The sequence below is a fragment of the Streptomyces sp. GLSS-08 genome (assembly GCF_056387915.1).
This window is the reverse complement of the sequence record NZ_JBWJAQ010000015.1, coordinates 111,734-163,258: the sequence shown is the minus strand read 5'-3', so window position 1 is coordinate 163,258 and position 51,525 is coordinate 111,734. Positions and strand designations below refer to the sequence as shown.

The 51,525-nt window shown below is 73.6% G+C and carries 33 protein-coding genes and 4 pseudogenes (1 of these 37 running past the window's edge); 22 read left to right on the top strand and 15 right to left on the bottom strand.

Features of this window, described 5'->3' with window-relative positions; translation table 11 throughout:
- From AC0ZLC_RS25525 to AC0ZLC_RS25515, 3 genes and pseudogenes are all read left to right on the top strand, one after another.
- Positions 1-195 (top strand): annotated as a pseudogene (locus AC0ZLC_RS25525) (hypothetical protein); the annotation flags it as partial.
- A 171-nt stretch (positions 196-366) separates the two neighbouring features.
- Positions 367-1,593 (top strand): cytochrome P450, encoded by a 1,227-nt coding sequence (locus tag AC0ZLC_RS25520; RefSeq protein ID WP_476754297.1) that lies wholly within the window; start codon positions 367-369, stop codon positions 1,591-1,593.
- 188 nt (positions 1,594-1,781) lie between these two features.
- On the top strand, positions 1,782-2,171 hold the full coding sequence (locus AC0ZLC_RS25515) for a VOC family protein (protein ID WP_476754296.1): 390 nt from the start codon (positions 1,782-1,784) through the stop codon (positions 2,169-2,171).
- An 89-nt stretch (positions 2,172-2,260) separates the two neighbouring features.
- On the opposite strand, the gene AC0ZLC_RS25510 is transcribed toward AC0ZLC_RS25515, so the two are convergent.
- Positions 2,261-2,557 carry a hypothetical protein gene (locus AC0ZLC_RS25510; RefSeq protein WP_476754295.1) on the bottom strand — a complete coding sequence of 99 codons (297 nt, stop codon included), beginning with the start codon at positions 2,555-2,557 and terminating at the stop codon, positions 2,261-2,263.
- Between the two features lie 240 nt (positions 2,558-2,797).
- Between AC0ZLC_RS25510 and AC0ZLC_RS25505 the strand changes: the two genes are divergently transcribed.
- The 5 genes from AC0ZLC_RS25505 to AC0ZLC_RS25485 all read left to right on the top strand — a co-directional run bounded on the left by AC0ZLC_RS25505 (position 2,798) and on the right by AC0ZLC_RS25485 (position 8,206).
- A complete protein-coding gene (locus AC0ZLC_RS25505; protein WP_476754294.1) occupies positions 2,798-3,370 on the top strand; it encodes a dihydrofolate reductase family protein in 573 nt (190 codons plus the stop codon).
- Between the two features lie 271 nt (positions 3,371-3,641).
- On the top strand, positions 3,642-4,832 hold the full coding sequence (locus AC0ZLC_RS25500) for an ROK family transcriptional regulator (RefSeq protein WP_476754293.1): 1,191 nt from the start codon (positions 3,642-3,644) through the stop codon (positions 4,830-4,832).
- A 376-nt stretch (positions 4,833-5,208) separates the two neighbouring features.
- Entirely contained in the window at positions 5,209-5,412 is a 204-nt protein-coding gene (locus tag AC0ZLC_RS25495; RefSeq protein ID WP_476754292.1) for a lasso RiPP family leader peptide-containing protein, read from the top strand.
- A gap of 17 nt (positions 5,413-5,429) precedes the next feature.
- Positions 5,430-7,322 carry an albusnodin/ikarugamycin family macrolactam cyclase gene (locus AC0ZLC_RS25490; RefSeq protein WP_476754291.1) on the top strand — a complete coding sequence of 631 codons (1,893 nt, stop codon included), beginning with the start codon at positions 5,430-5,432 and terminating at the stop codon, positions 7,320-7,322.
- On the top strand, positions 7,319-8,206 hold the full coding sequence (locus AC0ZLC_RS25485; protein ID WP_476754290.1) for a lasso peptide biosynthesis B2 protein: 888 nt from the start codon (positions 7,319-7,321) through the stop codon (positions 8,204-8,206). Before AC0ZLC_RS25490 ends, AC0ZLC_RS25485 begins: the two co-directional genes overlap by 4 nt.
- 243 nt (positions 8,207-8,449) lie before the next feature.
- Here AC0ZLC_RS25485 and AC0ZLC_RS25480 read toward each other — a convergent pair whose 3' ends face one another.
- The 4 genes from AC0ZLC_RS25480 to AC0ZLC_RS25465 form a co-directional block, all read right to left on the bottom strand.
- Positions 8,450-8,608, bottom strand: coding sequence for a hypothetical protein (locus AC0ZLC_RS25480; protein ID WP_476754289.1), 159 nt, complete (start codon positions 8,606-8,608; stop codon positions 8,450-8,452).
- 555 nt (positions 8,609-9,163) lie between these two features.
- A complete protein-coding gene (locus AC0ZLC_RS25475; RefSeq protein ID WP_476754288.1) occupies positions 9,164-9,370 on the bottom strand; it encodes a hypothetical protein in 207 nt (68 codons plus the stop codon).
- Positions 9,371-9,491: 121 nt separating this feature from the next.
- Positions 9,492-9,764 carry a GlsB/YeaQ/YmgE family stress response membrane protein gene (locus AC0ZLC_RS25470; protein WP_476754287.1) on the bottom strand — a complete coding sequence of 91 codons (273 nt, stop codon included), beginning with the start codon at positions 9,762-9,764 and terminating at the stop codon, positions 9,492-9,494.
- Positions 9,765-9,956: 192 nt separating this feature from the next.
- Positions 9,957-11,291: an aminotransferase-like domain-containing protein gene (locus tag AC0ZLC_RS25465; protein WP_476754286.1), complete on the bottom strand. Its 1,335-nt coding sequence runs from the start codon at positions 11,289-11,291 to the stop codon at positions 9,957-9,959.
- 103 nt (positions 11,292-11,394) lie between these two features.
- Between AC0ZLC_RS25465 and AC0ZLC_RS25460 the strand changes: the two genes are divergently transcribed.
- On the top strand, positions 11,395-12,171 hold the full coding sequence (locus AC0ZLC_RS25460) for an enoyl-CoA hydratase-related protein (RefSeq protein ID WP_476754285.1): 777 nt from the start codon (positions 11,395-11,397) through the stop codon (positions 12,169-12,171).
- A gap of 257 nt (positions 12,172-12,428) precedes the next feature.
- Here the strand turns inward: AC0ZLC_RS25460 and AC0ZLC_RS25455 are convergent, their stop codons facing one another.
- Entirely contained in the window at positions 12,429-13,337 is a 909-nt protein-coding gene (locus AC0ZLC_RS25455) for an NAD-dependent protein deacetylase (RefSeq protein WP_476754284.1), read from the bottom strand.
- 395 nt (positions 13,338-13,732) lie between these two features.
- On the opposite strand from AC0ZLC_RS25455, the gene AC0ZLC_RS25450 reads away from it, so the two are divergent.
- A complete protein-coding gene (locus AC0ZLC_RS25450) occupies positions 13,733-14,608 on the top strand; it encodes an endonuclease/exonuclease/phosphatase family protein (RefSeq protein WP_476754283.1) in 876 nt (291 codons plus the stop codon).
- Here AC0ZLC_RS25450 and AC0ZLC_RS25445 read toward each other — a convergent pair whose 3' ends face one another.
- Entirely contained in the window at positions 14,609-14,833 is a 225-nt protein-coding gene (locus AC0ZLC_RS25445) for a hypothetical protein (RefSeq protein ID WP_476754301.1), read from the bottom strand. It abuts the gene before it with no gap.
- 27 nt (positions 14,834-14,860) lie between these two features.
- Here AC0ZLC_RS25445 and AC0ZLC_RS25440 point away from each other — a divergent pair, with 27 nt between their 5' ends.
- On the top strand, positions 14,861-15,088 hold the full coding sequence (locus AC0ZLC_RS25440; RefSeq protein WP_476754300.1) for a hypothetical protein: 228 nt from the start codon (positions 14,861-14,863) through the stop codon (positions 15,086-15,088).
- A gap of 110 nt (positions 15,089-15,198) precedes the next feature.
- Here AC0ZLC_RS25440 and AC0ZLC_RS25435 read toward each other — a convergent pair.
- The 4 genes and pseudogenes from AC0ZLC_RS25435 to AC0ZLC_RS25420 all read right to left on the bottom strand — a co-directional run.
- Positions 15,199-15,306, bottom strand: a pseudogene (locus tag AC0ZLC_RS25435) (zf-HC2 domain-containing protein); the annotation flags it as partial.
- Positions 15,307-15,478: 172 nt separating this feature from the next.
- Positions 15,479-16,126 carry a fasciclin domain-containing protein gene (locus AC0ZLC_RS25430; protein WP_476754282.1) on the bottom strand — a complete coding sequence of 216 codons (648 nt, stop codon included), beginning with the start codon at positions 16,124-16,126 and terminating at the stop codon, positions 15,479-15,481.
- 114 nt (positions 16,127-16,240) lie between these two features.
- Positions 16,241-17,899 carry a molybdopterin-dependent oxidoreductase gene (locus tag AC0ZLC_RS25425; protein WP_476754281.1) on the bottom strand — a complete coding sequence of 553 codons (1,659 nt, stop codon included), beginning with the start codon at positions 17,897-17,899 and terminating at the stop codon, positions 16,241-16,243.
- A gap of 114 nt (positions 17,900-18,013) precedes the next feature.
- Positions 18,014-18,773 (bottom strand): annotated as a pseudogene (locus AC0ZLC_RS25420) (hypothetical protein).
- A 14-nt stretch (positions 18,774-18,787) separates the two neighbouring features.
- On the opposite strand from AC0ZLC_RS25420, the pseudogene AC0ZLC_RS25415 reads away from it, so the two are divergent.
- The 5 genes and pseudogenes from AC0ZLC_RS25415 to AC0ZLC_RS25395 form a co-directional block, all read left to right on the top strand.
- Positions 18,788-19,045: pseudogene (locus tag AC0ZLC_RS25415) on the top strand (heavy metal translocating P-type ATPase); the annotation flags it as partial.
- A gap of 479 nt (positions 19,046-19,524) precedes the next feature.
- Positions 19,525-23,505: a SpoIIE family protein phosphatase gene (locus AC0ZLC_RS25410; RefSeq protein ID WP_476754299.1), complete on the top strand. Its 3,981-nt coding sequence runs from the start codon at positions 19,525-19,527 to the stop codon at positions 23,503-23,505.
- Positions 23,505-23,810 (top strand): STAS domain-containing protein, encoded by a 306-nt coding sequence (locus tag AC0ZLC_RS25405; RefSeq protein ID WP_476754280.1) that lies wholly within the window; start codon positions 23,505-23,507, stop codon positions 23,808-23,810. Before AC0ZLC_RS25410 ends, AC0ZLC_RS25405 begins: the two co-directional genes overlap by 1 nt.
- 100 nt (positions 23,811-23,910) lie before the next feature.
- On the top strand, positions 23,911-24,312 hold the full coding sequence (locus AC0ZLC_RS25400) for an STAS domain-containing protein (protein ID WP_476754279.1): 402 nt from the start codon (positions 23,911-23,913) through the stop codon (positions 24,310-24,312).
- A gap of 42 nt (positions 24,313-24,354) precedes the next feature.
- Entirely contained in the window at positions 24,355-26,550 is a 2,196-nt protein-coding gene (locus tag AC0ZLC_RS25395; protein ID WP_476754278.1) for a SpoIIE family protein phosphatase, read from the top strand.
- Between the two features lie 131 nt (positions 26,551-26,681).
- On the opposite strand, the gene AC0ZLC_RS25390 is transcribed toward AC0ZLC_RS25395, so the two are convergent.
- Positions 26,682-26,972, bottom strand: coding sequence for a hypothetical protein (locus AC0ZLC_RS25390; protein ID WP_476754277.1), 291 nt, complete (start codon positions 26,970-26,972; stop codon positions 26,682-26,684).
- A 283-nt stretch (positions 26,973-27,255) separates the two neighbouring features.
- Here AC0ZLC_RS25390 and AC0ZLC_RS25385 point away from each other — a divergent pair, with 283 nt between their 5' ends.
- The 4 genes from AC0ZLC_RS25385 to AC0ZLC_RS25370 all read left to right on the top strand — a co-directional run bounded on the left by AC0ZLC_RS25385 (position 27,256) and on the right by AC0ZLC_RS25370 (position 43,371).
- Positions 27,256-33,543: an amino acid adenylation domain-containing protein gene (locus AC0ZLC_RS25385; RefSeq protein WP_476754276.1), complete on the top strand. Its 6,288-nt coding sequence runs from the start codon at positions 27,256-27,258 to the stop codon at positions 33,541-33,543.
- A gap of 64 nt (positions 33,544-33,607) precedes the next feature.
- Positions 33,608-40,858: an amino acid adenylation domain-containing protein gene (locus tag AC0ZLC_RS25380; protein ID WP_476754275.1), complete on the top strand. Its 7,251-nt coding sequence runs from the start codon at positions 33,608-33,610 to the stop codon at positions 40,856-40,858.
- Positions 40,855-42,084 (top strand): cytochrome P450, encoded by a 1,230-nt coding sequence (locus AC0ZLC_RS25375; RefSeq protein ID WP_476754274.1) that lies wholly within the window; start codon positions 40,855-40,857, stop codon positions 42,082-42,084. Before AC0ZLC_RS25380 ends, AC0ZLC_RS25375 begins: the two co-directional genes overlap by 4 nt.
- 39 nt (positions 42,085-42,123) lie before the next feature.
- Positions 42,124-43,371 carry an MFS transporter gene (locus AC0ZLC_RS25370; RefSeq protein ID WP_476754273.1) on the top strand — a complete coding sequence of 416 codons (1,248 nt, stop codon included), beginning with the start codon at positions 42,124-42,126 and terminating at the stop codon, positions 43,369-43,371.
- 20 nt (positions 43,372-43,391) lie between these two features.
- Here the strand turns inward: AC0ZLC_RS25370 and AC0ZLC_RS25365 are convergent, their stop codons facing one another.
- From AC0ZLC_RS25365 to AC0ZLC_RS25355, 3 genes are all read right to left on the bottom strand, one after another.
- Positions 43,392-46,307: a helix-turn-helix transcriptional regulator gene (locus AC0ZLC_RS25365; protein ID WP_476754272.1), complete on the bottom strand. Its 2,916-nt coding sequence runs from the start codon at positions 46,305-46,307 to the stop codon at positions 43,392-43,394.
- A 154-nt stretch (positions 46,308-46,461) separates the two neighbouring features.
- A complete protein-coding gene (locus AC0ZLC_RS25360; protein WP_476754271.1) occupies positions 46,462-46,698 on the bottom strand; it encodes a hypothetical protein in 237 nt (78 codons plus the stop codon).
- 53 nt (positions 46,699-46,751) lie between these two features.
- Positions 46,752-50,102 carry a type 2 lanthipeptide synthetase LanM family protein gene (locus AC0ZLC_RS25355; protein WP_476754270.1) on the bottom strand — a complete coding sequence of 1,117 codons (3,351 nt, stop codon included), beginning with the start codon at positions 50,100-50,102 and terminating at the stop codon, positions 46,752-46,754.
- A gap of 525 nt (positions 50,103-50,627) precedes the next feature.
- Here AC0ZLC_RS25355 and AC0ZLC_RS25350 point away from each other — a divergent pair.
- Both AC0ZLC_RS25350 and AC0ZLC_RS25345 read left to right on the top strand, forming a co-directional pair.
- Entirely contained in the window at positions 50,628-51,239 is a 612-nt protein-coding gene (locus AC0ZLC_RS25350; protein ID WP_476754269.1) for a helix-turn-helix transcriptional regulator, read from the top strand.
- A 233-nt stretch (positions 51,240-51,472) separates the two neighbouring features.
- Positions 51,473-51,525, top strand: the beginning of a protein-coding gene (locus AC0ZLC_RS25345) for a response regulator transcription factor (RefSeq protein WP_476754268.1). It continues 418 nt past the right edge of the window; only the first 53 of its 471 coding nucleotides appear in the window; the start codon lies at positions 51,473-51,475; its stop codon lies beyond the right edge, outside the window.

Here is a 51,525-nt window from a genome sequence, read left to right as displayed (position 1 = left end):
CTCGCCGACCGCGTCCTGCCCGCCCTGACCGCCGCCGTACAGCTGCTGAAGAAGCAGGCACCCGAAGAAGCCGACAACTTCCGCAGCACCGTCCTGGTCGCCGTCGACGCCTCCACCCAGGCCCACAGGAACCAGCCCTCCCCCGCCCAGACCGCCATGACCCACAAGATCACCCAAGCCCTCGACGCCGCCTGACCACCCCAGCCCAAACGGCCCACACCCCGGCCCACCGGCCGGCGAGCACCTACGCGCAGCCCCGGGCCCGGCGGCCGGGCCGGGCCATCTGTGCGGCGCGGCCGGGGTCGCTGCCGAGGCCGCCGCAGATCCGCCCCGCCGGCGACCGAGGCCCCCACGAGAGGAAAGCCGATGACCCAGACGCCCTCCACCCCCCACAGCCTGCCCATGGAGCGCGACGCGGGCCCCTTCGATCCGCCCCGCGACATCACCCGGCTGCGCGAGGAGCGCCCCGTCAGCCCCATGGTCTTCCCCGACGGCCACAAGGGCTGGCTGGTCACCGGCTACGACGCGGCCCGCCGGCTCCTGGCCGACACCCGCTTCAGCTCCCGCCAGGACATCGGCCCCCTCCACATCCCGTACGAGGTCCCCGGCATGCCCGCCGTCACCGAACCCTCCCCCCAGGTGCCGGGCCTGTTCATCAGCATGGACCCGCCGGACCACACCCGGCTGCGGCGCATGCTCACCGGCGCCTTCACCGTCAAACGCCTGAAGGAACTCGAAGACCGCATCACCGACATCGCCGAACGGCAACTGGAGGAGATGACGCGCCTGACCCCGCCGGTCGACCTGGTCAAGGAGTTCGCGCTGCCGGTGCCCCTGCTGGTGATCTGCGAACTGCTCGGTGTCCCCTACGAGGACCGGCACAGCTTCCAGACCAACACCGCCACGTTCATGGAGAAGGACGTGGACTTCGAGAAGAAGATCGCCGCCTACACCGGCCTGACCACCTACCTCGGCGAACTGGTCACCGGCAAACGCGCCGCCCCCGGCCAGGACATCCTGTCCGACCTGGCCGCCCGTGAGGACCTCACCATCGAGGAACTGACCGGCATCGCCTTCCTGCTGCTGCTCGCGGGCCACGAGACCACCGCCAACATGCTGGGCCTGGGCGCCTTCGCGCTCCTGGAGCACCCCGGGCAGGCGGCCGAACTGCGCGCGAACCCCGACCTGATCCCCGACGCCGTCGAAGAACTCATGCGCTACCTCTCCGTCGCCGACATCTTCTACCGCTACGCCACACAGGACATCGAACTCGGCGGCGAGACGATCGAGCAGGGCTCCACCGTCGTCGTCTCCCTGCTGGCCGCCAACCACGACCCCGCGCACTTCGACAACCCCGACACCCTGGACATCCACCGCAAGGCCCGCGGCCACCTGACCTTCGGCCACGGCATCCACCAGTGCCTCGGCGCGCAACTGGGCCGCCTCGAGATGCGCGCCGGCTTCGCGGGACTGCTGCGCCGCTTCCCGACCCTCGAACTCGCCGTCCCCGCAGGCGAAGTGAAGCTCAGGACCAACATGAACATCTACGGCGTCCACGAACTGCCGGTCACCTGGACCGAAACGGCCCCCTGACCCCGGAACCGCACCGGACGAGGCCGGAACCGGCCGGGGCGCCACCGGACAGCGCCCCGGCCGCCCGCCGGCCAACTGCCGTGCGGGCCGGGGAAGGTGATGGATCGGGTGATCCACCGCCGATAGGCTCCACGTCATGCCGACGGCGATCCGCCGGGCGGACCCGCTGTGTGACGGGAGGTCCTGACATGACCAGCAAGTTCACCGAGCTGGCGATCGACTGCGCCGATCCCCGCGCCCTGGCCCGGTTCTGGTGCTCGGTCCTCGGCTACGAGGTGCAGGACGAAGAGGACGGGCTCGTCACCATCGCCTCCCCGGCGGTGCCGGAAGGCAGGAACCGCCCGGGCCCGGTGCCGCCGACGCTGACGTTCGCGCGCGTGCCCGAGGGCAAGACCGTCAAGAACAGGCTCCACATCGACGTCAACCCCACCGACAGGGAACAGGACGAAGAGGTCCGCCGCCTGCTCGGCCTGGGAGCCCGCCACGCCGACGTCGGCCAGAGCGGCGACGAAAGCTGGGTCACGCTCGCCGACCCGGAGAACAACGAGTTCTGCGTCCTGGCAAGCCGCCACCCCTGACCGGGTGCCGCGCCCTCTCCCGGCCCCGCGCTCGGGCCCAGGAGGCCCGCGCGCGCGAGCTCTCTGCCGATGCCACGGCAGCCGGCCGGTCACGAGCCGTCGATGCGAACCTCCAGGTTGGGCCAGTGCGCGGTCCACCGCGTCAGATCATCGGCGGTCAAGTCCCCCAGCGGACAGAGGGACTTGGCGGGAAGAAAGCGGACGGCCGTCCCGGTGGTCCCGTCGGCCTGGAGAGGATTCAGGCCTGTCACTGGAACACCGTGCTCATAGCGCTGGGTCCACGCCCCGTTGCGACGGCGGTTGGTGTGAATCAGCCACTCGCTGAGCGCGGCGACGCCGGCCCAGTCATGGGTGGTGTTGGTCCAGGAAGCCCGTGATCCCTCCATCCCGCAAGTATCCGGCACCCTGCTCCGCGCAGAGGTCGGTTGACGCACACAGAGACGACGTTCTGGGCGGACCTTGGTGGTGGGCGGGGCCGCCATCAACAGCCCCGGCCGCGACCGATGAGTTTCTCCCCCGGCCACGGTCATGGATCATGGTGGGTACGCGGCAGCCGTGTACGCGGCAGAAGCGCGCCTTCCGGACCTGCCGGGAACCAGCGACGCGAGACATTGAGGAAACTTCACATGCGTACCCTGATCAGCACCGCCTTCATCTCCCTCGACGGCGTCGTGGAGGCGCCGGGCGGCGAGCCCGGTTACCGGAACGCCGGGTGGACCTTCAAGGACATGGAGTTCCTTCCCGAGGCGTTCGAGATCAAGGGCCGGGAGCAGCAGGAAGCCGCGGCGATGATGATGGGCCGGGTCAGCTACGAGGCGTTCAGCCCGGTGTGGCCCGGCATGGAGGACTTCGCCGACTACAAGGTGATGCCGAAGTACGTCGTCTCCACCACCCTCGCCGAGGAGAACCTGGTGACGAACTGGGGCGAGACCACGATCCTGCGCTCGCTCGACGAGGTCGCCGCGCTGAAGGAGACCGAGGGCGGCCCGATCATCGTGCACGGCAGCGCCGCCCTGAACCGGAGCCTCTCCGACGCCGGCCTCATCGACCGCTACCACCTGCTGGTCTTCCCGCTGCTGCTCGGCGCGGGCAAGCGCCTGTTCAGCACCGCGGACAAGGACACCCAGAAGCTGAAGCTCGTCGAACACGAGGCGTACGCCAACGGCCTCCAGAAGAACGTCTTTGACGTCGTTCGCTGACGCGACCGCTCCCGGCGAGCCCACCCCGGTCAACAGTGATCGATGGATGAGCACGCAACGCAAAAATGCCCAACTTATCGACTCCATCTCGACAATTTCAGCCAAGTTCTGGCCGCCGGGCAGATCGAATTCGCCTGTCCGGGCGCCCCGGCAGCCCCACTGATCCCCCCATTATTCGAAGCCGAAGCCGGTTCGAATTGAAGGTCCGACTGGTATTATTTCCGTTTCGATCATAAAAAAATCGAGTGCGGATACCAGGGCTGGGGGACCAATGGCGGACGCGCGTGATCTTTTAGGCCGGCTTCCGGCGGCCGGACCCACCCGGGCGGCCAACCGCAGGAAAGTACTGCTCGCCGTGGCGATCAAGTCCGGCACCCAGGCCGACATCGCGCACCGCACCCTGCTCTCGCAGGCCACGGTGTCGGCCTCGGTCCGCGAACTCGTGACGGCCGGACTCGTGCCCGGCCTCAAGGAACGCGGCAAGGTCTGCCTGTCGCCCGTGAACGACGTCGGCGTGGGAGTGCACCTCGGGTTCAACCACACGACCGTGGTCGCCCGCAGACTCGACAAGGAATTCGACCAGGTGACCTCGCGGGTCAGCTCGGAAGGCGTCAGCCGGGGCTGGCACCGGGCTCTCCCCGAGGTCAGGCAGATGATCGACGAAGCGATCGAGGGAACGGGACGACAGCGGTCCGACGTGTTCTCCCTCGGCATCGCCGTCCCCCGGATGATCCACCCGCGCACCGGCGACTTCACCCCGCCGATCCTGCCTCCCTGGCGAACGGGCGACGACCCGGCGAAGGACCTGGGCTCGTGGCTGGGCGTGCGCGGCTTCATCGACAACGACGCCAACCTCGGAGCCCTGGCGGAACAGACGTACGGCACACGCGAGAACGCCGAAACAGTGGTCTACGTGAAGGCGTCGACGGGTGTCGGCGCCGGGATCATCGTGCACAACAACGTGCTGCGCGGCCACGGCGGCATGGCCGGGGAGCTGGGGCACCTCACCGTGGACCCGGACGGCGCGGTCTGCCAGTGCGGCGGACGCGGCTGCCTGGAGACGGTGATCGGCGCCGATGCGCTGATCGCGCAGGTCCGCGCCGCGCGCGCCCGCAACAGCGCGCCCGCACCGGAGACACTGGAGCAGGTCATCGGTTCCGCCAACGGGCAGGACGCGGTCTGCATGCGGGTGATCCACGACGCCGGGAGACGCCTTGGCCACTCCCTGGCCCAGCTGTGCAACCTGCTCAACCCCGACCTCGTCGTCATCGGCGGTCAGCTCGCCCAGTGCCCGCTCCTGCTGGAGGGCTGCAACGAGTCACTGCGGCGTTTCGCGCTGCCCGGTGCCGTCGCCGAAAGCTCCGACTTCACCCTCGCCCTCAGCGAACTGGACACCCAGGCCGAAGCGCAGGGTGCCCTCGTCCTGGGACTCCGGGGCAAGGAGGACGCGGGCAGTGCCTGAGAGGCCCGCGAAGGGACGGCCTTTGGGGACGCTCGACAGTCCGGCTCCCTCCACGCACCGTCACTGCTTCGATATGACGGCAATGGTCTCCGATTCACCGCCGCGCCTCTTCGAATGAGTGAGTGGCATGCGTCGAATGAGTCCGCGCAGGGCTCGCGGACCCGACAGCAGGAACGGGAAGTCCTCCGTCCGCCGGGCGCGAAAGATACGAACTGCCAGGTCGGCGCACTGGAGCCGGCGGACCGGTTCGGCACCGGGCGCGGCGGGGAAATGGCTACACTTTGGGGCCCGGCGCTGCCCGAATCGCGGGCGCACGCGTCTTTTCGTTCCGACCCTTTTTCCGGGGCAGTCGATGCCCCAGACCCGAGGCGGCCCCATGACCTACGAGCCTATTGCCGTATCCCCGCACGAGGATTCCGGATACCAGCGACAAGCGGCAAGGCCCGGCGCGGAGCCGTCCCCGGATGAACCGGCGGCCTACGAGCCGCCGATGCTGGTCGACCTCGGCCACGTCCGCGAAGTGACCCTGGGCAGTTCCCCCAGTGGCAGTGCCGACGCCAACGCCCAGTACTACTACTGATACCGCGGACAGCTGTCATGCCCCGTCCTGCGGCACCCGCCGCATCCCCGGACCTCCACTGCCCACCTTCCGCCCTCCCTCCTCCCCACGGCCCCACCCTCGCCGGACTCCTCTCACCGACACCGCCCCCGCCACCGGGCTGGGCCACCGGAGTGTGGCCCGGCGAACGCCGCCTGTGGTCCTGGGGCCCCTGGCACCCCGGCGAGGTGCGCACCGCCCAGTGCGCGCACGCACGACTGGTCGCGGTCGGCCAGTGCCTCGCGGACGAGCCGACGATCGTTCAGGACCTGCGCGGCGCGGCGCGGGACGGCCGCTGGGAGAGGCTGACCCGGTGGCCGGGCGCCTACCTGCTCATAGTGATCCAGGACGACGGCCACCTCAGCGCGTACGCCGACCCGGCGGGCCAGTTTCCCCTCTACTACGCGCAGCACGGCCACAGCACAGCCCTGTCCACCCGGGCAAGGACCGCGGCGATGCTGTCGGGAACAGCCGCCCACGCCGATACGGCGGCACTCACCGCGCAGATCTTCTGCCCCGCCGTACCCGAACTCACCGAAGGACGAACGGCGTTCGCCGGTGTCCGCCGCCTCGGCGGCGGCCAGGCCCTGAGGATCGGACCCTGCGGCACTCTCACCCACTGGACGTACGAGGACCTCGGCCCCCACCCCGCCGCGGGGTTCGAGGAGAGCGCGGCCCGCCTGCGGTCATCGCTGACCCGCGCGGTGACACTGCGCACCGGCAGTGCCCCGCGGATCACCTCGGACCTCAGTGGCGGACTGGACTCCACCTCGCTGGCCTTCCTTGCCGCCCGCACGACCGGCCGGCCCCTGGACGCCTTCGTCTACCATCACCCCGACGCGCCGGCGGGCGACCTCGAACACGCCCTGGCCTACGTCGAGCAGACCCCCGCGATCCGGCTGGCCGTCACCCGGGGCACCGAGGCCGCACTGCCCTACAGCGGCATGCACACGCAGTGCCCCACGGACCAGCCCGACCCGGCGGCGGTGATCGGCGCCCGCCTGCGGCTGCGACTCGAGCACATCGCGCGCGGTGGCCCCGGCATCCACCTGACCGGAGAGGGCGGCGACGCCCTGCTGGCGGCACCGCCCTCCTACCTCGCCGACGTCGCAGCCACCGCCGGAGCGCGCCGGCTCGTCCACGACGCGCGTGCGCTGGCCCGGATGCGCCAGCTCTCCCCGGCGAGCCTGGTCGTGCGGGCCCTGCGCCTGACGCGCACACCCGTGCACAAGGCACTGAGTGAACTGGCCATGCTGCTGGAACACCCCCCGCACCACCCGCCGCAGTGGGCGGACGCGGTCGCCTGGTGGCCCGCCCCGGGACCCGAGACGGCCTGGCTGACCACCGGCGCCCGCCGCGACCTGGCCGAACGGGCACAGGAGTGCGCCCACGCGGCCGGCCGCGCGCCCGCACCCGCGACACCAGGCACCCGGGCCATCCTGTGCGAGCTGCGCAACTCCGCAGCCGTACAGGCCCAGTTGACCGCTACAGCCCGCGCGTTCGGGATCTGGCCGCATGCCCCCTTCCTGGACAGCGACGTCGTCCGGGCCTGCACCCGCCTCCCGCTGCCGCGCCGCACCGACCCGTACACCGCCAAGCCGCTGCTGGCAGCCGCGCTGACCGGACTGGTCCCTCAGCCTGTGCTGCGGCGCAGGACCAAGGGCGACTACGCGGCCGAGAACTACCGGGGCGCCCGCCGCTCTGCGGCCGACATCAGAGCACGGCTCGCCCGGTCGCCGTTGGCCGACCTCGGCATCATCGAACCGTCGCGGGTGATCGCCTCACTGGACCGCGCGGTCGCGGGACTCCCGGTACCGTTCCCGGCGCTCAACCGTCTCCTCGCAGCGGACATGTGGCTGACGGCCCGCGACAGCGCGGAGGAGCGGCGATGACGCAGCTGCGCGCCTCCGAGCACGTCCGCGAGAGCACCTCGCCCCATGGCGGCAGCGTCCTGCTGGACGTGCGCTCCGGCCACTGCTTCGCGATGAACCCGATCGCCCGGACGCTGTGGCGGGAATGGAGCCGCAGCGGGAACTTCGACTCCGCGGTCCTCCTCCTGACCCGCCGCTACCCCAACCTGCACCACGACCGGCTCCGCGGTGACGCCCGCCGGCTCGCCGACGACCTGATCAGCCGCGGCCTCCTGGCTGCCGGAGCCCCGGCGACGACAACCCCCGCGGCGGGGATCCGTGCACAGGCGAACCCGGCGAACCCGGTTCCCGCAGCGCCCCCGGCTCCCGCCCTACCCGCGGCTCCCGCGCCGGCGCGGCCCCCAGCACCCGATCACGGGACGGCCGCCGTCCCGGGCCCGCCCAAGGCCGAAGCCCCGCTGCCGGCAGCGCAGATGACCATGGCCGCCTCCCCGGTGCGGGCGGACGACGCCCGCACCGTCCGCGGCGTGGTGGCGGTGACCCTCGGCCTGCTCGGCCTCCTCGGGGCTCTCCTGCTGATCCGGCTGCCGTTGCGCGCCGTCCTGCGCACGGTGACCTGGACCGCACGCGCCTGGTGCCGGCGAGAGGCGACGCCGATCCAGGCGGCCGCCTCGCTCGCCGCGGTCCGGCGCGCCGCCCAGCTGTATCCCGGGCGGGCCGCGTGCCTGGAACTCTCGCTCGCCACCCTCGCGGTCCTGGCGCTCACCGGCCGGCGCGCGGTGTGGTGCCTCGGCACGGCGGACGATCCCTACCGCTTCCACGCCTGGGTGGAGGCGCAGGGAGTCCCCGTCACGTCGCCCGACGAGTACGGCAACGCCGAATTCCGTCGCGTCCTTTCCGTGTGATCACGCATTGCGCGACCGGAACCGGTAACGGGCCGCCGCTGGTGGCCCCTTCCCGCCGCACGCTGTTCAATTCGCACACGCCTGACGCTCCGGAGCGCTCACTACCGGATAGTTCCAAGAGCGCCGCGGAGAATTCGAGCGGATTCCCCTTCAGTGACCGGGCCCTGTGCGCTAACCTGACAAAGCGAAAGGGGCGGTCACCGGTCACCCGGCAACCGCCCCCCGGAGGGATCGGACCATCCCTCAGACGCGCGGCAACAGCGCGTCGAGCAGCGTCGTGTCACCGTGCCCATGAGTCATCACACTCAGGAACACGAGGACGATGACGATGATGACCACCCGCACGTGCTGCCAGTGCACGGAGACCGAACAGCGGGTGGTCATCGTCACCTTCATGCCCATCTGACTTCACCTCACTTTCCCACGCGCCGACGCCTTTCCCAGGGATACGGGAATGCGGCATCGACTCCGTGCAAAGACCAGTGTTGCCGCCGATCCACCGGAAGGCAATGGGCCTTTGACGGACTCTCATGTGCACCAGGATCCCCATTTTCTGGACCCGCTCCTGTGTGTACTTCGATTTGCTGGAATGCGGTGGGAAGTGGATGCCGGCGGCCCGTTAAACGAAAATTGAGACCGCTCTCCGTCCGCCGCTTCACCCGCGCCGGGGGCAGCGCGGGCAGCCCCCCTCGCCCGGGCGGCCCGGCGGACCGCTCTTCGCCCTCGGCTCGTGCCCGGCAGCATCATGCCGCCCGAATTCGAAGGCGGATCGAGGATGAGCGCCGGCCGCGCGCATCGAATAACGCGGCGTACGAGACGCGGTGCGGCCGCTCCCGCACGCGAACGGGCACCGCACATCCCTGCCGTGTGACGCAAGTCACCTTGCAGGGTGGGTGTTTGGGTGCTGGGAAGCCGGCGCTGACGGTGGGGGAGATGCTGCGCGGAAACGGTCACGGCTCAGGAATCGGGCGGATCGCGGTCGCCGCGGTGCTGCTCGCCGACGACCCGGACGAAGACGTCGCAGGCCACCGGCCCTGATACCGGCGCGAGGCGACGCCGGGCGCCGAACAGCCGCCCCTCCACCGCGAGCGGCAGGACGGCGCTGGAGTGGTGCCGCGTGAAGTCGTGGCACACAACAGCCCGGACCTTCACCGGGATCGCCACCGGCTCCGACCGCCGGTACGGGCCGCCGGTACGGAACGCACACGCGGACGGCTCCCGCCCTGCGAGCAGGGGAGGGAGCCGTCCGCGTGTGTCGGGGTGTTGCCGCCTGGCGCGTTACGCGTTACGCGTGACGGTGCCGGTTACGGGTGACGAGACGGTAGATGAAGAGCAGGATGACGGAGCCGATGATCGCGGCGATCCAGGTGGAGAGTTCGAAGAACCCGTCGACGGAGTCGACACCGAAGACGACCTTGCCGAGCCAGCCGCCGAGCAGGCCGCCGGCGATGCCGATGAGCATCGTGATGATGATGCCGCCCGGGTCCTTGCCCGGCATCAGGGCCTTGGCGATGGCGCCGGCGAGCAGGCCGATGATGATCCACGCGATGATGCCCATGCTGTTTCTCCGTCTGATCGTGTAAAGACTGTGTCAGCACACCGTCTGCACCGTCCGCGCCCGAACAAACGTCTCCATCGTGTTGCGGTCCTGCCGGCCGCCGATCCGGAAGGGCGGCGAGGCGGCCTCCGCACCCCGGACGGGCCCGGCACTGGCGGACAAGCCGGGCCGAGCAGGGCGGTTGACAGCCCGTCACGGCGGGATCGCGTCGAGCACGTCCCGCAGGCGCCGCAGCACGGTCCCCAGCTCACCCCTGGGCGGCGTGGCGAGCGCCAGTCGCAGTGCCCGCGGACGGTGGGCGCCGGTGGCGAAGGCGTCCGCGGTGGACACGAGGATGCCCGCCCGGGCGAGCAGCGCCGCGACGTGGTCCGGGCGCTGGTGCGCCTCCAGAGCGAGCCAGACCAGGTAGGAGACGGGATGCGCCGTCAGTGGCATCCCGGCGAGCGCGGCGCGGGCGATGCCCTGCCGGGCGGCCGCGTCACCCCGGCGGTCCTCTTCCCAGCGGGCGACGCTGCCGTCGGCCAGCCAGCCGGTGGCGAGCGCGGTCATGAGTCCCGGAGCGCCCCAGGCCGCCACGCGCAGGCTCCTGGTGACGGCCGCCACGTGGGGGCCGGGCAGGACGGCGAAGCCGAACCGCAGACCGGCAGCCACGTTCTTGGACAGTCCGGCGACGTAGCAGGTGCGTTCGGGGGCGAGGGCCTGAAGAGGAGGAGGCGCTGACGCTTCCAGGAAGGCGTAGGTGCCGTCCTCCAGGATCACGCAGTCGTGTGCACGGGCCAGGGTGACAAGACGCTCCCGCTGCTCCTCGTCCAGGACCCAGCCGAGCGGGTTGTGCAGGGTCGGCATCGCATAGATCACGCGGACGGGCCGCGTGCGGCACAGGCCATCGAGCGCGGCGAGGTCGGGCCCCGACGCCGTGACCGGGACCGGCACCATGTCGAGCCCGTGGGCGGCGGCGAGCAGCTTGATGCCGGGGTAGCTGAGCGCGTCGACCGCGATGACGTCACCGGGCACGGTCAAGGAGCGCAGCACGCAATCGAGGCCCTGCTGGGCGCCGTTGGTGAGCAGGACGTTCGCCGGCGCCGTGTCGATCCCCCGGCCCAGCAGGTACGTGGCCACGACAGCCCGCTCGTGCAGCCGCCCGCCCGGCGGGTCCTGGCGGAGCAGCGCCCCGGCCTCCCCCGAGACGGAGAGCTCCCGCAGCGCCTGCCGCAGCCGGGCGGCCTGGCCCTCGTCCTGCGGCTGGTTGAACGACAGGTCCGCGACCCGCGGCACCGGCAGGACACGCGAGGGTTCGAGGCCGTCGTAGGCGGGCCGCACCCGCACGAACGTCCCGCGGCCCGGTTCCCCCACCACCAGGCCCATGGCGGCGAGTTCGGCGTAGACCCGGGTGGCCGTGGCCAGGGCGATCCGCCGTTCGCGGGCGAGCGTGCGGTGCGTCGGCAGGCGGGCGCCCGCCTGCAGCGCGCCGGACCTGATGTGCGCGGCGAACTCGTCGACGATCGCCTTGTAGGACGCCGGCCGCACCGGACACCGTACCCGTCTGTATCCAGGACAATGAGTGGACCGTCACAGATTACGGCTCCTAGCGTCGGTCGCGTCCCAGCCCAGACGGAACGGAGCGGACGCCATGACCATCCACATCGACCGGGACGAGCACGTCGTCACGGTCACCATCGACAGGCAACACAAGCTCAACGCCCTCGACTACCCGACGATCGACGCGTTGCTGGCGTGCCTGGACCGCGTCGACGCCGACGACCGCGTCCGGGCGGTCGTCCTGGCCGGCGCGGGGGACAGGGCCTTCAGCGCCGGCGCGGACATCGCGTCCCTGGCGGGGAGCATCGCCGGCGGGCCCGAGCGCGCCCTCCGCGAGATCGTCCGGCGGGGCCAGGCGCTGACCCGGCGGATCGAGGAATTCCCCAAACCGGTGATCGTCGCCGTCAACGGCCTCGCCTACGGCGCTGGTTGCGAGATCACGGAGGCGGCTCCGCTGGCGATCGCCGCCCAGCACGCCACCTTCGCCAAACCGGAGATCTCCCTCGGCTTCCCGCCTCCCTTCGGCGGCTCCCAGCGGCTGCCGCGGCACGTGGGCCGCAAACGCGCCCTCGAGATGATCCTGACCGGCGACCCGCTCCCGGCCGCCAGGGCCGCGGAGATCGGCCTCGTCAACGCCGTCGTGCCGGGCGGGGAACTCCTCTGCACCGCAAGGGATGTGGCCGAGCGGATCGTCCGGCACGCGCCGACGGCCGTGGCGGCCTGCCTGCGCGCGGTCACCCGCGGCGTCAACCTGCCCATCGACGAGGGACTCGCCGTCGAGGCGGCCTGCTTCGCCGCCACCGTGCCCACCGACGGCGTGCGCGACGGCCTGCGGCGATTCCTCGACCGCCGGGCCGGAATCCGCTGAACGACGCGCCCGCCCGGTTCCGCTGAACGACACCCGTCCCGTTCCGCCGCCCGGTTCCGCCGGACCACTCCGTACGCCGTCGACGGCACCGGGGGACGTCGACGCCCGCCTGCGCACCCATGGCGCCGAACCCGTCGGCGAACCGGCGCAGTACGGAAAAAGGTGTCGTCTCCGCCGCGTCCGCGGCCCCGAGGGCATCGTCGTCGGCCTGGCCGGGCAGCTCGGCTGAAGCGCGGGCGGGGGACCGCGCCCGGCCGTCACCTCGCCCCGGCCGCCGCCCCGCCGTCTGCGGGGATGCCCAGCCGGTCGGCCAGGGCGGCAAGGGCCGCGCCCAGCGGGAGCGCGATGCGGGTGACGGCGTGCGGGTCGCCCCGGGTCGGGTCCCGGTTGATGATCAGTACCGGCTTTCCGTCCCCGGCCGCCTGGCGGACGAACCGCAGCCCGGACATCACCGTCAGCGAGGAGCCGAGGACCAGCAGCGAGGCCGCCTCACGCACCAGCGTGCGGCAGTGCTCGACCCGCTGCGGCGGAACGGCCTCGCCGAAGAACACCACGTCCGGTTTGAGGATGCCGCCGCAGACCGTGCAGGGCACCACGCGGAAGTCCCCGACCTGCTCGTCGGTGAGGTCGGCGTCCCCGTCCGGGTTGATTCCGGCGGCAACCGGCGCGAAGCCCGCGTTGGCCTCCTCCAGGCGCCGGGCCAGTGCGCGGCGCGGGCTCAGGGCGCCGCAGGACAGGCAGACGACCCGCTCCAGGCTTCCGTGGAGTTCCACGACGCTCTCACTGCCCGCGGCCTGGTGCAGGCCGTCGACGTTCTGGGTGATCACACCGGTGAGCAGGCCGTGCCGCGCGAACGCGGCCACGGCCCGGTGCCCGGCGTTGGGGCGGGCGCGGCCGAAGGTGCGCCAGCCGAGGTGGCTGCGCGCCCAGTACCGGCGCCGGGCCGCGGCACCGGCCGTGAAGTCCTGATAGGTCATCGGGGTGTGCCGGCTCAGGCTCCCGCCCTCGCCCCGGTAGTCGGGGATGCCCGACTCCGTGGACAGGCCCGCCCCGCTGAGCACCAGCACACCGCCGGCGCCCAGCGCCCGGGCGACCGGTTCCAGATCCGTGGTGCCCGGCGGCAGGTCCCCGGTGGGGGTCCAGCTCAGAGTGGGACGCATCCGCATGCCGCAAGGGTACGGAACACCCCCCTCAAGCAGAGGTGAGCCCGGCCCCGGACCCCTGATACGGCCCGGCCCGCGCCGACAGCCGGCGGTGGTGGAGACGCCGTACCAGTGGTCCTGGGCGTACCGCCGGAGAAAGCCGTGCCATGGTGCCGGCGCCCAGGGTGCGCTCCAGGTCGGCCAGGGCGCAGGAGCCGTAGAAGCGGGCGTGGCGTACTGGGCGAAGCTTTGCGTCCAGCCACGGTGGGCCGTACTCGTCGTTGCTCACGCGCACGCCCCCGGGCGTGGTCTGCGTCGCCGTGCGGAAGGGCCCAGCAGGCGTCGTCGGGCCGTGCCGCTGACGACGCCGTCCCCTACCCTGGTGCGTCAAGACGCCAGTCCACTGCGGGGAGGCGAGGGTGCTCGGTAGGCGCACGCGGTTGCTCGCGGGCGCCCTGGCCGTGGCCTGCACGGTGCTCCTGGGCCCCAGCACCCCGAGCGGGGTCCCCTTCGCCGGACCACTGCCCCTGGACGCCGCCGCGGACGTCGTACCGAACCGGGTCATGACGTGGAACATCTGCAACCCCTGCGGGGCGGACAACGCCGACCGGGCGGCGGAGATCGCCACGTACGCGCCCCAGGTCATCGGCCTGCAGGAAGCGTGCGTGCGTGACGTCGAGAGGATCCGGGACCATCTGGAGAGCCGGTACGGGCTGGTCTACCACGTCGAGTACGGGACGGTGCTCCGCAACTGGGGACGCTGCGGGGGAGCGTTGTGGAGCCCGGGAGCCTTCGGCCAGGCGGTTCTGTCGGCGGCCCCGATGACCGGCGCCGTCAGTGTCGAATACCCCGACGGCGGCTCCGAGGACCGCGGGTACATGGCCGTCACCACCACCGTGGGCGGCCGGCCCGTCCGGGTCTTCAACACCCACCTCGCCGAGCGACGCCAGGAGACGGTGCGGGCAGCCCAGACCGCCGTACTCGCCGCAGCCGTAGCCCGGTACGACCGCGCGATCGTCCTCGGCGACTTCAACGCCGTGCCGAACGCCCCCGAACTGGCCGGGATGTGGGCACTGGCCGCGGACACGGACCCCCAGTGCCGTCCCTCGTCCGCCGGTGCCTGCCGGCCGACGACCGACTGGCAGAGCACGTTCGACTACGTCTTCCTGCGCGGCCTCGAGCCGCTCGGGCACCGCGTGCATCCCACCCCGTACTCCGACCACCACCTGCTCCACGCGGACCTGCGAAGCGTCCCCGCCCCCGGCCCGGGAGCCGGGGGCGGGGACGCCCCGTGATCACACCGCTGCGGTGTGCCCGGTGATCGGGCAGGTGCCGGCCGCCGCCGCGCCGAGGGCGGCGGTCCTGGCTGAGGGTGCCGTTCCGCCGATCTGCTGGAGGATCTCGTCCGACAGCAGGTCCTCCCTGCCCTTGAGGGCGTCGGCGACCTTGAGGTCGGTGTTGAAGACCATCTCGGCGGCGACGTTGTCCTGGACGATGCGCGCCAGGTTGTCCAGGGCCACGGCGACCGGGTCCGAGGGCTCTCCACGGTGGGCAGGTCGATCAGGTGGGTCGCCGCCTTCGCCTGGTTCATGGTGCGGCGGATGATGATGGACGCCTGGTTCAGTTCGGACGTCGTCCAGATCGACAGCACCGTGACGTACAGGTCGCTCCACGCCTGCTCACCGATCAGCGTGCGCCACCGCTTCATCAGCCCCTCGATGCCGGTGATCTGGGCGGTGGCGGCGAAGGTCATGTTGACGCGGACGGACGGATAGACCGTCGCCGCGAAGCGGTTGAACGCCACCATGCCGACCGCGAACGCGGCCCGGTCGAGGCTCTTGGACAGGAGCGCCGGGGTCTCGGTCAGCTCCAGCGCTTCCCGGGTACAGGCCTCACAGCTCGCGAGGTGGCTTTCGAAGGCAGTGGCCTCCTCGCCGGTCAGCGCGTGGAGTGCGTAGGCGCCGGTCAGGGTGTGCAGGTCGGCGGTCTTCATGTGCTCACTCCCAGGCAGTCCCGGAGCCTGCTCGGGCCGCCGAGGCCTCGGCCGGGCGCACCCGGTCCACGGCCCGCCGGCGGGCGAGGGGTGAGGATCCAGTTGATGGCCGTACCGCGGTCCGGCCGGTCCGGCCAGGCCCGCTGAGGGCGTGGCCGGACCGATGCGCCGGTCAGCTCTTGGGCATCAGGACGGTGTCGATGATGTACACGTTGGCGTTGGCGGTCTTGACGTTGCCGCAGACGACCTTGGCGGAGTCGTTGACGGTGTAGGACTCGCCGGAGCCCGAGACGGTCAGCTTCGACTTCTCCAGCGTCGGGTAGGAGCCGCTCTCCAGGTCCTTGGGGGTGAGCTTCTGGCCCACGACGTGGTAGGTGAGGATCTTCGTCAGCTGCGCCTTGTCGTTGAGGACCTTGTCCAGGGTGGCCTTGGGGATCTTCGCGAAGGCGTCGTTGGTCGGCGCGAACACGGTGATGTTCTCGGCGTTGTTGAGGGTGTCGACCAGACCGGCCTTCTTGACGGCGGTCACGAGTGTGGACAGGGCCGGGTTGTTGGAGGCGGCGGTGGCCACCGGGTCCTTGGCCATGCCGTCGAAGGAGCCGGCGCCGTCCTTGGGGACGGTGGAGCAGGCCGGGCCGAACGGCTCGTCCATGGCGGCCGTGTCGGCGGAGCTGTCGGTGGCCTTGTCACTCGCGGCGGAAGAGGACTTGCCGGAGCTGGAGGAGGTGTCCTTGCCGTCGTCCGAACAGGCGGTCAGGGCGAGGGGCAGGACGGCGGCGGCGGCGACGGCTACGGCGGCACGGCGGATACGGGTGTTCATGAGAGGTCTCCTGCTGGGATGCGAACTGGGATCTTGAGATGTGATGCAGAGGTGGTGATCGGGGGGCAGAGGGGGCGGGCGCGGTCAGCCCACGGTGACCACCCGCGGGCGCGGTCAGTCCACGGTGACCACCACCGAGTGCCATCCACTGGCTCCGTCGGGGATGGTGCGGGTGCGCCGCTGGGTCTGGGTCCGGCCGGTGCGGTCGGTGGCCCGCACGGTCAGGGTGTGGGCGCCCCGGGTGGCCTTCCAGGGCAGGGACCACTGGAGCCAGGTGTCGCGGGTGTCCTGGGCGGCCAGGTCGGCCCGCCGCCAGGGGCCGTCGTCGATGCGGACCTCGACCTTGTCGATGCCGCGGTGCTGGGCCCAGGCGACCCCGGCGACCATGACGGTTCCGGCCGCGGGGCGGGCGAACGGCTTGGGGGTGTCGATCCGCGTCTGGGTCTTGACGGGCGCCCTGCGGGCCCACTTCCGCTTCACCCAGTACGGGTCGTAGGCGTCGAACGTGGTGAGTTCGATGTCCTCGATCCACTTGCAGGCCGACACGTAGCCGTACAGGCCCGGCACCAGCATGCGGACCGGGAAGCCGTGTTCGAAGGGCAGCGGCTCGCCGTTCATGCCGACCGCGAGCAGCGCGTCACGGCCGTCCATGACGTCCTCGACCGGGCTCCCGATGGTCATACCGTCGACCGAACGGGCCACCAGCTGGTCGGCCGGGCCGCCCTTGGCGGGCGGTTCCACTCCGCATTCGGTCAGGAGATCGGCGAGCCGTACGCCGATCCAGCGGGCGTTGCCCACGTACGGGCCGCCGACCTCATTCGAGACACACGTCAGTGTGATGTGCCGCTCGACGAGTTCACGGCGCAGCAGGTCGTCGAAGGTGAGAGTCATGGGGCGGCTCACGCCCTTGCCGTGGATCCGCAGCCGCCAGGTGGTGGCGTCGACCTTCGGTACGACCAGCGCGGTGTCCACCCGGTAGAAGTCCTTGTTCGGCGTCACGAACGAACTGACGCCGGGGATGCGCAGTTGAGCCCCTTTCGGTACCGGGGCGGCGGCCGACGCGGGAGCCGGAAGGACCAGGTTGCTGCGTGAGGCCACGGCGCTCCGGCCGCGGGAGTTGTTGAGCGTCCGCCCGACGGCCCCCGCGGCGGTGGAGGCCGCCGCGGCGGCGGTGGCCGCGATGATGAACCCGCGCCGGTCCCAGCCTGCTTCCCGCGTCACGGCGGCCGGGCCGGCCGGCCCGGCCGCCGCGGGGGTGTCCCCGCGCGGCTGGGTGTCCGGCGCGGGCGTGTGTGCGGCCCTGCCGGGGACAAGCCTTCCCGTCAGCACATACAGCACGCCGGCCCCGGCGATCACGCCGACCGCGGAGGGAAGGGCGTCCGTCCAGCTCGTGGAGTCGGGACGGCTCGTCGCAGCCCACGCGCCCACCACTGCGAACAGCAGCACGCCCGCTGCCCCGGTCCTGCGCCGGTATGCGGCCAGTACTCCGAGAAGCAGGGCGAGAGCAGTCAGGGCGGCCAGGATGCCGAGCTGCAGAACGAGTTTGTCGTTGGTGCCGAAGTGGCGGATCGCGTAGTCCTTGACCGCGGCCGGTGCGCGGTCGATGGCGGCGGACCCCACCGCGACCACGGGTCCTGCCTGCGGCCGCACTGCCGCGGACACCAGCTCTGCGACCGCCAGCGCCGTGTAACCCGCCACGAGGCCGCTGACGGCCCCGAGCAGGCAACGACGCCAGGCGGGCCGGGCCCTCGGCGCTTTTTGGTCTTCGCTCACATGGGGAATCCGGCACGGACCGGCTCTCGGATTGGCCGCTCACCCGATCGAAGGAACCTGGGTTTGGACCAAACCTTTCGCCGCGCAGCTTCGTATCAACACCGCGTGGGCGGGTCAGTGGTGTTCGGTGCCGGTGCGGTCCTGGTGCTGTGCGGCGGGGGCGGGGCGGCTGGTGGTGGAGAGGGTGAAGGCGGCGGTGCGGACGCTGCCCTGGTGCTTGAAGTCGAGGAAGAGGCGGTAGGTGCCGTCGGTGGGGGCGGTGGCCATGAAGGAGATGCCGGGGCCGGGCGCGGTGGTGCCGTCGCCGGGTTCACCCTCGGGGTGGACGTGGAGATGGGCGAGGTCTCCGGCGCGCAGGGCGACGAGGTGTCCGTAGGCGCCGAGGTAGGGCTCGAGGTCGGTGACGGGCTTGCCGTCCTTCGCGACCCTCAGTGCCAGGCCGGTTGTCCTGCCGGCTGTGAGGGCCGCCGTCGAGGGTGACGGTGTAGCCGTCGACCTCCGCCGTGGCCTTCTGCGGAGGCAGGTCCTGGGGCCGGTAGGAACCGGCGGCGGCGAGGTCCGCCCCCAGCGTGAGGGGCTTGGCTCCCCGCCCTGCCGGGGTGAAGTCGGCGAAGACGCCGTAGTCGCCTGCCGCGGGCAGGTCGACAGGGGTGCTCCAGGTGCCGTCGGCGGCCCGGGCCGGGTGCAGGTGGCGGTAGGTGTTCAGATCGCGTGAGGCCACGATGAGGTGCAGTTCCTTTTCGTGGGCGGTGGCGTAGCCGGTGACGGCCCTGCCGGCCTCGTCCTTGATGGCGAAACGCACGAGCCTGGCCTGACCGGCGGTCAGGCGGGGGGTCAGCAGGTCGAGGGTGTACCCGTCCTGGGAGATCTGCAGTCCGCCCGGGAGGGGCCGCGATCGAGGCCGGCGACCTGACCCTGGTCCGCGGTGACCTCAGGGCGGCGGCCGACGCGATCCGCCTGTCCCGCAGGACGCCGGGCACCATCAGGTCCAACCTCTTCTGGGCCTTCGGCTACAACGTCGCCGCCCTGCCGCCGGCCGCGGCCGGCCTGCTCAACCCGATGATCGCCGGAGCGGCCATGGCCTTCTCCTCGGTCTTCGTCGTCGGCAACAGCCTGCGGCTGCGCTCCTTCCGCGCCGGCAGCTGAGCCGCCCCGCCCGCCGTCCCCCCGCCTCCGGCCACCCGGGCGGGGGCGACGGCACATCCGGCCGCCGGACCCGTACCGGATCATCCGTCCGCCCCCGTCTGGGACAATGTCGGGCCTGGACCGGAAGAGGCCCTCGGCCTGCGAAGACGGACGGGTCTCCGTCGGCGTCGGACGACGGTTACGGGGCAGACAGGCATAGGCATAGGCACGCGGTCAGGGGACGTTCGGGTGCGTGTTCGACAGAACAGTGGCCGCGGGACGGGCCGGCGTGAGGGGACGGGTATCGCGTGGAGCGTTGGGACGAGGCCGGCCACGGACCGCAGGTGACCGCGGCCGGCAGCGACGTGTTCGCCGCCGACCGTGAGGTGGGCGGGGACCTCGCCGCGGTGGACTGGGCGGCCACGCCCCTCGGTCCGCCACAGCAGTGGCCGCAGAGCCTGCAGACAGCCGTCAGCATTCTGCTGTCCTCCCGGTTTCCCATGTGGATGGCCTGGGGCGAGCAGCTGACCTTCTTCTGCAATGCCGCCTACCGGCGTGACACCCTCGGCCGCAAGTACCCGTGGGCGCTGGGCCGCCCGGCGAACGAGGTGTGGGCGGAGATCTGGGACGACATCGGCCCGCGCATCGAAGCCGTGCTCAGCACGGGCGAGGCCACCTGGGACGAAGGGCTGCTGCTGTTCCTGGAGCGCTCCGGCTACAGCGAGGAGACGTACCACACCTTCTCCTACAGCCCCCTGCGCGACGACGCCCGCGACGTGGTGGGCATGCTGTGCGTGGTCAGCGAGGACACCGACCGCGTGATCGGCGAGCGGCGCATGGCCACCCTGCGGGACCTGGGCTCGGACCCGAGCGTGATCCGCACCGAGCAGGAGGTGCTGGCCTTCGCGGACCGGCAGCTCGACCGCAATCGCAGGGATCTGCCCTTCACCCTCACCTATCTCTTCGACGGCGCCACGGCGCGGCTCGCCGGCACGGCCGGCATCGGCGCGGGCCATCCGGCCGCACCGCTCACCCTGCCCCTCGACGACCCCGCCGCCCTGTGGCCCGTCACCGCCCTGAGCAGAGGTGAGACCGCCCTGGTCCCGCTCGCCGGCGACGCCTTCGCGGACCTGCCCCGCGGCGACTGGCCCGAACCGCCCGAGCAGGCGCTCGTGGTCCCGCTGCTGCAGCAGGGCGCCACCCCCTACGGCTTCTGCGTGGCGGCACTGAACCGCTACCGCGTGCTGGACGAGAGCTACCGGGGTTTCGTCGAGCTGACCGCGGGACACATCGCCTCCCGCATCGGCAGCGCACGCAGCTACGAGGCGCAGCAGCGGCGGGCCGAGGAACTGGCCGAACTGGACCGTGCCAAGACCACCTTCTTCTCCAACATCAGCCACGAGTTCCGGACCCCGCTGACCCTGATCATGGGTCCCCTCGGGGAGCTCCGCACCCAGCTCGCCGGCACCGGAGAACACGTACGGGAGGAACTCGACGTCATCCACCGCAACGGGCTGCGGCTGGGCAAGCTGGTCAACACACTGCTGGACTTCTCCCGCATCGAGGCGGGCCGCACGCAGGCCCGCTTCGAGCCGGTCGACCTGGCCGCGGTCACCGCGGAACTGGCCAGCGTGTTCCGCTCGGCCGTGGAGAAGGCGGGGCTCGCCTTCGAAGTGTCCTGCCCGCCCCTGGACGAGCCGGTGTACGTCGACCGCGGCATGTGGGAGAAGGTGATCCTCAACCTGCTGAGCAACGCGCTCAAGTTCACCTTCGACGGTGCGATCCGGGTGGGCGTGCGCGGCGACGGCGCACATGCCGTGGTCACCGTCGCCGACACCGGGATAGGCGTGCCGGAGTCGGAGATGCCCCGGCTGTTCGAGCGGTTCCACCGCATAGAGAACGCCCGCTCCCGTTCGAACGAGGGCAGCGGCATCGGGCTGGCCCTGGTGCAGGAGCTGATCGGCCTGCACGGCGGAACGATCACGGCTGAGAGCACGGAGGGCGAAGGCACCGCCTTCACCGTCCGGCTGCCGCTCGGGACGGCTCATCTGGCGCCCGGGTCCGTGGCGGAGGCCGCCGGCCCCGCCGCGGCCTCCGCCACCGCCGACCCCTACGTCCAGGAGGCCCTGCGCTGGCTGCCGGCGAGCGAGAGGGCCACCGCGGCGCAGGACACCGGGGTGCGGGCCGGGGCGGACGGCACCGCGCCCGGCCCGCAGCCCGGTGTCCGCGCCCGGGTGCTGGTGGCCGACGACAACGCCGACATGCGCGAGTACCTCACCCGCATCCTGGCCAAGGCGGGATACGAGGTCACCACCGTCACCGACGGTGCCGAAGCCCTCCACTCCATCCGCCGCGACACCCCCGACCTCGTCGTCAGCGACGTGATGATGCCCCGGCTGGACGGGCTGGAACTGGTGGCGCGGCTGCGCGAGGACCCGCGTACGGCCTCGGTACCCGTACTGCTGCTGTCGGCCAGGGCCGGGCAGGAGGCATCGATCGAGGGACTGCAGGCGGGCGCCGACGACTACCTGGTCAAACCCTTCGCGGCCGCCGAGCTGCTGGCCCGGGTGCGCGCGAACGTCGAACTGGCCCGGCTGCGCAGCCATCACGTCCGCTGGCGGACGGCACTCATCGACTCCCTCCAGGAGGCCTTCTTCGTCTGCGACGAGTCGGGAGCCGTCGTGGAGATCAACGCCGCGTTCACCGACATCCTCGGCTACGGCCCCGAGGACCTGCCCTACGCACCGGTCCACCCCTGGTGGCCCGACGCCGCCACCGACCCCGACGCACACCGTCAGGTCGGCGACGCCTTCGCCGGCCTGCTGGAACGTGCGCAGGGCTCCTACACCGTCCCCGTCACCCACCGCGACGGCCACCGGCTGTGGGTGGCCGTCACCTACAACAAGGCCCAGGACCCCGACACCGGACGCCGGGTCACCGTCGGCACCTTCCGTGACGTCACCGCCGAGCACTACGCCGTCCAGCGCGAGACCGCACTGGCCGCCGTGAGCACCTCCCTGTCCCGGGCCGCCAGTCTGCCCGAGGCGCTGTCCGGCGCCCTCGCCGAACTGAAGACCCTGTGGCGCGCGCGAAGCGTGGTGGCCGCCGTCTTCGAACGCGGTGACGTACCGGCCCTCACCGCCACCGACCCGGACCTGCGGTGGGAGGACCTGCCCGCGGAACGCCGGGACGCACTGACCGGACTGCGCCGGCAGCCCCCGCTCACCCCGGTCGCCGAAGGCACCGGTTCCGGTGTCCTGCTGGAACACCCCGACGGCCCGCTCGCCGTGTGGATCGACCTGGGCGAGGACCGCCCCTTCACCTCCGAGGACCAGCTTCTGCTCTCGCTGCTGGCCGGTCATCTGGCGCAGGGCCTGGTCCGGGCCCACCAGATCGACCAGCAGCGCGAGACCGCCATCGCCCTGCAGCGCGCCATCCTGGGCCCCTCCACACTCCCCGCCGGCTTCGCCGTGCGGTACGAGCCCGCGACCCGCCCGCTGGAAGTGGGGGGCGACTGGTACGACACCGTCGCTCTGCCGGACGGGCGCACGGGCATCGTCGTCGGAGACTGCGTCGGACGGGGCCTGGAGGCGGCCAGCGTGATGGGGCAGCTGCGCAGCGCCTGCCGCGCGCTGATGCTCCAGGAAGCCGGCCCCGCCAGGACCCTGATGGCGCTCGACCAGTTCGCCGCGAGCGTTCCGGGCGCCCTGTGCACGACGGTGTTCTGCGGCGTCCTGGACCCCGCGACGGGGAAGCTGACCTACTCCAGCGCCGGACATCCGCCGGGCATCCTCGCGCACCCCGACGGCACCACCCTGCTGCTGGACGAGGGACGTTCCCTGCCCCTGGCCGTCCGCCCGGGCACGCAGCGCCCCGAGGCCGCGTGCACCCTGCCCGCGCGGGGCACGCTGCTGCTGTACACCGACGGGCTCGTCGAACGCCGCCGACGCCCGCTCGGAACCGGGATCGCCCAGGCCGGCGAAGCCGTGCAGGAGGGCCGCGACGTGCCGGTCGAGGACCTCGCCACCGAGGTGATGTCGCGGCTCGCACCGGACGGCGGCTACGACGACGACGTCGCGCTGCTCCTCTACCGCCACCCGGCACCGCTGGAGATGGCCTTCCCGGCCGAGTCCTCCCAGCTCGCGCCGGTCCGCAAGGCGCTGCGCGGCTGGCTCGCCCAGTGCGACCTGCCCGTGCACACCGTGCAGAACGTTCTCATCGCCGCCGGGGAGGCGTGCGCCAACGCCATCGAGCACGGTCACCGGCACGCTCCGGGGGAAACCGTGCGGCTGCGTGCCGAGGCCTTCGTCGACAACCTGCGCCTGACGGTCGCCGACAGCGGCCGGTGGAAGGTCCCGCAGCCCGACCTCAACCCCCACCGGGGCCGGGGCGTGGCCCTCATGAGGGCCGTGGCGCAGCAGGTCACCCTCACCCCCGGCCCGTCCGGCACCACCGTCGACATGCAGATGAGGATCGTCTGATGACCACCCCCCTGACCATCACCCCCGGCAGACGCCCGGACGGTACTCCCCGGCTGACCGTCAGCGGCGAGATCGACATGAGCAACGCCGGCTCCCTGGCCGTTGCCCTCCAGGACAGCCCGGGACCCCTCGTGGTGGATCTGACCGCGGTGGAGTATCTCGACAGCGCCGGGCTGAGCGTCCTCTTCGCCCACGCCGCCCGGCTGGAACTCATCGTCACGCACCTGCTGGAGCCCGTCATCACCGTCTCCGGCCTCGACGGCCTGGCCACCGTCCACGGCCCCGACAGCGCACCGCAGCCATGACCGGTGCGACACCGCGCGCCCCTCACGGCGGCGCCCGCCCCGCCCCGGCCACCGGCCAGGACGCCGCCACCGCAGTGCCCGAGACCCCCAGCCAGGAGTGATGACAGACGTGTCCGACGCTCTCGACATGACCGCCCGGCACATCGGCGACCACATCGTCGTCACCGTCACCGGAGACGTGGACCTGCATACGGCACCCACCCTGCGCGCGTATGTCCAAAACCTCGTGCACCAGGGTGCTCCACACCTGGTCCTGGACCTGCCGGGAGTGGACTTCGTCGACTCGAGCGGGCTCAGTACCTTCATCACCCTCCTGCTGGAGACGGAGAAGGCGGGCGGCTCGCTCCGCCTCGCCGACGTCCCCGACCGCCTCAAGCGCATGGTGACGGTCACCGGCATCTCCGCGCTGCTGCCCGTCCACGCCACCGTCACCGACGCGCTGGCCGGCCGGCCCACCGGCACCGCGGCCGACGGTGCCGGCACCGACCGCCGGCCACGATGATGGCCGGCGATATTCGGGGCAGGTGGTCGGCATGGGGACGACATGAGGGCTGAGCACGAGCGGCGGGCGGGGAGCGGTGCCCCCCGGATCCAGGACACCGACCAGGACCTGTCGCTGCTGTTCGGGACGTCCACCGCGCTGTTCGCGTCCATGACGGGCCCCGCGCACGTGCTGGAGGCGGCGAACCCGGCCTTCTTCACGGCGATCGGAGGCGGACGGCGGGAACGCACCGGCGTGCCGCTGGTGCAGCTCATGCCCGAGCTGGCCGCCCAGGGCTTCATCGGACTCCTGGACCAGGTGTACCGGTCGGGGGAGCGGCACGTCGGCCGGGACACCCGTGTCGTCATCGGAGTCGGCGAGGACGCCCACGAGGCGTACTTCGACTTCACCTACGAGGCCCGGCGCGACGCCGGCGGCAACGTCATCGGCGTGCGCATGGTGGGCGTGGAGACCACACAGGTCAAACACGCCCGGCGGCTGGCCGCCGAACAGCGCGCCCTGCTGGAACAGATCGCCCGCCAGGCACCGCTGCCGGACGTGCTGGACGGCATGTGCAGGACGATCGAGGAACTGACCCCCGAGGTGATCGTCTCGGTACTGCTGGCGGACCAGGACGGCCGGCACCTGCGGCACGGTGCGGCTCCCGGCCTGCCGGACTTCTACAACCGGGCCATCGACGGCATCGCCACCGGCGAAGGGGTCGGCTCGTGCGGCACCGCCGCACACCGGCGCCGGAACGTGATCGTCAACGACATCGCCACCGACCCCCTGTGGAAGGACTTCCGCGACCTCGCCGGCCGGGCGGGACTCGCCGCCTGCTGGTCGACACCGATCCTCGCCAGTGACGGCCGGCTCCTGGGCACCTTCGCGATGTACCACCGCACCCCCCGCGCCCCGCAGGACACCGACCTCGCACTGGCCCGCGTCTTCGCCGACACCGCCGCCCTCGCCATCGAGCGGCACCACGCCGAACAGGCCCGGCAGGCAGCCGACGCCCGGGAGAAGGCCGCCCGCGACGACCTCGCCTTCCTGCTGGCCGCCAGCACCGCCCTGGCCGGCCGGCTGGACGAGAGACAGACACTGCAGCGCCTGGCCACCCTGGCGAGCCCGGCACTGGCCCCCCTGGCCACCGTCGACATCCTGGAGGCCGGACGCGTGCAGCGGGTGGCCACCGCCGCGCGGAGCGAGGCGGCACGCAGCCTGCTCGCCGCCTGCGTACCGGCCCAGGACGACGCCGTCGCGCGCGTCCTGAACTCGGGGCTGACGGAAGTGGCACGCCGCACCCCCACCGGACCCGGCCCCTGGCACGAGCTGGGCGTCACCGGATACGTCTGCGTCCCCCTGGTGGACCGCGGGCGGCCCTTCGGCGCCGTGACCCTGCTGTCCGCGGACGGCCACTCCTTCGACGGCCACCGGATCGCCCTGGCGGAGGAACTCGCCCGCCGCACCGCGTCGGCCGCCCGCAACGCGCGTCAGTACACGCAGCGCGCCGCCCTCGCCCGCGACCTGCAGACCGGCCTGCTGCTGCCCGACCTGCCCGACGTCCCCGGCGCCCGGCTCGCCGCCTTCTACCACCCGGCCGGTGAAGGGCTGGAGGTCGGCGGCGACTTCTACGACGTCTTCGAACGGGACGACGGCAGCTGGGCCTTCATCCTCGGCGACGTCTGCGGGCGCGGCGCCATGGCCGCCACCACCACCGCCCTGGTCCGCCACACCGCTCGCGCCGTCGCCTCGCTGCTCGACGACCCCGTCGACATCGTCAAGGCGGTCGACAAGGCCCTGAACGACCGCCACGCCCACCAGAACAACGGCTTCGTGACCCTCGTCTACGGCCACCTCGCACCGGCCGCCGAAGGACTCGCCGTCGAGCTCGTGCGAGCCGGGCACACGTTGCCCCTGCTGCTGGACGCAAGCCACGTGGCCGACACGGTCGAGGCATCCGGCGGGCTGCTCGGCACCGGCCTCCCGCTCCGGCTCACCGCCCGCCGTCTCACGCTCCGCCCCGGCGAGAGCCTGCTGCTGTACACCGACGGCATCACCGAGTGCAGGGCCGCAGGCACCGAACAGTACGGCGAGGCACGCCTGGCCACGGCCATGGCCTCCGTCCCGCGCGGGGCGGCCGCGGCCGACGTCGTGCGGGCCGTGGCCGAGGACGTCCGCGCCTTCATGGACGGCCGGGAGGTGGAGGACGACCAGGCCGCCCTGGTCATCACCGCCGACGGGCCTAGCCCGTCCTGACCGCAGCGCGCGTGGGCCTGCCACGACCCGCGACAGGGAACTCCGGGCGCGGGCATTAGCCGGGAACTGGCGGGTGCCCGCACCCGGAGCAGGGCGCAGTCGTCATGAAGCAGCCCGCGGTGCGGTGCGGGTCAGGAATCGTAGTGGTCCCGGCTTCCGGACTTGGCCAGCCCACGGCTGATCATGTAGCCGACGGTGAGGATCACGATGTACCACCAGGCTTTGTCGGCGCGGAAGTAGTCGAGGTGCCCGTCCTCGCTCCCCACCACCAGGGACGCGATCAGGACCGCGATGACGGCAGCGACGTAGACGAAGAATTCCGTCGTCTTCAGGGCCGACTTGGTCTCGGTCGCCAGGCGGCGCGTGTGCTGTCCGGCGGTGTCGGCGCCGGTGCGGTGGCCGGCCGGGTTCGCAGTGGTCATGGCAGGAGTCCGATCCGTTGTGCGAAGCACGTGGTGCACTCCACGGCTGGGACCACGCCGGTCGACGCCGTCCCGCATCAGCGGGTACCCCTATCCGGGAAACCATCCCGCTTCCCCGCCCCGATTGGACATTCACCGGATCCACGCCCCGAAAAGACCGGTGGAAGAGCGCGCCGTACGGCCGTCACGGCAGCCCGGTCTGCTCGCGGTACTGCGCCTTCTTCCCTATGGGCGTCCTCCGGCCGGCGGCAGTCTGCTGCAAAACACGGCTTGGAGGCTCACAGTGACAGCAGGCCCTGCCCCCGAAGGGGCACCGTACGACGTCGACACCCGCACGGCATCCTTCGCGCAGCGCCGGCTGTGGTTCCTGGACCAGCTGGCCGGAAACTCCACCGCATCGATGCTCCCGCTGGTCCTGCGGCTGCGGGGCGCCCTCGACGCGGCCCGGCTCGAGCGGTCCCTGGCCGGGATCGTGACCCGGCACGAGGTGCTGCGCACCCGGTTCACCGCCGTCGACGGCGAGCCGGTACCGGTCGTGGACACCCCCGCCGGCTTCGTCCTTGAACGCGTCGAGGCAACCGGACCAAACGACCTGTTCGCCCGGTGCCTGGACCGCCCCGTCGACCTGTCCGCCCAGCACCCGCTCCGTGCCACGCTCGCCCGCGTGGCACCCGACGAGCACCTGCTGCTGGTGGAGGTGCACCACATCGCCGTGGACGGCTGGTCGTGGGGCGTGCTGCTGGACGAACTGGCCGCCGGATACCGCGGCGAACCGGTCGCCGCGCCCGCGGTGCGCTACGCCGACCTCGCCCGCACCCAGCGCGAACGCCTCCGCGGCGAACGGCTGGAACGCCTGCTCGGCCACTGGCGTGAGCGGCTCACCGGCCTCACCCCGCTCGACCTGCCCACCGACCGGCCCCGGCCCCGTGTCTGGGACGGCTCCGGTGACGTCGTGCGCTTCGACCTGCCCGCCGATCTGGTCACCGCCGTCGACGCCCTGGCCAGATCCCGGCGCGCCACCCGCTACATGCTCCTGCTCACCGCCTACCAGGCACTCCTCGGCCACTGGTCGGGCCGCACCGACGTCGCCGTGTGCAGCACACTCGCCGACCGCGCCCAGCGCGGTGCCGGGGCCCTGATCGGCCCGCTGGTCAACACGGTCGTCCTGCGCACGGACCTGGCCGGCCGCCCCGGCTTCGCCGAACTGCTGGACCGGGTGCGGGACCGGGCACTGGCGGACCTCTCCCACGCGGAGGCCCCCTTCGACCTCGTGGTCGGCGCGCTCGGCGGCGCCCGCGACCTGTCCCGGCACCCGCTCGCCCAGGCGTCGTTCACCCTCCTCAACACCCCGATCCGCCCGGTGCTGATGCCCGGCCTGGACGTGACGCTGGTCGAGCCGCCGCTGACCGGGACACCGCTCGACGTCTTCCTCGACCTCACCCTGCGCACCGACGGCAGCATCGCCGCCATCCTCCAGTACGCCACCGCCCTGTTCGACGCCGCCACCATGCGCGCGTTCGCCCGTGCCTACGTCGCGCTGCTGCGCGCCGTCCTGGCCGACCCCGTCACCCCCGTGCAGGACCTGGCCCGCGCGCTGCCCGCCGGACCCGGCGGCCCCGCCCGCCCCCGCCCCCACTGGCACCACGCTCCCGACCGGCCCGCGGACCCGGCGCCGCCGGTCGCCTTCACCGGCGACCCGGACGCCACCGCACTGCTCTGCGGCGACGACAGCGCCACCTACGCACAACTGGACACCATGACCGGCTCACTCGCCGCCGCGCTGCGCGCCGCCGGCGTCGGCTCCGGCAGCCCGGTGGGAGTCCTGCTGCGCCGCGGCCTGTGGTCCGTCGCGGCCATCGAGGGGATCTGGCGGGCGGGCGGCGCCTACGTACCCCTGGACCCCGAACTCCCCGCCGAGCGGCTGAAATTCATGGCGGACGAGGCCCGCCTCACCTGCGTGCTCACCGACCCCGCGACGGCGGCCACCGCCACCGCACTCGCACCGGTCACCGTCGACGTCACCACCCTCACCCCGGCCACGGACGGCCCCCGCCACCGCCCGCACCCCCGCGAACTGGCCCACGTCATCTTCACGTCGGGCTCCACCGGCCGGCCCAAGGCCGTGGGCGTCGAACACGCCGCGCTCGCCTCGCACGTGGCCGCCACCCGCGAGCGGCTCGGCATCGGCGCCGCCGACCGGGTGCTGGCCTTCGCCTCCTTCTCCTTCGACGCCTCACTGGACCAGGTGCTGCCCGCCCTCACCTCGGGCGCCACCGTCGTCATGCGCCCCGACGAGCCCTGGCTGCCCACCCAGGTGCCGGAGATCGTCCAGCGGCACACCCTGACCGTCGTCAACGTGCCCCCGACCTACTGGTCGGAACTGACGCTCTCCCTCGACCGGCGCCTGGCCGCGGCCCTCGCCCCCCTGCGGCTGCTCGTCCTCGGCGGCGAGGCCGTCCCGCCCGACACCCTCGCCGCCTGGCGGGCCGCCGTCCCCTGGGTGCGCGTGTGCAACGCCTACGGGCCCACCGAGACCACCGTCACCGCCACCACCTACGACGCCGACGACCCGCCCGCCGACACCGTGCCCATCGGCCGTCCCCTCGGCGGCCGGCGCGTGTACGTGGTCGACGCCGACGACCAGCCGGTACCCGTCGGCGTCCAGGGTGAACTCCTCATCGGCGGCACGGAAGTGGCCCGCGGCTACCTGGGACGCCCCGCCCCGACCGCCGAACACTTCGTCCCCGACCCCTACGGACCGCCCGGCGGCCGCCTCTACCGCACCGGTGACCTCGTCCGCTGGACACCGGGCGGAGAACTGGAGTTCCTCGGCCGCCGCGACGACCAGGTCAAGATCCGCGGCTTCCGGATCGAACTCGGCGAGGTGGAGAGCGTGCTGCGGGCCTGCCCGCAGGTCGCCGCGGCCGCCGCCCGCCCCGACCGCGCCACCGGGCGCAGCCTCACCGGCTACGTCGTACCGGCCCCGGACGCGCCCCGCCCGCCCAACCGGGCGGACCTGCGCGCCTGGTGCGCACGCCATCTGCCCCACTACGCCGTCCCCTCCGACTTCGTCGTCCTGGACGCCCTCCCGGTCGGCGTCTCCGGCAAACTCGACCGCTCCGCCCTGCCCGACCCCGCCCGCCCGGCCGCCGACCCCGCCCGCACCGCACCCCGCGACGAGACCGAGCAACTCGTCGCCGAGGTGTGGGCCGACGTCCTCGGCCTGGACCGGATCGGCATCGACGACAGCTTCTTCGACCTGGGAGGCCACTCCCTGCTGGCCACCATGGCGGTCTCCCGCATCGCCCAGCGCCTGGGCCGCGAGATCGAACTGCGCACCGTGTTCGAGAACCCCACCGTCCGGGGCTTCGCCCCCTGCGTGGCCGCCGCCCGCGCCTGTGGCGCCGGTGAGGTGGTGCCCGTCGACCGCGACCGGCCGCTGCCGCTGTCCTTCGCCCAGGAACGGCTGTGGTTCCTGGACCGCACCTCCGAACGCGGCGACTCCTACCTGCTGTGGTACTGCTGGCGCACGCGCGGCGGCCTGGACCGCACCGCCTGGCAGCAGGCCCTGGACGACCTGGTGGAACGCCACGAGGTGCTGCGCACCGCGCTCATCGAGTCCGACGGCCGCCCCGTGCAGCGGATCTGCGACCCGGTGGGAGTCCCGCTGCACTGGGAGAAGGCACCCGGGGCCCCGGACGAGCAGACCCGGCTGGAGGCGGTACGGCGCCGGGCCGTGACCCTGGCCACGCGCCGCTTCGACCTCACCCGGCCACCCCTGCTGCGGGCCGGCGTGTGGGAACTGGCCGACGACGACCACGTCGTGCTCCTCGCCCTGCACCACGCCGTCACCGACGGCTGGTCCAAGGGCCTGCTGCTGGACGAACTCACCCAGCACTACGAGGCCCGCCGCGCGGGCCGGCGCGCCCAGCTGCCGCCGCTCGCCGTGCAGTACGGCGACTTCGCCGTCTGGCAGCGCGAGCGCGCCGACAGCGGCGCCCTGGAACCCCAGCTCGCCTACTGGGAAAGCACCCTGGAGGACGCACCCGCGCTGGAGCTGCCCACGGACCGGCCCCGGCCGTCCGCGTTCACCGGCCGGGGCGGCGCCGTGGAGGTCGACCTGCCCGCCGCTCTCGTCGACCGCGTGGACGCCTGCGCCCGCGAGCTGGGCGCCACCCGGTTCATGGTGCTGCTGGCCGCGGCCCAGGCGGTCCTGGCCCGCTGGTCGGGGCAGACCGACGTGTCCGTGGGCACACCCGTCGCCGGACGCGGAAGGCTCGAACTGGAGCCCCTGGTCGGCTTCTTCGTCAACACCGTCGTGCTGCGCACGGACCTGTCCGGACGGCCCACCTTCACCGGGCTCGTGGACCGGGTACGGGACGTCGTCCTCGGCGCCTTCGACCGCCAGGAGGTGCCCTTCGAACGGGTCGTGGAGCGGCTGCGCCCCGAACGCGACCTGTCCCGCAACCCCTTGTTCCAGGTCATGGTGGACGTCCAGGACGCCTCCACGGGCGGCTCCACCCGGCCGGGGCCGGCCGCCACCGACTTCCCGCTGCCCTGGGGTTCGGCCAAGTTCGACCTGACCGCCACCTTCGTCGTCCGGGAGAACCGCTTCGCCCTCAACGTCGAGTACGCCGCCGACCTGTTCGACCCGTCCACCGCCACCCGGTTCGCCCGGCACGTCGGGCGGCTGCTGGAGACCCTCGTCGCCGACCCCGCGGCACGCGTCGACGAGGCACCGCTGCTCTCGCCCGGGGAACGGGACCGTCTGGTGGCCGGTGCCGGCCGGGACACGGTGCCCGCGCCGGGGTTCCGGGTGCGCGGCCGGGCGGACGCCCCGGCCGTCGTCTGCGAGGGCACGACCCTCGACCACGCCCGGCTGGACGCCCTGACCGGCGGACTGGCCGCAGCCCTGGCCGACGCGGGCGCTGCCCCCGGCGACGCCATGGGCGTGTGCGTCGGCCGGGGCGTGTGGCCGGTCGCCGCGATGCTCGCCGTCTGGCGGGCCGGCGGCGTGTACGTCCCGCTCGACACCCGCATCCCCGAGGAACGGCTGCGGTACATGCTCCGCGAGGCCGGGGTGCGGCACGTGGTGTGCGACGCGGACACTTGGGACAAGGTGACCCGGCTCGGGGCCACGGCGATCGACGTCGGCCAGGTCCGGCCGGCCCCCGACGGCCCCCGGCACACCCCCCGCCCCGACGACCTCGCCTACGTCATCTTCACCTCCGGCTCCACCGGCCGCCCCAAGGCCGTCGGCGTCGAACACCACGCCCTGGACGCCCATGTGGCCACCGCCCGCGAGGCGTTCGCGCTGACCGCGGACGACCGGGTGCTCACCTTCGCCTCCACCTCGTTCGACGCGTCGCTGGAGCAGATCCTGCCCGCGCTGAGCGCCGGGGCGACGGTGGTGGTGCGCCCGGACGAGATCTGGGCACCGGAGGAACTCGCCGCCCGGGTCGCCGCCGAGCGGGTGACCGTCATGGAACTCACCCCGTCCTACTGGGCGGAACTCGTCGCCCGCCTGGACACGCTGGCACCGCAACTGGCCTCACTGCGGCTGCTGGTGACGGGAGGAGAGGCACTGCCCGCCGACCCCCTGGAGCGGTGGTTCGCGCACCTGCCCGCGGTACCCGTGATCAACACCTACGGCCCCACCGAGGCGGTGATCTCCGCCACCGCGCACACCGTCGAGGCGGTCCCGCACGGCCGGGTACCCATCGGCCGCGCCCTCGGCGGCCGCCGCACCTACGTCGTCGACGCCCTGGGCGAGCTCACACCGGACGGCGTACCGGGCGAACTCCTCATCGGCGGAGAGGAGTTGGCGCGGGGATACCTGGGCCGTCCCGCACTGACCGCCGAGCGTTTCGTGCCCGACGCGTTCGGCGGACGAGGCGGCCGGCTCTACCGCACCGGCGACGTCGTACGCCGACTGCCCACCGGCGAGCTGGAGTTCCTCGGCCGCAACGACGACCAGGTCAAGATCCGCGGGTTCCGCGTCGAACCGGGAGAGGCCGAGGCGGTGCTGCGCCGGCACCCCGGAGTGCGGGGCGCGGCCGTCGTGGTGCGCACCCTGCACGGCGAGGCCGCCCTCGTCGCCTACACCGCGGGCACCCACCTGTCGCAGGAGTCCCTGGAGCGGCACTGCCGCGAGCACCTGCCCCACTACCTGGTGCCGTCGGCGTTCGTCCTGCTGGACGCCCTGCCGCTGACCGTGCAGGGAAAACTGGACACCGCCGCCCTGCCCGAGCCCGTGGCACGCGCACCGCACGCCTTCGTGGCACCGCGCACCCCCGCCGAGACGGTCGTCGCGCAGATCTGGTGCGAGGTCCTCGACCTGCCCCGGGTCGGCGTCCACGACGACTTCTTCGCGCTGGGCGGCCACTCCCTGCGCGCGGTGTCGGTCGCCTCCCGCCTGCGGACCGCCTTCGACTGCCCGCTGCAGGTCCGGGACCTGTTCGAGCACCCCACCGTCGAACGGCTCGCCGCCGAGGTGGAGCGCCGGCTGCTGGAGCTGATCTCGCAGCTGAGCGACGAGGAGATCGACCTGTCCCTCACGGCCGGCCTCTGACCCCGTCGCCCGCGCCCGCCCCTGCCCGACTTCCTCTCCCCAGTTCCTGGATCGGAGTGCCCTCATGACCACATCCGACGTGCGTCCCGGCCCCCTCGCCGCGGGCGGCGGCCTGTCCCCGGCCGCCCGGCGCCTGCTGGAGCAGCGACTGCGCGGCCGGGCCGCCGTACGCGAGGACGGCCCGGCCCGGGTCCGGCCCCGCCCGCAGCGGATCCCGCTGTCCGCAGCCCAGCAGCGCCTGTACTTCCTGGACCGGCTCGACCCGGGCGCACCCACCTATCTGCTGCCCGCGGCCTGGCGGTTCACCGGCCCGCTGGACCTGCCGGCCCTGCGCGCCGCCGTGGCGGACCTCGTCGCCCGGCACGAGCAGCTGCGCGTGATCTTCCCCGAGCACGACGGCGTCCCCCACCAGCAGGTCCTGCCCGCCGACGGCACCGTCCTGGACGTGATCGAGGTGAGCGGCGAGGAGGGCGAGGACCGCGAACGGCGCCTGTCGGCCGCCGTGCACACCGCCGCCGTACGGCCCTTCGACCTCGCCCACGAGCCCGCCTTCCGGGCCACCCTGGTCCGCGCCGCCGACGACGACCACGTGCTGGTCCTCGCCATGCACCACATCGTCTCCGACGGCTGGTCGCTGGGCCTCGTCGTGCGTGACCTGACCGAGCTGTACCGGGCCCGCCGCGAGGGACGCACCGCACACCTGCCCGAACTGCCCCTCGACTACAGCGACTACGCGATCTGGCAGCGCCGGAGCGAGCAGTCCGCCGCCCTGGACCACTGGCGCACCCGACTGGCCGGCCTCACCCCGCTGGAACTGCCCACGGACCACCCCCGCCCCGACACCCCCGGCGGCCGCGGCGCAGCCCACCGCCTCACCCTGCCACCCGCGCTGAGCGACGCGCTCGCCGCGCTGGGCCGGCGCACCGGCACGACCCCCTACATGACGGTGCTGGCCGCGTTCCAGGCCGCGCTCGCCTTCCACAGCGGACAGCACGACATCGCCGTCGCCACCGTGGTCGCCAACCGGGAACGGGCCGAGACCGAGCAGCTCGTCGGCTTCTTCGTCAACACCCTCGTCCTGCGCGGCGACCTCTCCGACGACCCGACCCCGGCCGCGCTGCTCGCCCGCACCCGGGAGCGGGTCCTGGAGGCGTTCCAGCACCAGTCGCTGCCCTTCGAGCAGGTCGTCGACGCACTCAGCCCCGAACGCGACCTCGCCCGCAACCCGCTCGTCCAGGTGCTCTGCACGCACACCGACACCACCCCGTCCGGCTTCGACCTGGGGCAGGCGAACGGGACGCCGTACCCGATCGACCTCACCACCGCCAAATTCGACCTCACCCTCGATCTGCGCGACGGTGACGGACGCACCGACCTGGTGTTCGTCTACCGGCCCGACCTGTTCGAGGAGGCCTCGGTCGCCGCCCTCGCCCGGCACACCGTGACGCTGCTGGAGGCGTTCTGCGCCGCCCCCGACACCCCGCTCAGCACCGTCGACCCGCTCACCCCCGCCGAACGCGCCCACCTCCTGGGCCCGGACGGCCCCGCCAGCACCGGCACCGACGCCTCCCGGGCCCCGCGCACCGCCGCCGACCGCCTCGCCGCTCACATCGCCCGCACACCCCACGCGGTCGCGGTGAGCGGATCGGGACGCACCCTCACCTACGCCCAGCTCGACGCCCGCGCCTGCGCGCTGGCCCGGCGGCTGCGCGCCGCCGGCGTCACCCGCGGCTCCCTCGTCGGCGTCTGCCTGGACCGCACCCCCGACCTGGCCGCCGCGCTGCTCGCCGTCTGGCGGGCCGGCGCCGCCTACCTTCCCCTCGACCCCTCCCACCCCAGAGCGCGCCGCGAGTTCACCGTCACCGACTCCGGTGTCGAGTGGATCGTCACCGACACCGCCACCCGCGCCGCCGTCGAGGGACTGCCCGCCCGCGTGGTCCCGCTCGACGCGGACGACACGCACACCCCGGCCGCCGGCGACGACAACCTCCTCCCGGCCCCCGACGACCTCGCCTACGTCATCTACACCTCCGGCTCCACCGGCCGTCCCAAGGGCGTGGAGATCACCCACGGCAACCTGGCCTGGCTGCTGGACGCCGCCGACCGGCACTTCGACTTCGGCCCCGCCGACGTGTGGACCCTGATGCACTCGCCTGCCTTCGACTTCTCCGTGTGGGAGCTGTGGGCGCCGCTCACCAGCGGCGGACGCGTCGTCGTGCTCCGGGCGGACGAGGTGCGCGACCCGGCGGCCGTGCACCGGGTGCTGCGCGAGGAGAACGTCACCGTCCTCAACCAGACCCCGGCCGCCTTCAAGGGCCTGCGCGCCCACCTTCAGGACACCGGGGCCGGCTTCGCGGACCTCGCCCTGCGCACCGTGATCTTCGGCGGCGACGCCTTCGACGTACGCGACTACCGCGACTGGTTCACGGCCGGGGGACACCGCCCCGCGCTGGTGAACATGTACGGCATCACCGAGACCACCGTGCACGTCACGATCCGCACCATCACCGAGCAGGACATCGACGGCGGCGTCCGCTCGCCCATCGGCCGCCCGCTCGCCGGCCAGCACTGCTACGTCCTGGACTCCTTCGGCCGGCTCGTGCCGCCCGGCAGCACCGGCGAACTGTACGTCTCCGGCGGCGGTGTGGCCCGCGGCTACCTCAACCGGCCCGAGCTGACCGCCGAACGCTTCCTCGACGACCCCTTCGGGGCACCCGGCGCCCGCATGTACCGCACCGGCGACCTGGTCCGCGTGGAGCGCGACGGACAGCTCGGCTACGTCGGCCGCGCGGACCACCAGGTGAAGATCCGCGGCTACCGCATCGAGCCCGGCGAGATCGAGACCGCCCTGCGCGCGCTGCCCGGCGTCGCCGACGCCGCCGTGGTGGCCCGCCGCGACCAGGGCACCGCCCGCCTGGTCGCGCACGTCGTCACGCCCGAGGGCCGCCCCCTCGACCCGCCCGCCCTGCGCGAGGGACTGCGGCTGACCCTGCCCGAGCACATGGTCCCGGCGCTGTTCGTCCGCCACGAGCACCTGCCCCTGACCGCCAACGGCAAGGTCGACCGGGCCGCGCTGACCGCCGTCGGGCCCGCCGCGGGCGGACCGCGGGCGCACGTGCCGCCCGCCGGACCCCGCGAGCAGGCCCTGGCCGCCGTGTGGAGCCAGGTACTGGGCATCGAGCACGTCGGCCGCACCGACAACTTCTTCGACCTGGGCGGCGACTCCATCCTGGCCCTGCGCCTGGTGGGCCTCGGCCGCCTCGCCGGACTCGGGTTCACCGTCGCCGACGTCTTCCGCGCCCGCACCCTGGCCGACCTGGCCGCCCTCGTCACCGACGCCGGCGACACCCCCGCCCCCACCGCCCCCTTCTCCCAGCTCGACCCGGCCGACGCCGGCCGCCTGCCCGACGGACTCGCCGACGCCTACCCGCTCACCATGCTCCAGGCCGGCATGCTGCACGAGATGCTCGCCGACCCGCGGCGCGGCGCCTACCACAACGTCACCGACCTGAAGATCACCGTCCCCGAGGGCTTCGACCTCGACGCGTTCCAGGCCGCCGTGGACGCGGTCGTCACCGGCCACCCGATCCTGCGCACCTCCGTCGACCTCGTCTCCTACCGCGAGCCCCTCCAGCTCGTCCACCGCGCCGCCCGCCTGCCCGTCGGCTACACCGACCTGCGCGCACTGCCGCGCGAGGAACAGCGGGCGCGGCTGCGCACCTTCGTCAACGAGGAGTTCGAGCGCCGCTTCGACCTCACCGCCGCCCCCCTGGTGCGCATCCACCTCCACCACATCACCGACCACGACCTGCGCCTCGTCCTGACCGACTGCCACGTCGTCCTGGACGGCTGGAGCCTGACCTCACTCGTCGCCGACCTGCTGGCCCTGCACCGGGAGGCCGTCGCCCACCGCCGCGCGCCCGAGCCGCCGACCGCACCGCCCTTCGCCGAGTACGTCGCCCTGGAGCGGGCCGCACTCGGCAGCGAGGAGTCCCTCGACTACTGGCGCGGCCGGCTCGCCGATCTGCGGCCCGTCACCTTCCGCAGGCGCACGGCCGCCGGCCCCGCCGGCCAGGCGCCGGTGCACGAGGTCCGCCGCTCCTACGCCCACCTCGCCGAACGCATCGGCCGCCTGGCCAAGGAGGCCGGCGTGCCGCGGCGCACCGTGCTGATCACGGCCTTCCACCACACCATGAGCCTGTTCGCCGACCGCGACGACAGCGCCCTCGGCCACAGCATCGGCCTGGTCACCAACGGGCGGCCCGAGCTGCCCGGCGCCGACCGGATGCGCGGACTGTTCCTGAACACCGTGCCGTTCGGCGCGGCCCGCCCGCGCGGCAGCTGGCTCGCCTACCTGCGGGACGTCTTCACGGCCGAACAGGAGATGCTCCCGCACCGCAGGCTCCCGCTGGTCCACATCGCCCGCCTGCGGCCCACCGAACCGAACCTGACCGACGCCGTCTTCAACTACGTCAACTTCCACCGGCTCTCGCACGACTCCTGGGACGACTCCCTGGAGATCGCGCGGACCATGTTCCCGCTGCTCATCAACGCCAGCGTCAACGCCTTCACCCTCGACGCGGACCCGGCGTTCGTCGCACCCGCCACCGCCGAGCAGCTCGCCGACGTGTACTGCGCCCAGCTGGAGGCCATGGTCGCCGGCCCGCACACCCCGGTGACCCGGCCCGCGCTCACCGGCACGGCCCGCGCCACCGCCCTCGACGTCTGGGCCCGGGGCCCCGAGACCCCCTCCTCACCGCTGCTGTTCCACGAGCACATCGCCGCCCACGCCGCCCGTACCCCGCACGCGGTCGCCGTCGAGCACCGCGGGCAGCACCTGACGTACGCCGGACTCCAGGAGCAGGCCGAGCAGCTGGCACGGCGGCTGCGGCGGCTGGGGGTCGGCCCCGAGACCGTGGTGGGCATCTGCGCCGAGCGCGGCCCCGACCTGGTGCGCGCCGCCGTCGGTGTGCTGCGCTCCGGCGGCGCCTTCCTGCCCCTCGACCCGCAACACCCCACCGAACGGCTCGCGTTCATGGCCCAGGACAGCGGCATGCGGGTACTGCTCACCCAGCGCGCACTCACCGGGACGGTGCCCTTCGACGGGCCGGTGATCCACCTGGACGCCCCCGCCGACCCCGTGGAAGTGGTGCCGGGCCGGGAGCCCGACGCCGACACCCTCGCCTACATCATCTACACCTCGGGCTCCACCGGCACACCCAAGGGAGTGGCCATCCCGCACAGGGGCCTGTCCAACATGCTCGAAGGGCAGCGCGACCTGGTGCGCCCCACCGCCGGCGACCGGGTGCTGCAGTTCGCCTCCTTCGGCTTCGACGCCTCGATCCTGGAACTCACCTGGTCCCTCGCCAACGGCGGCCGGCTGGTCACCGCCCCCAAGGAGGACCTGCGCCCCGGCCCCGACCTCGCCCGCACCCTGCGCGAGGCCCACGTCACCGGCGCCATGCTGCCGCCCAGCGCACTGGCGGTACTCGGCCAGGACGACTTCCCCGAGCTGCGGGTGCTCCAGGTCGCCGGCGAGGCCTGCCCGGCCGAACTCGCCGACGCCTGGTCGCGCGGCCGGCGCTTCCACAACGTCTACGGCCTCACCGAGACCTCCGTCTGGTCCGTCGCCGCCGAACTGAGCCCCGGCCAGGGCACCCCGCCCATCGGCACCCCGATCCGCAACACCCGCATCCACGTCCTGGACGACGACCTCCAGCCCGTCCCGGTGGGCGTGCCGGGCGAGATCCACCTCGGCGGGCAGGCCGTCGGCCGCGGCTACCTGGGCCGGCCCGCACTGACCGCCGCCACCTACGTCCCCGACCCGTACGGCGCACCCGGCGAGCGGCTGTGCCGCACCGGAGACCTCGGCACCCACCGGCCCGACGGCTCCGTGGAGTGGCTCGGCCGCCGCGACTCCCAGGTCAAACTGCGCGGCTTCCGCATCGAACTCGGCGAGATCGAGCACGCCCTCAGGGGCCTGCCCGAGGTCCGCCAGGCCGTCGTCCTGCACCGCACCGACCTGCCCGGCGAACCGGCCCTCGTCGCCTACCTCGTCCTCCACGGCCCTGAGCGGCCCCGGCCCGAGGAACTGCGCCGCGACCTGCGGGCCTCACTGCCCGCCTACATGCTGCCCGCCCGGTTCGTCTTCCTGGACGAGATGCCCGTCAACCGCAGCGGCAAGACCGACAAGCGGGCGCTGCCCCTGCCCCCGGCCGAACTCGACCGCAGCGACACCGAGTACGCCGCCCCGTCCACCACCGCGGAGAAGGTCCTCGCCGAGATCTGGCGCGAAGTCCTCGGCCTGTCCCGCATCGGCGTCCACGACGACTTCTTCCGCATCGGCGGCAGCTCCCTGTCCACCGTCCGGGTCTCCCTGATGGCCGCCGGACGCGGCCTGCCGGTGTCGGTCGGCGACCTGATCGAACACCCCACGATCGCCCAGCTCGCCGCGCACGCCACCCGGGCGGCCGGTGACGGGCTGCCCGCCGCCGTCACCTCCGAGGTACGGCTGCGCGAGGGCACGGGGGAGCCCCTGTGGTGCGTGCACCCCACCGGCGGCAGCGCCGCCTGGTTCGTGCCGCTCGCCCGCGCCCTGCCGCCCGGCCGGCCCGTCCACGCCTTCCAGGCACGCGGACTGCTCGGCGGCGTCGACCCGGGCACGGTCGCCGGCATCGCCGCCAACTACGTCGCCGAGATCACCGACCGGGACGGCACCGGCCCACACGCCCTGCTCGGCTGGTCCATGGGCGCCAACATCGCCCTGGAGATGGCCACCCAGCTGCACACGGCGGGACACCCGGTCGCACCCCTCGTCCTGATCGAGCCGTACCTGCCCAACACCGCCGCCCGGGCCCGCCTGGACGGCGTCACCAAGGACCTGCGCGAAGCCCTGCGCCTGCGGGACCGGCTGCGCGAACTGCCGCCCTCCCCGCAGCGCGAGAGGGCCACGGCCGAACTCACCGCCACCCTGCTGGGCGCCGGCATGAGCCCCGCCGAAGCGGCCCTGGTCGAGAACGCGCCGATCGAGGTGTGGCACTCGCTGCTCGCCGCCCTGGCCGCCTACGAGGTCCGCCCCTACCCCGGCCACATCCACCTCGTGGTCGGCAGCGAGGCCGCCGGGCTGCCCCGCGGCCGCACCATGCCGGGCCTGGACGTCGACTACGACACCTACGTCGCCCGCTGGCGCGAGGTGGCCGGCGACGGGCTCACCCTGCACATCAGCGAAGGCGACCACATGTCGATGATGGCCGAGCCCAGAGTGCAGGGCATCGCCCGACTGCTCGCCGGCATCGAGACGGGAGAAGACCGATGACCACCGCCGCCCCCGCCTTCACCGAGCGCTACCTGCTGTCCGCCGGCATGGTCGCCGACCCCTACGACCACCTCGACGCCCTGCGCGCGCACGCCCCCGTCCACTGGAGCCCGATGCACCACGCCTGGCTCGTCACCGGCTACGACCAGGTGATGCGCTGCCTGCGCGACCCCGCGGTCTCCGCCGACCGGGTACGCCCCCTGATGGACGCCGTACCGCACGGCGCCCGCGAGGACGCCGAGCGCGCCTTCGGGATCCTCTCCCGCTGGATGGTCTTCAACGACGCGCCGCAGCACCGCAGGCTGCGCCAGGTGTTCCAGGAGGCGTTCGCCGCCCGCGCGGTGGCCCGCTACCGCGACTTCACCGAGAAGGCGACCCGCGCCGTCCTCGCCCGCAAGGCGGTTCCCGGCCGCACCGGCGACCTGATGGCCGACGTCGCCAAGCCCCTGCCCGCGCTCGTGTTCGCCCGCTGGCTCGGCATCCCGCGCACCGACGCCCCCTCCTTCTGGTACTGGAACGCCCGCGTCGCCGACCTCGTCCTCGGCACCGCCCAGGAGGAGAGCGAGTACCGGGCCTCCCTGCAGGCGCTGGTGAGCCTGGAGGACTACCTCGGAGCGCTGGTCGCGCGGCGCCGCGCCGAACCCGGCGACGACCTGATCAGCCAGGTGCTGCGCGAGGGCCGGGTCGGTGGCTCCGTCAGCGAGGAGGAGTTCGTCGGCATGCTCACCCAGATGGCGTTCGCCGGCGGGGAGACCACCAGCAACCTCATCGCGAACACCGTCCTCGCCCTGCACACCCGGCCCGAGCAGCTCGCCGCCGTCCGCACGGACCCCGAACTGGCCCAGGGCGCCGTGGAGGAGACCCTCCGCCTGGACGGCCCGTCCAAGATGTCGATCCGCACCGCCGCCCGCGACCTCGACCTCGACGGCCACACCCTGCGCACCGGCGACCGGATCTTCCTCGTCACCGCCGCCGCCAACCGCGACCCGGCCCGCTTCCCCGACCCCGGACGGTTCGACCTGCGCCGCACCGGCGCGACCCACCTCGGCTTCGGCTTCGGCGCCCACTTCTGCATCGGCGCCGCACTGGCCCGGCTGGTCGCCGTGTCCGCCGTGCGGACCCTGGTCACCGGCCATCCCGGCCTGACCCTTGCGGACCCCGGCGGGCAGACCTGGCAGCCCTCCCTGCTCAACCGCAGCCTCACCGCCCTGCCCGTCCGCTACTGACCGGACCGCCGAGAGCGTCCGTACGACGAAAGGCACACCATGGCCACCACTCTCGCCGACGCCGGTCCCCGGCTGTGGGCACCGGCCCGGCAGCGGCCCTTCCAGCTCCTGTGGCTGGGACAGTCGCTGTCCCTGCTCGGCGACGGTTTCAGCGTCGTCGCCTTCTCCTGGATCACCCTCGAACTGACCGGCTCCACCCTCGCCCTCGGCTACGTCCTCGCCTTCCAGGCCGTACCCCGCGCACTGCTCACCCTGGTGGGCGGCTCCCTCAGCGACTCCTGGTCCACCCGCACCCTCATGGTCGCCTCCAGCTGGACCCGGGCGGCACTGATGGCGGGCGTCGGACTCGCCGGACTGAGCGGGCAGCTGACGGTGGGGACGCTGTGCGCGGCGGCCGCCGCCTTCGGCGCCGTCGACGCCTTCTTCCAGCCCGCCCGCGTCTCCATCCTGCCCTCCGTCGTGGACAAGGACCTGCTCACCGCGGCCAACGCGCTGCTGGGCACGGGCGCCCGGACCGCCGCCGTCGTCGGACCCGCCGTCGGCGGTGTGGTCATCGCCGTCACCCGCGCGCCGGCCGCCTTCCTCGTCGACGCCGTCTGCTTCGCCCTGTGCGGCTGGTGCGTGGCGAGCATCCGCACCCGCCCCCGGGCCGACCATGCGCAGACCGGCGCGGCGAAGGAACGCACACCCCTCGGCGCCCGCATCCGCGAGGGCGTCACCTACACCTTCCGTGACCCCCGGCTGCGGACGATCGTCGCCCTCGACACCGCCGTCAACTTCTGTTACGCCGGTCCCTTCACGGTCGGCTTCGCCACCCTCGCCGACCAGGTGCTGCGGGGCGGACCCGCCACACTCGGCGTGCTCAACGGATCCCTCGCCGGGGGCGCGATACTCGGCACGCTCGCCGGCGGCGCGCTCGGCGGCCGGCCCCGGGTGGGCCTGCTGGTGGCCGCTCTCGCGGGCTGGCTGGGTGCCGGAATGGCCGTACTGGGCCTGGTGCACAGCACCGCGGCCGTCGTGGCGACCGTGCTCGCCATGGGCTTCGCCATCGGATTCCAGGGCGTGTTCGGACTCAGCTGGATCCAGCGGAACATCCCGCAGGACGTGCTCAGCCGGGTCGTCTCCGTCGACATGGTCCTCGGCTACGCGGCCGCCCCGCTGTCACTGATCGCGTGCGGCGCACTGGCACGGATCGACACGTTCGCCCTGTTCGCGGTGGTGGCCGCCGTCCTCGCCGGGACGGGCCTCGCGGTCCTCGCATCACGCGCGGTGCGCGAGATGCGCTAGGACACGCCCCAGCGCCGGGTTCAGGGGGACCGCAGGGCGGCCGACCGCGCACACAGGTCCGCGCGGTTGGCCGCCCCCGTCTTGGTGATCAGGCTCGCGATGTGCTTCTCCGCCGTACGGGGCGAGATGAACAGCCGGTCGGCGATGTCCTTGTTGCCGAGCCGCTCCGCGAGCAGCCGGAACACCTCGAACTCCCGCACGGTCACCCCCTGCGCCCGCAACTGGTCGGGAATGCCGCTGGTGCCGGTGCGGTGCTGGTGCACGGGAGCGCCGAGCCGGCGCAGCGCGGCCCGGCAGGCACCCGCCACGGCCGCCGTGTCCCGCTCGTGGAAGTGGTGTTCGGCGCGCCGCAGCCAGCCCACCGGATCACCCCAGCCGTCCTGGTGCGCCGCGTCGGCGATCAGCCGCAGGCCGAGGTGCTGGGCCAGCGGGTACGGCTGCGCCAGCACCAGCGCCGACTCGACCGCCGCCGCAGCCCGCGCGCCCGCCCCCTCCCGGCCGAGCAGCACGGCGTCGGCGAGCAGCACGAACTGCCGGTTCCAGCGCATCCGGGCGACGGCGGTGGCGGTGACCTCGTCGTGCCGGGCCCGGTCCGCGTCCCCGGCGAGCACGTCCAGCAGCAGGACGAGGCCGTGCGTGCCGCTGAGGTGGTAGGTGGAGGGGTTGTCCGCCTCCAGCGCCACCACCGCCCGCAGCTCGGCACGGGCCAGGTCGCGGTTTTCCTCCAGCAGCGCGCAGAAGGCGCGGGCCAGGCCGAGGCACAGCGGCTCCTCCTGCGAGCCGGCACCGTCCCACTCGGTGAACGCGGCGAGCGCCGCCTGCATCGCCGTACGGTCCCCGCGGTGTGCCTCCAGGACGGACTGCGCCATCAGGACGTACCGCACGGCGGGCGCCAGCCGCAGGCGCCGTACCACGGCCAGGCATTCGGCGGCGGCCGACCGGGCGGCCTCGTAGTCGCCGCGCAGCACCGCGTCCAGCACGAGGATGCCGTCCACGGTGTGCACGAGGTGCACCGAGCCGAGCCGCAGCGCCTCCGCGCGGGCCGCCAGCAGACCCGAGGTGTCGCCCTCGGCGAGCCAGGCGTTGCCGCCCATGCGGGTGGCCGCGTACATGCGCTGCAGCGGCAGGCGGTGGCGTTCCGCCGTGGCGAGGGCCTGTTCGAGCATCGCCTGCGACTCCTGCGGGTCCCGTTCCCGGGCCACGGTGGCGAGCAGCTCGCTGGCCTGGCAGGCGACGACGGGCAGCCCGTACCGCTCGGCGGTGTCGGCGGCCGAGCGGGCCAGTTTCTCCGCGTGCTGGGTGCGGTCAGGCCCCGGAGTGTCCAGGGCCAGATAGGCGGCCGTGACGTCGACGGCCGCGGCCGTCGCCTCGTCCGGCGCGCTCGCCAGCATCTCGCGGGCACGCACGATCTGGCGGTTGCCGTCGCTCCACCGCCCCGCCGTGTGGGCGACCTTGGCCAGCCGGGTGTGCAGGGTGGCCAGGCGTGCCGGGCTCAGTCCGGAGCCGCTCAGCACATGCAGGTCCTCGGCCAGCTCGAAGGCGCGGGCGAAGTCACCGGCCTCCGCGAGGGCCGGCAGCAGGTTCTCCAGCACCTCGGCCCGCGCCTGCGGATCACCGGCGTCGGCCAGCAGGCTCTCCGCGCTGCTGAGCAGTGTCACGGCGGAGCCGAGCGCGCCCGCCGCCAGGGCCCGGCCGCCGGCCTCCGCGAACAGCAGCCCGGCCTCGACACGGTCCCCGGCCTCGCACCGCAGCCCGGCCGCGAGCGCGCACCAGTCGCCGCCGAGGCCGGGGTGCAGTTCCTCGGCCGCCTCTGCGCCCCGCCGGGCCAGCTCCGCCCGCTGACCCGGCGTCATCTGCGTGAACAGCGCCTCCACGGTGAGGGAGTGCCGGAAGGCGTACCAGTCCGGAGCCGGCTCGTCGGGGATGACCAGCCGCGCGGCCACGCCCGCGTGCAGATGGCTGAGCAGGGCCCGGTCGTCGACGCCGGTCATACGCTGCAGCACGGTGAGCGGGAAGCGCCGGCCAAGGACGGCGGCGGCCGACAACAGGGTCAGGCCCTGCGCGCCCAGCCGGTCGATGCGGCGCAGAATGCCTCGGGCGAGCGTCGAGGAAACGTCACTGCGCAGATCTCCGACCGCGCGCCAGCCCTGCGGCCCCTGCACCAGCGTCCCGGCCCCGATCATCGACTGCAGCAGCTCCTCCACCAGGTACGGACTGCCCGCGCTGTCCTCCCACAGGCGCTGCAGGACCGCCTCGGGCACCTCGTCCGGGCCCTCGGCGCCGAGCTGCGCCGCGATCATGCCGTGCACCTGGGGCCGGGTCAGCGGCGGCAGTTCCACCAGAGCCGCGACGCCGCGCCGGCGGGCGGACTGCGCGAGGTCCAGCGCCTCGCTGAAGTCCGTGCGCACGGTGGCCAGCAGGAGTACGGGTGAGTACTCCAGGTTGTCCACCAGGTATTCCAGGACCCCGAGCGTCTCCGGGTCGGCGTCGTGCAGGTCCTCCAGCAGGAGCAGCTGGCCCTGCCCGCGCCCGGCTGCGGTGAGCAGACGCAGCACCGCCTCGCCCAGGATGACCATGGAGCTGCTCTCGCGTTCCCCGGTGTCCCAGTCGGGAACCAGCCGCCCGAGGACGGGGCGGTAGGGGCCAAGGGCAAGGTCGTCCACGGGCTCGCCGCCGCGGAACAGCGACATCAGCGCCTCGGTGAGGGGACGGAACGGCACGGCCGGACCCGTGGTGCTGCTGCGCCCGCGCAGTACGCGCATCCCGGCGTCCAGCGCCCGGCCCACCGCCTCCGCCGCGAGCCGTGACTTGCCGACACCCGCCTCGCCGACCAGGAAGACGACACCGCCGCGTCCCTGCCTCGCCTCGGCCATGGCACGTTCGAGCAGGGCGATTTGGGGGTCCCGCCCGACCAGGGATGGCGCATGGGAACGCATGAACGCAGATGATAATCGGAATATCAGGATCTGCGGCAGGTCGCCCGCTCCCGGTCTCTCCCGGCCGCTTCCGTCACGGCCTCCGCGCGGAACACGGCGGCGCGGACCCGGCGAACGGGCCCGCGCCGCACGCGGTGTCGGTACTGACCGGCCGTCAGTTCGGTGCGGAGACCGAGGTGTCCAGGGTGCTCAGCGTGATGACGACGCCGCTGGTCAGTACCATCCCCGCCAGCACGCGGGCCCGGGCGCAGGCGCGGTTGCGGCCCCTGAGCGTGACGCCGCCCGCCGCGTCCTGCTCGTCGGCGCCGGTCTCGGTGACGTCGGCGGCGGTGGTGGCGAGGTGCTTGTCCATGACGGTGATCCCCTTCTGGTGTCCCGTGCGGATGCGCACGGTGGGAGGTGGAGAAATGCCGTGGTGCCGAGGAGCGGAGGTGCGTGGGTCGGTCAGTGGCCGGGGTGTCCCAGGAGCAGGACGGACGGCACGTCTTCGGGTCGGGCCAGGCGGAGCAGTCCGTAGCCGATGCCGGACAGTCCGGTCAGCAGCCCGGGGGAGGGAACGTGATCGGGGGTGGCACATCGGTGGCTCTGCGCCTCGACGAGGGCGAGCACCTGACCGCTGCGCCGGTTCAGTGCCTCGGCGGCGGTCGCGTCGCCCTGTCCGGCGAGGACGGCCAGCGCCTCCAGCGTGCCGAGGGTGCCCTGTCCGAGGCTCAGGTCCGGGCGCACCCCGGCGTCCGCCAGCCGGTCCGCCGGCCGGGGCGAACCCGGTTGCGGGGGAAGGTGGGCGGCGGCGGCCGCCACGCCCGCGAGCCCGCCGGCCCAGGACGTGTCGGCGTGCGCGGCCCCCGTGTCCCGGAGGGCGGCGCGGAGCAGGGCGTGGGCGGCGGCCGTGTGCCGGGCGGCACGTGCGGGCCGCCGGGCGGCGTACCGCAGCAACGCCCACCCGATCCCCGCGGCCCCGTCCGCGAACCCGGTGCCCCCACCGACCTCCACGGCCCCGCCCGGGAGTCCGGTCCCGTCGACCCCCGTGGCGCTGTCCGTGAGTCCGGTGTTCCGGTCGTTCCCCGCGCCGGCGTGTGAGGGTCCGGCGTGGCCGCCGTTGTCCGTGGCGCCGTCCGCGATTCGGGTGTGCCCGCCGGCCTCCACGGCCCCGCCCGGGACACCGGCGTCGCCGGCGGTCCCCGTGATGCCGGTCGCTGTGTCCGTCGCGGCGGTGCCCTCCGCCGACCGGGCCGGTCCGGCGGCGCCGGACACCGTCGCCAGCAGCCGGTCCGCCACCGTGTCCGCCAGCCGCAGTGCCGCCGGATCGCCGGTGGCCTCGTGCGCCGCGACGGCGGCGGCCAGTGCCCCGGCCGTGCCGCCGGCGAGCCCCGGGTCGGGGCAGGCCGCGACGGCGTGGCCGAGCGCGGTGAGCGCGTCCGGCAGACAGCCCGTCAGGTCCTCGCCGAGCAGCGCCGACAGCCGCACCAGGGCGTACACGATGCCGCCGAGCCCGTCGTAGGCGCCAGGCCCTGCCGCCGCGCTCAGCTCGGGGTCGCAGGCCAGTGCCTTCAGCAGGCCGGGCAGCGGCCGGACCGCCTCGCGGGCCGGCGCGGCGTACCGGCCGGACCCGACCAGCGCGTCCGTGTGCGCAAGGAACAGCGCGACCCCGCAGTAGCCCTGCGCGAGCCCGGCGCCCATCGGCAGCACCGCCCAGTGCGGGCCGGAAACCCGTTCCAGGCCGAGCCAGTTGGTGCGGCCGCCGTCCCGTACCGCGCGGGCCGCGAGCTCGTCGGCGATCCCGCACGCGGCGGCGAGCAGCCGGGACGTGTCGGGCGCGACGGCCGGTACCGGCGCCACCGCCAGCTCGGACCGGGGCCGGTCCAGCGGTGAACCGGTGCCCCTCGCCGCCAGCGTGGCCGAGATGATCCACTCCTGGTCGCGGCAGTCGACCTCGTCCATCCGGGCGATCTTCTCCCGCACCGCCGCCAGACTCGCCACCGGCAGCACTCCCGCCAGCCAGGTGCCGTCGGCCGTCCGGACCCCCGTACCGGACGGCCGGTGCGCGAAGAGGGGTACGTCCCCGCGCCACAGGTCCGCCGTCTCGTGCTCGATGAGCCGCCGGCGCACCTCGTCGTGCTCGGACTCGGTCCACAGCACCGCGAACACGCTCTCCCGGGCGAGCGCGTCGCCGAGCAGGGAGGGGTGGGCGGACTCCTCCAGCAGCGTCGCGTACAGGCGGGTGGAGCGGGCGATGAGCCGGGCCGGACTGCCGGCGCGGGACGCCAGCGGGCCGTCCTCGCCGAGCAGTTCACCGCCGTGCGCCGCGATCGCCGCGTACGCGGTGCGGAAACCCTCCAGCAGGGCCGCCCGGTGGTCGGCGCCCTGCAGCGGGCGGCCGGCGGGCAGCGGCTGGTTCTGCGCGGCCGGGCTGAGCAGCGGCGCGCGCACGGCCCGCATGGTGTCCCGCCCGCTGTCCTGCCAGTGCAGGCCCTCGCTCGGGAAAGTGCCGTCGGTGGACCGGCCGAGCGCGGAGATGTCCAGCGCCCCGTGTTCACCGATCAGCAGGTGGGGCAGCAGGCAGGTGCGGTGCACGGAGGCGTGCAGGGCGTCGGCGGCCGGGTCGGCGCCCGCCGTCATGGGCTGCGGGAGCCCGGTGTGCAGGAGCGTCTCGGCGTCCACCAGGACCGGCTGGTCGCCGCAGGCGATGACGTTCTCGTAGTGCATGTCGGCGCCGTCCACCGCGTAGAGCAGCGCCAGCAGCGCTCCCTGGCGCCGGTAGAAGGCGTCGGTCTCGGTCACCGACCGGCACCAGCGGTGCTCGACGAACTCCAGCCAGCCGTACGTCGTCCGGCGCAGGCTGCGCGGAGTGCGCAGCGCCAGGCCGGGCACCTTGGCATTGAGCCAGGCCACCAGGTCGTCGAGCAGGGCGTGCTGGTCGAGCGGCCGGGGCTTGTACACCAGCCGGTCGCCGCTCGCGAAGTGCAGGACCGCCACGGACCGGTGGCCCTGGTGGGCGTCTCCGCGGCCCAGGTCGACCCGGGTGAGCGCCCCGGGGGCGCGACCGCCGAGGAGGGCTGTGGTCAGGGCGTCCCGGTCGGCGTGCAAGCGCGCCACCAGTTCGGCCGTCGCGTCCGTCGCGTCCAGCGCGCTCTGCCCGAGCATCCGGGCCAGCACCGGGTAGGCGGCGAACAGGCTGCCCAGCCCCCGGCGGGTGCCGGCGGCGGCGACGAAGGAGGCGAACCGCTCGCGCGGGCCGGCGCCGGCGAGGCGCCGGGCGCGCCGGGCCAGGTCGAGCTCGTGGACCAGTGTGCGGGCGGCCTGGCGGACCAGGTGGTGGGTCAGCCGACGCTCGAACGCGCTCTGCCAGACGGCTCGTTCGGCGGCCGGAACGCCGGGCAGCAGCTCGGCGAGCCGGGCGGAGGCCGCGGCGACGACCGGGCGTACGACCGGTGCGAAGGCATCGGGTCCCTCACCGGGCACCACCGGCTCCGCCGGGTCTTCGGCGTCCGCGTCCAGGACCGCCTCCACGTACGCCGCCCAGCTGGGCTTCCCCGTCCGGGCGGCCAGCCGCTCGGCGGGCTCCGCCGCCAGGGCCGCCGCCGTGGCACCGTCCACCCCGAGGTGGGCCAGCCGCAGGGCGAAGCCCTCCGCGTCACCGGCGGCCCAGGGGGCGCGCCCGGCGGCCCCGCAAGCGGCGGGCGCCGCCGGGAGTCCGGGGGCGGCGAGCCGTTCCGCGAGGGACAGCGCCGGAGCCCACCAGGCGAGTGGCAGGCCGGCGCTCCGGGGAGTCGGGAGGCTGGCGGTCTCAGTCACGGGAAAGAAGTTCGCAGACCCCTGCGGCCCCCACATGGGGAAGCGGCCCCCATATTCTGCGCGGGCCCCGCCCCACCGGTGGGTAAGGTGTGCGCGCAGAGGCCCCCGGACGGGGAAAGACGCAGGTCGCACCGGGACCCCCAGCCCCCCAGGACAGGACCGGTGGAGCGCCGGACATACGCGTACGCAAGCCGGTACGGCCCGCCGCACCCCCCACTTCACGCATCGCGCCCGCCCTTCCTGCGGGTCGCACCCGGGCACACCCCCATTCCCGCGGCGCGCACCCCCCACATCCCCTCCCTCCTCCGGCCCCGCGCGTACGCCCCGGACACCGCGCGGCTCCCCTGCCCGCCGCCCGCCGCACCCGGAAGGCGGTCCTACGGGGGACGCGGCCGTCCGCCCCGCGGGAAAGGTGGGGACCGGCTACCGATGCCCGCGCCCCGCCGCCGACGGCAGGGTGTGGGCAGTACCCCAGACCGCCCGCAGCGCTGATGACGGGGCGGACGACCTTTCAAGGAGCAGCAGATGGGAGCACCCCTACCCGTCGGTGTGGTCGCGCTCGACCCGGTGCTGGAGGCCGGCACCCGCAGTACCCTGCTCGCCTGCCCGGAGCTGACCGTGTGCGAGCCCGGCGACGCCCGGGTCGCCGTCCTGACCGTGGACCGGCTCGGCCCCGCCGAACTCGACATGGTGCGCACCACCCGCGCCCACCGGCAGCGCCCCGCCGTCGTCCTGGTGGTCGCCGCCCTCGCCTCCGGCGACGCCCTGCACGCCCTGGCCGCCGGCGCCCGCGGCCTGCTGCTGCGCCGCGAGGCCGACGCCTCCCGTCTGAACCACGCGGTGCTGGCCGCCGCCCGGGACGACTGCACACTGCCACCCGAGCTGCTCGAACAGTTCCTGGACCGACCGGCGAACACCCGGCACGGCTCGGGCGGCTGGGCCGGCGGCATGCTGTCGGACCGGGAACGCTCGGTGCTGCGGCTGGTCGCCGACGGGCACGAGACGGCGGAGATCGCCCAGCAGCTGGCCTATTCGCCGCGGACCGTGACCACCGTCGTCCACGACATCACCCAGCGGTTCAGGCTGCGCAACCGTGCCCACGCGGTCGCCTACGCGCTGCGGGCGGGTCTGCTGTGACGGCCACCCTGATCGAAGCGCCCCCCGCGCCCCCCGCGCCGGCCACGCAGGTCACACCCGGCACGCTCCCTTCGCGCCCGGTCCTGCGCATCCCGCCCTCGCGCGGCGCGGACCGCGTCCGCGCCCTCGCCCGCCGCGCCGGCTTCTCCTGCGAGCCCGAGCACGGGCCCGGGCACGGGCACGGGCCTGCCGGGCCCGGGCCCGGGCCCGGGCCCGGGCCCGGGCCCGGGAGCGTGAGCGTGGTCGTGGCCGCCGACGCCGAACAGGCTCTGCGCCGCGGGCAGGA

What these genes read in the sequence shown, in the direction of transcription:
- AC0ZLC_RS25520 (WP_476754297.1), top strand. Translation starts at nt 367, where the DNA reads ATGACCCAGACGCCCTCCACCCCCCACAGCCTGCCCATGGAGCGCGAC.
- AC0ZLC_RS25515 (WP_476754296.1), top strand. Translation starts at nt 1,782, where the DNA reads ATGACCAGCAAGTTCACCGAGCTGGCGATCGACTGCGCCGATCCCCGC.
- AC0ZLC_RS25510 (WP_476754295.1), bottom strand. Translation starts at nt 2,557, where the DNA reads ATGGAGGGATCACGGGCTTCCTGGACCAACACCACCCATGACTGGGCC.
- AC0ZLC_RS25505 (WP_476754294.1), top strand. Translation starts at nt 2,798, where the DNA reads ATGCGTACCCTGATCAGCACCGCCTTCATCTCCCTCGACGGCGTCGTG.
- AC0ZLC_RS25500 (WP_476754293.1), top strand. Translation starts at nt 3,642, where the DNA reads ATGGCGGACGCGCGTGATCTTTTAGGCCGGCTTCCGGCGGCCGGACCC.
- AC0ZLC_RS25495 (WP_476754292.1), top strand. Translation starts at nt 5,209, where the DNA reads ATGACCTACGAGCCTATTGCCGTATCCCCGCACGAGGATTCCGGATAC.
- AC0ZLC_RS25490 (WP_476754291.1), top strand. Translation starts at nt 5,430, where the DNA reads ATGCCCCGTCCTGCGGCACCCGCCGCATCCCCGGACCTCCACTGCCCA.
- AC0ZLC_RS25485 (WP_476754290.1), top strand. Translation starts at nt 7,319, where the DNA reads ATGACGCAGCTGCGCGCCTCCGAGCACGTCCGCGAGAGCACCTCGCCC.
- AC0ZLC_RS25480 (WP_476754289.1), bottom strand. Translation starts at nt 8,608, where the DNA reads ATGGGCATGAAGGTGACGATGACCACCCGCTGTTCGGTCTCCGTGCAC.
- AC0ZLC_RS25470 (WP_476754287.1), bottom strand. Translation starts at nt 9,764, where the DNA reads ATGGGCATCATCGCGTGGATCATCATCGGCCTGCTCGCCGGCGCCATC.
- AC0ZLC_RS25460 (WP_476754285.1), top strand. Translation starts at nt 11,395, where the DNA reads ATGACCATCCACATCGACCGGGACGAGCACGTCGTCACGGTCACCATC.
- AC0ZLC_RS25455 (WP_476754284.1), bottom strand. Translation starts at nt 13,337, where the DNA reads ATGCGGATGCGTCCCACTCTGAGCTGGACCCCCACCGGGGACCTGCCG.
- AC0ZLC_RS25430 (WP_476754282.1), bottom strand. Translation starts at nt 16,126, where the DNA reads ATGAACACCCGTATCCGCCGTGCCGCCGTAGCCGTCGCCGCCGCCGCC.
- AC0ZLC_RS25410 (WP_476754299.1), top strand. Translation starts at nt 19,525, where the DNA reads ATGTGGATGGCCTGGGGCGAGCAGCTGACCTTCTTCTGCAATGCCGCC.
- AC0ZLC_RS25405 (WP_476754280.1), top strand. Translation starts at nt 23,505, where the DNA reads ATGACCACCCCCCTGACCATCACCCCCGGCAGACGCCCGGACGGTACT.
- AC0ZLC_RS25400 (WP_476754279.1), top strand. Translation starts at nt 23,911, where the DNA reads ATGACAGACGTGTCCGACGCTCTCGACATGACCGCCCGGCACATCGGC.
- AC0ZLC_RS25395 (WP_476754278.1), top strand. Translation starts at nt 24,355, where the DNA reads ATGAGGGCTGAGCACGAGCGGCGGGCGGGGAGCGGTGCCCCCCGGATC.
- AC0ZLC_RS25390 (WP_476754277.1), bottom strand. Translation starts at nt 26,972, where the DNA reads ATGACCACTGCGAACCCGGCCGGCCACCGCACCGGCGCCGACACCGCC.
- AC0ZLC_RS25380 (WP_476754275.1), top strand. Translation starts at nt 33,608, where the DNA reads ATGACCACATCCGACGTGCGTCCCGGCCCCCTCGCCGCGGGCGGCGGC.
- AC0ZLC_RS25375 (WP_476754274.1), top strand. Translation starts at nt 40,855, where the DNA reads ATGACCACCGCCGCCCCCGCCTTCACCGAGCGCTACCTGCTGTCCGCC.
- AC0ZLC_RS25370 (WP_476754273.1), top strand. Translation starts at nt 42,124, where the DNA reads ATGGCCACCACTCTCGCCGACGCCGGTCCCCGGCTGTGGGCACCGGCC.
- AC0ZLC_RS25365 (WP_476754272.1), bottom strand. Translation starts at nt 46,307, where the DNA reads ATGCGTTCCCATGCGCCATCCCTGGTCGGGCGGGACCCCCAAATCGCC.
- AC0ZLC_RS25350 (WP_476754269.1), top strand. Translation starts at nt 50,628, where the DNA reads ATGGGAGCACCCCTACCCGTCGGTGTGGTCGCGCTCGACCCGGTGCTG.